General features: G+C 52.7%; 51 protein-coding genes and 2 pseudogenes (1 of these 53 only partly in view). 32 read left to right on the forward strand and 21 right to left on the reverse strand.

The features are described from left to right. The first annotated feature begins 60 nt into the window (after positions 1-60). The 9 genes from glpK to UNDYM_RS27825 all read left to right on the forward strand — a co-directional run bounded on the left by glpK (position 61) and on the right by UNDYM_RS27825 (position 9,852). Complete coding sequence (gene glpK, locus UNDYM_RS27785; protein ID WP_162044046.1) at positions 61-1,530, forward strand: glycerol kinase GlpK; 1,470 nt, start codon at positions 61-63, stop codon at positions 1,528-1,530. A gap of 112 nt (positions 1,531-1,642) precedes the next feature. Continuing rightward, complete coding sequence (locus UNDYM_RS27790; RefSeq protein ID WP_162044047.1) at positions 1,643-2,173, forward strand: SRPBCC family protein; 531 nt, start codon at positions 1,643-1,645, stop codon at positions 2,171-2,173. A gap of 69 nt (positions 2,174-2,242) precedes the next feature. Beyond that, a complete protein-coding gene (locus UNDYM_RS27795) occupies positions 2,243-2,602 on the forward strand; it encodes a hypothetical protein (protein WP_162044048.1) in 360 nt (119 codons plus the stop codon). Positions 2,603-2,784: 182 nt separating this feature from the next. Further along, the gene (locus UNDYM_RS27800; protein ID WP_162044049.1) at positions 2,785-3,999 is read left to right on the forward strand and encodes a DUF3419 family protein; all 1,215 of its coding nucleotides are present in this window, start codon (positions 2,785-2,787) and stop codon (positions 3,997-3,999) included. 8 nt (positions 4,000-4,007) lie between these two features. Then, positions 4,008-5,132, forward strand: coding sequence for a GNAT family N-acetyltransferase (locus UNDYM_RS27805; RefSeq protein WP_162044050.1), 1,125 nt, complete (start codon positions 4,008-4,010; stop codon positions 5,130-5,132). 926 nt (positions 5,133-6,058) lie between these two features. Continuing rightward, entirely contained in the window at positions 6,059-6,568 is a 510-nt protein-coding gene (locus UNDYM_RS27810; RefSeq protein WP_162044051.1) for a DUF2059 domain-containing protein, read from the forward strand. Positions 6,569-6,693: 125 nt separating this feature from the next. Continuing rightward, a complete protein-coding gene (locus tag UNDYM_RS27815) occupies positions 6,694-7,968 on the forward strand; it encodes a glycosyltransferase (protein WP_162044052.1) in 1,275 nt (424 codons plus the stop codon). Between the two features lie 87 nt (positions 7,969-8,055). Beyond that, complete coding sequence (locus UNDYM_RS27820; RefSeq protein ID WP_162044053.1) at positions 8,056-8,406, forward strand: hypothetical protein; 351 nt, start codon at positions 8,056-8,058, stop codon at positions 8,404-8,406. A 228-nt stretch (positions 8,407-8,634) separates the two neighbouring features. Further along, a complete protein-coding gene (locus tag UNDYM_RS27825) occupies positions 8,635-9,852 on the forward strand; it encodes an arabinose transporter (RefSeq protein ID WP_162044054.1) in 1,218 nt (405 codons plus the stop codon). Positions 9,853-9,922: 70 nt separating this feature from the next. On the opposite strand, the gene UNDYM_RS27830 is transcribed toward UNDYM_RS27825, so the two are convergent. Both UNDYM_RS27830 and putA read right to left on the reverse strand, forming a co-directional pair. Further along, positions 9,923-10,576: a TetR family transcriptional regulator gene (locus tag UNDYM_RS27830; RefSeq protein WP_162044055.1), complete on the reverse strand. Its 654-nt coding sequence runs from the start codon at positions 10,574-10,576 to the stop codon at positions 9,923-9,925. Between the two features lie 117 nt (positions 10,577-10,693). After that, positions 10,694-14,353 carry a trifunctional transcriptional regulator/proline dehydrogenase/L-glutamate gamma-semialdehyde dehydrogenase gene (putA, locus tag UNDYM_RS27835; RefSeq protein ID WP_162044056.1) on the reverse strand — a complete coding sequence of 1,220 codons (3,660 nt, stop codon included), beginning with the start codon at positions 14,351-14,353 and terminating at the stop codon, positions 10,694-10,696. Positions 14,354-14,503: 150 nt separating this feature from the next. On the opposite strand from putA, the gene UNDYM_RS27840 reads away from it, so the two are divergent. Then, a complete protein-coding gene (locus UNDYM_RS27840) occupies positions 14,504-14,962 on the forward strand; it encodes an Lrp/AsnC ligand binding domain-containing protein (RefSeq protein WP_110254407.1) in 459 nt (152 codons plus the stop codon). 111 nt (positions 14,963-15,073) lie between these two features. Here UNDYM_RS27840 and UNDYM_RS27845 read toward each other — a convergent pair whose 3' ends face one another. Further along, positions 15,074-15,727, reverse strand: a complete 654-nt coding sequence (locus tag UNDYM_RS27845; RefSeq protein ID WP_162044057.1) for a LysE family translocator — start codon at positions 15,725-15,727, stop codon at positions 15,074-15,076. Positions 15,728-15,739: 12 nt separating this feature from the next. On the opposite strand from UNDYM_RS27845, the gene UNDYM_RS27850 reads away from it, so the two are divergent. The 3 genes from UNDYM_RS27850 to UNDYM_RS27860 all read left to right on the forward strand — a co-directional run bounded on the left by UNDYM_RS27850 (position 15,740) and on the right by UNDYM_RS27860 (position 18,284). After that, a complete protein-coding gene (locus UNDYM_RS27850) occupies positions 15,740-16,054 on the forward strand; it encodes a hypothetical protein (RefSeq protein ID WP_162044058.1) in 315 nt (104 codons plus the stop codon). A gap of 5 nt (positions 16,055-16,059) precedes the next feature. After that, a complete protein-coding gene (locus UNDYM_RS27855; RefSeq protein ID WP_162044059.1) occupies positions 16,060-16,284 on the forward strand; it encodes a hypothetical protein in 225 nt (74 codons plus the stop codon). A gap of 170 nt (positions 16,285-16,454) precedes the next feature. Then, a complete protein-coding gene (locus tag UNDYM_RS27860; RefSeq protein ID WP_162044060.1) occupies positions 16,455-18,284 on the forward strand; it encodes a long-chain fatty acid--CoA ligase in 1,830 nt (609 codons plus the stop codon). A 62-nt stretch (positions 18,285-18,346) separates the two neighbouring features. Here UNDYM_RS27860 and UNDYM_RS27865 read toward each other — a convergent pair whose 3' ends face one another. The 5 genes from UNDYM_RS27865 to UNDYM_RS27885 are packed head-to-tail and all read right to left on the reverse strand — an operon-like array spanning position 18,347 to position 22,463. Continuing rightward, entirely contained in the window at positions 18,347-19,603 is a 1,257-nt protein-coding gene (locus UNDYM_RS27865) for a DUF4214 domain-containing protein (protein WP_162044061.1), read from the reverse strand. Between the two features lie 23 nt (positions 19,604-19,626). Beyond that, positions 19,627-20,520 carry an FAD:protein FMN transferase gene (locus UNDYM_RS27870; RefSeq protein WP_162044062.1) on the reverse strand — a complete coding sequence of 298 codons (894 nt, stop codon included), beginning with the start codon at positions 20,518-20,520 and terminating at the stop codon, positions 19,627-19,629. A 17-nt stretch (positions 20,521-20,537) separates the two neighbouring features. Further along, complete coding sequence (locus UNDYM_RS27875) at positions 20,538-21,668, reverse strand: DUF3570 domain-containing protein (protein WP_162044063.1); 1,131 nt, start codon at positions 21,666-21,668, stop codon at positions 20,538-20,540. A 34-nt stretch (positions 21,669-21,702) separates the two neighbouring features. Then, positions 21,703-21,954 (reverse strand): DUF4266 domain-containing protein, encoded by a 252-nt coding sequence (locus UNDYM_RS27880; protein WP_232063621.1) that lies wholly within the window; start codon positions 21,952-21,954, stop codon positions 21,703-21,705. Further along, positions 21,954-22,463 (reverse strand): TlpA disulfide reductase family protein, encoded by a 510-nt coding sequence (locus UNDYM_RS27885; RefSeq protein ID WP_162044064.1) that lies wholly within the window; start codon positions 22,461-22,463, stop codon positions 21,954-21,956. Before UNDYM_RS27885 ends, UNDYM_RS27880 begins: the two co-directional genes overlap by 1 nt. Positions 22,464-22,800: 337 nt before the next feature. Between UNDYM_RS27885 and UNDYM_RS27890 the strand changes: the two genes are divergently transcribed. The 8 genes from UNDYM_RS27890 (at position 22,801) to UNDYM_RS27925 (ending at position 30,051) form a co-directional block, all read left to right on the forward strand. Continuing rightward, the gene (locus UNDYM_RS27890; RefSeq protein WP_370529421.1) at positions 22,801-23,217 is read left to right on the forward strand and encodes a carboxymuconolactone decarboxylase family protein; all 417 of its coding nucleotides are present in this window, start codon (positions 22,801-22,803) and stop codon (positions 23,215-23,217) included. 58 nt (positions 23,218-23,275) lie between these two features. Next, on the forward strand, positions 23,276-23,776 hold the full coding sequence (locus UNDYM_RS27895; RefSeq protein WP_162044065.1) for a cupin domain-containing protein: 501 nt from the start codon (positions 23,276-23,278) through the stop codon (positions 23,774-23,776). A 132-nt stretch (positions 23,777-23,908) separates the two neighbouring features. Beyond that, on the forward strand, positions 23,909-24,979 hold the full coding sequence (locus UNDYM_RS27900; protein WP_232063622.1) for a sensor histidine kinase: 1,071 nt from the start codon (positions 23,909-23,911) through the stop codon (positions 24,977-24,979). 19 nt (positions 24,980-24,998) lie between these two features. Then, the gene (locus UNDYM_RS27905; RefSeq protein ID WP_162044066.1) at positions 24,999-25,742 is read left to right on the forward strand and encodes a LytTR family DNA-binding domain-containing protein; all 744 of its coding nucleotides are present in this window, start codon (positions 24,999-25,001) and stop codon (positions 25,740-25,742) included. Positions 25,743-26,071: 329 nt separating this feature from the next. After that, the gene (locus tag UNDYM_RS27910; protein WP_162044067.1) at positions 26,072-26,497 is read left to right on the forward strand and encodes a DUF2141 domain-containing protein; all 426 of its coding nucleotides are present in this window, start codon (positions 26,072-26,074) and stop codon (positions 26,495-26,497) included. Between the two features lie 13 nt (positions 26,498-26,510). Beyond that, on the forward strand, positions 26,511-27,980 hold the full coding sequence (locus UNDYM_RS27915; protein WP_162044068.1) for a carotenoid oxygenase family protein: 1,470 nt from the start codon (positions 26,511-26,513) through the stop codon (positions 27,978-27,980). Positions 27,981-28,036: 56 nt separating this feature from the next. Then, positions 28,037-29,239 carry a sensor histidine kinase gene (locus UNDYM_RS27920; protein ID WP_162044069.1) on the forward strand — a complete coding sequence of 401 codons (1,203 nt, stop codon included), beginning with the start codon at positions 28,037-28,039 and terminating at the stop codon, positions 29,237-29,239. Between the two features lie 20 nt (positions 29,240-29,259). Continuing rightward, the gene (locus UNDYM_RS27925) at positions 29,260-30,051 is read left to right on the forward strand and encodes a LytTR family DNA-binding domain-containing protein (RefSeq protein WP_162044070.1); all 792 of its coding nucleotides are present in this window, start codon (positions 29,260-29,262) and stop codon (positions 30,049-30,051) included. A gap of 14 nt (positions 30,052-30,065) precedes the next feature. Here UNDYM_RS27925 and UNDYM_RS27930 read toward each other — a convergent pair whose 3' ends face one another. Continuing rightward, on the reverse strand, positions 30,066-31,061 hold the full coding sequence (locus UNDYM_RS27930) for a GlxA family transcriptional regulator (protein ID WP_162044071.1): 996 nt from the start codon (positions 31,059-31,061) through the stop codon (positions 30,066-30,068). 82 nt (positions 31,062-31,143) lie between these two features. On the opposite strand from UNDYM_RS27930, the gene UNDYM_RS27935 reads away from it, so the two are divergent. The 4 genes from UNDYM_RS27935 (at position 31,144) to UNDYM_RS27950 (ending at position 34,301) form a co-directional block, all read left to right on the forward strand. Further along, on the forward strand, positions 31,144-32,226 hold the full coding sequence (locus tag UNDYM_RS27935; RefSeq protein WP_162044072.1) for a DJ-1/PfpI family protein: 1,083 nt from the start codon (positions 31,144-31,146) through the stop codon (positions 32,224-32,226). Between the two features lie 65 nt (positions 32,227-32,291). Next, on the forward strand, positions 32,292-33,353 hold the full coding sequence (locus UNDYM_RS27940) for a serine hydrolase (protein ID WP_162044073.1): 1,062 nt from the start codon (positions 32,292-32,294) through the stop codon (positions 33,351-33,353). 1 nt (position 33,354) lies between these two features. Next, positions 33,355-33,813 carry a GNAT family N-acetyltransferase gene (locus tag UNDYM_RS27945; RefSeq protein ID WP_162044074.1) on the forward strand — a complete coding sequence of 153 codons (459 nt, stop codon included), beginning with the start codon at positions 33,355-33,357 and terminating at the stop codon, positions 33,811-33,813. Between the two features lie 116 nt (positions 33,814-33,929). Further along, on the forward strand, positions 33,930-34,301 hold the full coding sequence (locus UNDYM_RS27950; RefSeq protein ID WP_162044075.1) for a hypothetical protein: 372 nt from the start codon (positions 33,930-33,932) through the stop codon (positions 34,299-34,301). Between the two features lie 152 nt (positions 34,302-34,453). Here the strand turns inward: UNDYM_RS27950 and UNDYM_RS27955 are convergent, their stop codons facing one another. From UNDYM_RS27955 to UNDYM_RS28000, 10 genes are all read right to left on the reverse strand, one after another. Then, on the reverse strand, positions 34,454-35,131 hold the full coding sequence (locus tag UNDYM_RS27955; protein WP_162044076.1) for a DUF2314 domain-containing protein: 678 nt from the start codon (positions 35,129-35,131) through the stop codon (positions 34,454-34,456). A 107-nt stretch (positions 35,132-35,238) separates the two neighbouring features. Beyond that, positions 35,239-35,565 (reverse strand): hypothetical protein, encoded by a 327-nt coding sequence (locus UNDYM_RS27960; protein ID WP_162044077.1) that lies wholly within the window; start codon positions 35,563-35,565, stop codon positions 35,239-35,241. A 90-nt stretch (positions 35,566-35,655) separates the two neighbouring features. Then, positions 35,656-38,016, reverse strand: coding sequence for a penicillin-binding protein 1C (gene pbpC / locus UNDYM_RS27965; RefSeq protein ID WP_162044078.1), 2,361 nt, complete (start codon positions 38,014-38,016; stop codon positions 35,656-35,658). A 470-nt stretch (positions 38,017-38,486) separates the two neighbouring features. Next, a complete protein-coding gene (locus UNDYM_RS27970) occupies positions 38,487-43,178 on the reverse strand; it encodes an alpha-2-macroglobulin (RefSeq protein ID WP_162044079.1) in 4,692 nt (1,563 codons plus the stop codon). Between the two features lie 164 nt (positions 43,179-43,342). Next, on the reverse strand, positions 43,343-43,636 hold the full coding sequence (locus UNDYM_RS27975; protein WP_162044080.1) for a hypothetical protein: 294 nt from the start codon (positions 43,634-43,636) through the stop codon (positions 43,343-43,345). A 190-nt stretch (positions 43,637-43,826) separates the two neighbouring features. Then, positions 43,827-44,390, reverse strand: a complete 564-nt coding sequence (locus tag UNDYM_RS27980) for a protein tyrosine phosphatase family protein (protein WP_162044081.1) — start codon at positions 44,388-44,390, stop codon at positions 43,827-43,829. Positions 44,391-44,437: 47 nt separating this feature from the next. Continuing rightward, positions 44,438-44,872 carry an SgcJ/EcaC family oxidoreductase gene (locus UNDYM_RS27985; protein ID WP_162044082.1) on the reverse strand — a complete coding sequence of 145 codons (435 nt, stop codon included), beginning with the start codon at positions 44,870-44,872 and terminating at the stop codon, positions 44,438-44,440. A 46-nt stretch (positions 44,873-44,918) separates the two neighbouring features. After that, entirely contained in the window at positions 44,919-45,626 is a 708-nt protein-coding gene (locus UNDYM_RS27990) for a riboflavin synthase subunit alpha (protein WP_162044083.1), read from the reverse strand. Between the two features lie 65 nt (positions 45,627-45,691). Continuing rightward, entirely contained in the window at positions 45,692-47,701 is a 2,010-nt protein-coding gene (locus tag UNDYM_RS27995; protein WP_162044084.1) for a sensor histidine kinase, read from the reverse strand. 164 nt (positions 47,702-47,865) lie between these two features. After that, on the reverse strand, positions 47,866-48,840 hold the full coding sequence (locus UNDYM_RS28000) for a LysR family transcriptional regulator (protein ID WP_162044085.1): 975 nt from the start codon (positions 48,838-48,840) through the stop codon (positions 47,866-47,868). A gap of 148 nt (positions 48,841-48,988) precedes the next feature. On the opposite strand from UNDYM_RS28000, the gene UNDYM_RS28005 reads away from it, so the two are divergent. Then, a complete protein-coding gene (locus tag UNDYM_RS28005; protein ID WP_162044086.1) occupies positions 48,989-49,306 on the forward strand; it encodes a hypothetical protein in 318 nt (105 codons plus the stop codon). Between the two features lie 45 nt (positions 49,307-49,351). Then, positions 49,352-49,783 carry a DUF2798 domain-containing protein gene (locus tag UNDYM_RS28010; protein WP_162044087.1) on the forward strand — a complete coding sequence of 144 codons (432 nt, stop codon included), beginning with the start codon at positions 49,352-49,354 and terminating at the stop codon, positions 49,781-49,783. Positions 49,784-49,845: 62 nt separating this feature from the next. Here the strand turns inward: UNDYM_RS28010 and UNDYM_RS28015 are convergent, their stop codons facing one another. Together UNDYM_RS28015 and UNDYM_RS28020 are read right to left on the reverse strand one after the other, a co-directional pair. Next, positions 49,846-50,619 carry an ABC transporter substrate-binding protein gene (locus tag UNDYM_RS28015; RefSeq protein WP_162044088.1) on the reverse strand — a complete coding sequence of 258 codons (774 nt, stop codon included), beginning with the start codon at positions 50,617-50,619 and terminating at the stop codon, positions 49,846-49,848. Between the two features lie 139 nt (positions 50,620-50,758). Continuing rightward, entirely contained in the window at positions 50,759-52,609 is a 1,851-nt protein-coding gene (locus tag UNDYM_RS28020) for a phosphoenolpyruvate carboxykinase (GTP) (RefSeq protein WP_162044089.1), read from the reverse strand. Between the two features lie 384 nt (positions 52,610-52,993). Between UNDYM_RS28020 and UNDYM_RS28025 the strand changes: the two genes are divergently transcribed. The 5 genes and pseudogenes from UNDYM_RS28025 to UNDYM_RS28040 all read left to right on the forward strand — a co-directional run. Beyond that, positions 52,994-53,947, forward strand: a complete 954-nt coding sequence (locus UNDYM_RS28025) for a D-2-hydroxyacid dehydrogenase family protein (RefSeq protein ID WP_162044090.1) — start codon at positions 52,994-52,996, stop codon at positions 53,945-53,947. Positions 53,948-54,433: 486 nt separating this feature from the next. Continuing rightward, complete coding sequence (locus UNDYM_RS28030) at positions 54,434-55,693, forward strand: hypothetical protein (RefSeq protein ID WP_162044091.1); 1,260 nt, start codon at positions 54,434-54,436, stop codon at positions 55,691-55,693. A 986-nt stretch (positions 55,694-56,679) separates the two neighbouring features. Further along, positions 56,680-56,925: pseudogene (locus tag UNDYM_RS31425) on the forward strand (diguanylate cyclase domain-containing protein); the annotation flags it as partial. Between the two features lie 56 nt (positions 56,926-56,981). Next, positions 56,982-57,116 (forward strand): annotated as a pseudogene (locus UNDYM_RS31430) (hypothetical protein); the annotation flags it as partial. Positions 57,117-57,212: 96 nt separating this feature from the next. Then, positions 57,213-57,671 carry the 5' portion of a bifunctional diguanylate cyclase/phosphodiesterase gene (locus UNDYM_RS28040; protein WP_162044093.1) on the forward strand. 354 nt of this gene lie beyond the right edge of the window, so only the first 459 of its 813 coding nucleotides appear in the window; the start codon lies at positions 57,213-57,215; its stop codon lies beyond the right edge, outside the window.

Here is a 57,671-nt window from a genome sequence, read left to right on the forward strand (position 1 = left end):
ATTTTTCATTCTGCATTTTCTGTCTCTCTTCCACAGGGATCAGATACATCAGGAATTTCTATGACATATCTGCTTGCACTAGACCAGGGCACTTCCAGCTCACGCAGCATCATCTTCAATGAAGTAGGTGAATTGATTGCCACCGCCCAGCAGGAATTCCGTCAGATTTTCCCGCAGCCAGGCTGGGTAGAGCATGATGCCCAGGAAATCTGGCAAAGCCAGTTTGCCACCTGCCAGCAAGTCATCGCCAAAGCCGGTTTGCGGGCCAGCGACATCGCCGCCCTGGGCATTACCAACCAGCGCGAAACTACGGTGCTATGGGACAGAAAAACAGGCCAGCCGCTATACCATGCCATCGTCTGGCAAGACCGCCGCACAGAAGCTTATTGCGATGAATTGCGTCAGCAAGGCTATGCGCCACGCATACAAGCCAAGACTGGCCTGATACTTGACCCGTATTTTTCTGCCACCAAACTCAAGTGGCTGCTCGATCATGTTCCCGACGCGCGCCGCCGTGCAAATGCCGGTGAACTGGCTTTTGGCACGATAGACAGCTGGCTGGCCTGGCAACTCAGCGAAGGCGCGCTGCATGTCACCGATGTCAGCAATGCTTCGCGTACCATGCTGTACAACATCCACGACAACAAGTGGGATGAAGAATTACTGAGCTGGTTTGACATACCCAAAAAATTGCTGCCAGAAGTCTTGCCATCGAGTCACCAATTCGGTCACAGCAAACTGCTGGGCACATCCATTCCCATCGGCGGTATCGCTGGCGACCAGCAGGCCGCCTTGTTTGGCCAGGCCTGCTTTACCCCGGGCATGGCCAAAAATACCTATGGCACGGGCTGCTTCATGCTCATGCATACCGGTGATCAATGTCCAGATTCACAAAACGGCCTGATCAGCACCGCAGCCTGCCAGACCGATGCTCATGCCCAATATGCGCTGGAGGGCAGTGTCTTCATCGGCGGTGCAGTCGTGCAGTGGCTCAGGGATGGCCTGAAAGCCATACAGCATTCGACTGATGTAGAACAACTGGCGGCCACCGTGCCAGATTCCGGTGGCGTGGTCTTTGTCCCCTCTTTCACTGGGCTTGGAGCACCTTACTGGGTGCCATCTGCGAAGGGTGCCATCCTCGGCCTGAGCCGGGGCAGCACGGTCGCCCATATCGCCCGCGCTGCGCTGGAATCAATCGCCTTTCAAAGTACCGCCCTGCTGCAAGCCATGGTCAGGGACGCAGTTTTCCCTATCAGGGAATTACGTGTCGATGGCGGTGCAGCGGCGAATAATATGCTGCTGCAATTCCAGGCAGACTTGCTGGGCATACCGGTGATACGCCCCAAAGTCACAGAAACCACGGCCCTGGGCGCAGCTTATCTGGCAGGTTTGGGAGTTGGGGTATATAAAAGTATGGAAGAATGCGCGAACCAGTGGCAAATGGACAGACAATTCATACCAGCCATGAGCCGCGATGAAGCCGCCAGCCTCATGCAAAACTGGGAAATCGCCATAGGGAAAGTAAGATAAGACAAATAATATAAGAAAAATAAAATCACCCAAAGACAAGATATCCACAGCCTGTTTTACAGTCTGCTTTACAGCCTATCGCTGGCATTTTTACTAAAAAGAGAGAGAAAAAATGAAAATCATCAAATGGTCTGCCGGCATACTGATTACTGCCATCGCCCTGATACTGGCAATTGCCTATGCCTTGCCAAATGAATACAAGGTCAGCCGCAGCATCCAGATACATTCCACCCCGGCCAAGATCTTCCCCCTGATCGCCGCACCTAAGGAATGGAAAAACTGGTCAGTCTGGAATCAGCGTGACCCGAATATGAAAATGGAATTTTCTGGCCCGGAATCAGGCACGAATGCCGCCTGGGAATGGAAAAGCGCATCGCAGGGCAATGGTGGCATGAAACTCAGTCATGCCAGCCCTTACCGTGAAATTGATTATGAGCTGCATTTTGAAGGCATGGGCAAACCATCGACGGGCAGTTTCCTGCTGGAAGCCCAGCCAGATGGGACTAAAGTCACCTGGAAAATGGAAGGCAGCAGCGAAGGAAATTTCATGATGAAGCTATTTGCCCCATTTATGGATAAAATGGTGGGTCCCGATTTTGAAGCTGGCTTAAGTAATCTTAAAAAGTTCGCCGAGAAAAATTAAAGCCCACGTAGCTAAAACTACATCGCATTTCGACTGATTGCATCAATGAAACTCAAGTACGTCCTGATAATGGCATTGCAGATGCTGACTGCATTGCCAGCCTCCCCTGTTCTCGCTGCCGCAACTGGCAATACTCCTGCCCCGGCCAGCGCCAAGCCAGGCACGCAGGCAGTATTTGTCGTCGCGCCAGAAGACTTGCCCAAGCAAAATTCTGGTGTGCAAATAGACACACCAAAACAAACAGCACCTGAAAAAAGCAATAAGCCGGAAGTTGCCATACAAGTCTGGTCAGGCCCGGTCCCCCTCGCTGGCGGCCTGTGGATACTGGTAGCCTCCATGCCTGTGCTGGCCTCGCTGTATTTTGCTTATCAATTATTGTTGTTTATCAAAGCCAGACGGCGCCGTTTATCCACAGAACGCGGTAGCTGAGGCAATCTGGCGATTGCCTGAATTTCTTGAAAAGCATGCTGCTCCAGGGCGCATGCTTTTTTTGTGGTGTTTTTTTGTTGTTTCTTTATCTGTTTTTCACATAAACTTCATCAGTTTGTCACTTGCCTGTCACCTGTACATCCTAAAGTCTTCCCTATCCAAATCATAAGCGGGAGACCAGCATGTCCAGCAAAGCCCTGATAGACAGCGCCGTTTTCAATTCCACCACGTCTGGTCGCAAGGGCCTGGCAGACAAATTGTTTGCCCACTGGTTCAGCCGCCTTGTGTATGCGCAGATCTGGGAAGATCCACAAGCTGATCTGAATGCCCTGCAACTGAAACCAGGCGCGAATATCCTGACTATCTCCTCCGGTGGCTGCAATGCCCTGGCTTATCTGTCCGCTGAACCGGCTGCAGTGCATGCCGTGGATTTGAATGCGGCACACCTGGCGATGCTCAATATCAAGCAAACTGCCATCAGGCACTTGCCGGACTATGATGCAGTGCTGGCATTTCTGGGCAATGCCGACAAGCCTGATAACCTGAAGCGCTACAAGCGTCATATACGCAGTCAATTGTCAGACGATGCTAGCAACTTCTGGGAAAGTCGCTCATTGTCAGGCAAGCCGCGCTACCATTATTTTACCAACCAGGCTTATCAGCATGGCTTGCTGGGCAACTTCATCGGCTTTGCGCATTTCTTTGTGCGCATGATGGGTGGCGACATGAGCAAGCTCATGCAGGCTAACAACCTGCAGGAACAGGCCCAGCTATTTGAACAATATGTCGCCCCGGTATTTGAGACCCGCCTGTTCCGTCTGATTGCCAGCCAGCCCCTGGCCCTGTATAGCTTGGGCATACCACCTTCGCAATTTGCTGAGCTGAAACACGATGCCAAAAACGGCCTGCATCTTTTGTTCAAGGAAAGAATGCGTCACTTGGCCTGTGATTTCCCTCTGGCAGAAAACTGTTTTGCCCAACAGGCATTTGGCCGCCGTTATGACACCAAAAAGCAGGCAGCCCTGCCCATGTATCTGCAACAAGAGCATTTCCATACCCTGCGCCGCAATATAGACAGGCTACATGCGCACCATCAAACCCTGACTGATTTTTTGCGCGGCCAGCCACGTGCATCCATGGATGCCTATCTCTTCCTCGATGCCCAGGACTGGATGGATAAGCAACAATTAACAGAACTCTGGCAAGAAGTGACGCGCACTGCAGCACCTGGAGCCAAAGTGGTATTCCGTACCGGTGGCAGCGAATCACCACTGGAAGCCAAGTTGCCACCAGAAATACTGGCTGCCTGGCATACCGACGTTGACCATAACCGCGCCCTGTATGCCACTGACCGCTCTGCCATCTATGGCGGCATGCACCTGTATACCAAGATGTAATCGCCAAATTGCATACCTCTTTACCGCCACGCGTGGTGGCAGATGCCCTGTGGCTGTTGACAGCGCGTTCACGCGGTGGCCAGCACTGGCTGCACAATGCCACTTGCGACATTCAGACCGTAGAAATTGCAGGGCAAAGTCAGCCCGTCAGTTTATTGGACAGCAGCAACTGGCAAGAAAGCTATGTCGCCAGCCCACGTTCAACCTGGCTGCGTTATCCGCGCCAGGAGATGCTGCGCGGCGCAAGCCCAGCCAAGGCACAAGCGATCAAACTACTCAGTTGTCCCATTCTTGGTCCTCTTTCTACACTATTCAAAGCCAGTAAACTGGACCAGGCAGCGATTATTGCGAATCACCTGGTTTCCACCAATTTGTACGCAGACTGGTCAGCAGGCGAAATCAGTAAGACCACCGACAAGCTGCTAAGCACTTATCCACAGCGCCCGCTGATGATGCGCAATATCTGTCCACAGGTAAACCCCGAACTTTCAGCCAGCCTGCTCGCTACCGGCTGGCAATTACTGCCCAGCCGCATGATCTACCTGTGCGATCCACAACAAGCCAGCGTCTGGAAACACAATCATGTGAAACAGGATGCCCGCCTGCTTGACCATCCTGAAGTAGAAGTGCTGACACATGACCACCTGCAAATGCAGGATATCGCTGTCTTGCAACAACTCTACCGCCAGCTCTTCATCGATAAACACTCTTATCTTAATCCCGACTTCACAGCCGCCTTCTTTGAACTTTGCCTGGAAACCCAGTTTCTGGAAATGCATGCCCTGCGCTGGCAAGGCCGCCTGGTCGGTGTGCTTGGTATTTATGCACATCATGAGAATGGCTGGCTGACTACGCCTTTGATAGGTTATGACACCAGCCTGCCTAAAGAGCTGGGTTTGTACAGGCGATTGATGGCTTTATTACTCAAAACAGCCAGAGACAAGAAGCTGAAACTGCATTACAGCTCAGGCGCCAGCCAGTTCAAACGGGCACGCGGTGGTATTCCTCAACTGGAATATACCGCCATTTATAACCGCCACTTATCCACAACTACAGTACAAAGTACTGCGCTTTTTGCCCGCTTACTCAGGACTTTTGCGCCAGCAATCCTAAAAAAAGCGGACGGGATTTAAATAAAAAATATAAAAACAGCTATGTTTTTCCTGTGGATAAGCCTATGCATATCCACAGGACGAACTGTGTAAAACCACAAAAAGTCTGACTGAGGTTTTTCTTATCCCAAAACCGTCCTTTTTTCATACAGGACTTATCAGTGCATCTATACATGAACCAAGTGCTTGTTTCTGTGGACAAATTAAGACTTATCCACAAAAAATCGCGACGTTAACTACTATTACTATGTATATATAAACTAATTATTTAATTAAACCCTTTTCGGAAAGCCCTGGAAACCTTTTCTGAAAGACCTGGTTTTGATACAAATAAAAAACGCCTGATTAAAAATTTGGAATTTGATATTTACAATTCGATCTTTCAAAAAAAGCACCTGGTCAGCACCAGACACTTTTCATAAAAAAACCTGGCTTCCCAAAAATAGGACATCACATTTTTTTTATTGCAGACAAATTCAAGTTTTGAAAACTGCCTTGCATCAAAAAAATCAGTCCATGATTTTGCAAGAGATCATCGACCTCCTTTTTTCCCCTGAAATACTTCCCTACAGCGCAATAAATCAGCTTTTTTCTGAAAATTCACGTTGAAAAACAACATTTTAAAAAAAATCTTTGTGGATAAGTCAGCTGATATCCACTGCATCTATTGTGTGTAACTCCAACTTCTCTGATCTGCAGGTTTACTGTTCAGATTTTGTCCTGTGGATATACAGACTTTTATCACTGCCTTATCATTTGCCTAAACTCTTGATCCTGTGGATGTTTACCGACTTATCCACAGCAACATGCCTGCGTTAACAACTACTACTATTTTTATATAAAGTTATTCAAGCTAAAGGTATCCACAGCTCAAAAAACGCAAAAAAACAAAAGCAAAAAACTGTCGTAGAATCCGTTACTCATTCAATCCTCAGGGACAAAACACCATGAAACTATGGTCAGGCTTACTATTTTCAGCCGTGCTGGCTTGCTCTGCTGCCCATGCAGAAAAACCAACTGAAGCCTCCGTCAAGGAATTACTGGTATTGACGAATAGTCAGCAAATCCTGAAAAGTACCGAAGCGCAGATGGATGCCGTCATGAAAAACATGATGAAAGCTGTCCTGAAAGACCAGACTATCAATGCTGACCAGCAAAAAATCCTGGATAAGTTCAAGGATAAAGTCATAGATATCCACAAGACAGAGATGACCTGGGAAAAACTCGAACCGATTTTTATTGAAATCTATTCAAATTCCCTGAGTCAGGAGGAAGTCGATGGGATAGCTGCTTTCTACAGATCCCCGGCAGGCAAAGCTTATGTCAGCAAAATTCCAGTCATCGTTCAACAAAGCATGGGAGCAATGCAAAAAGTTATCACTCCCATGATGGACAAAATGATGGAAGCGTCCAAAAAAATGGCAGAAGAATTCCGTGAGCTGGAAAAAAATAAATAAATTGCCGTAGATTTGCTTATGTTTTAGATGAAATTAAAAGAAATTAGAAAAAATTAGTGGATTTTAATGATGTTAATGAAATGTGCCCTTGCTTACCGAAATAAAACAGCGAGAGTAAGGGCTCAATGACTGACACCAGGCATTTCATTTTCCTGGGCATGGGCACGCTTGGGGATATCTTCCCTTTTCTGAGTCTGGCTACTGAAATGCAGAGGCGCGGACACAGAGTTACCATGCTTTTGTCCCCGGTACATGCCAGACATGCAGAGATGGCCGGGATTGCCTATGAAGTACTGGGCAGGCAAGAAGACTATGACGCTGCCTTGCGTAATCCAGACATGTGGAATACACGCACAGGCATGGCAGTAGTACTTGCCTCATGCAAATGCGTATTTACAGAAATACCTGATTATTTTGCCACCCTGGCACCGGATCAGGATTGCGTATTGATCAGCCACCCTCTGGGCCTGGCAGCCGCAGACCTGGTGCGCAGTTTCCGTCCGGATATTCCCATCGTCGCAGCTTATCTGGCACCATCCAATTTAAGAACTGTGCATGATCCCCTGGTCATGGGTGATTTATTCATACCGCGCTGGTTACCGGTATGGATGCGTCACTGGCTCTGGACTTATGCAGATAAAAATTTTGTTGATCCGGTAGCAGTACCGATGGTCAATCAGGCCAGGCTGGCCAGGAATCTGCCACCGATTACCAGCCTCGCACCGTATATGTATGCAGTACCAGACCTGAGCATCAGTTTTTTCCCAGAATGGTTTGCCGCAGTACAGCCAGACTGGCCAGCAACCATGGTCTTGGGAGAATTCCAGCTCTATGACAGCAGCCCTGATGCAGACTTATCCACAGAGCTCGAAGAATTTCTGACCTCAGGGCCTGCACCTGTGATATTTACTCCAGGTTCAGGGAATATACAGGCCAGCCATTATTTTAAATGTGCACAGCAGGCAGTGCAAAAACTGGGTTTGCGCGCGATATTCCTGAGTACTCACCGTGAACAGATCGCCTCTGCTCTACCGGCTGACATACTCTGGCAAAGTTATCTGCCACTGCGCACTATACTTCCGCGTGCATCAGCCTTGGTACACCATGGCGGCATAGGTACGACAGCAGAAGCGTTAAGAGCCGGTGCACCGCAATTGCTGACACCGCTGGCTTTTGACCAGTTCGACAATGCTGCGCGTGTAAAAAATCTGGGTGCAGGTCATTTTCTGCGTATGTCACGCCTGACTGCAGGTAAATTGGCGCGCAGCCTGTCACAACTGCTGGGCTCTGCATCAATCAAAACCAATTGCGTGCTCCTTGCTCAGAAATTCAAAAAAACTGGCTATGCAGATTCTTTGTGCGATGCAATTGAAGCAGTAGAATTAAAACAGAAACTATAAATTCCGGCTCCAGGCACAGTTTCCAAATAGCGTTAAATTTAAATAGCCAAACTTATCCACAGCTTATTATTGTCTATAGGTTTTCTTATGCACGATTTCAAGTGGTCAGATACAGAAAAGAAAGTCGCAAGGGCGGCGTATGACAACGCATTGCAAAAAGAATTGGCAGCGATCATGGTGAGATTTAAAGAACTTGCCAATGCTGTCAACTCTCCTCATGAGTTATGGGAAATAGAAGCCTATCTACAGAAAGCCAGGAAGAGAATAGATGCAAAGTATGATTATCGTTATTCACGATTACCATTATTGCTGGCTCAACTCGTTTTTCAAAACCTGGTCAAACGTGAAGACTTACAAAAACTGTCGCAAGACAAGCTGGAAATCATAGACAGCCTGTTAGAGAAAGATAGAAATTATTTTTATGAAAACGATGAATAATCGATAAAAATTCATTTCCGGTTACACAAGCAAGCATCTCTGCATCCATTTAAAACGCGAATACTTAGCGTAACCTGTAAAAAAACAAATATCCAAAAAATACGCAAAGCCACGTCCTGCTTGGCTCGCAAGACAGTTTCATGTTGCTAAAATTACGCGACTATTCGACCAGAGTGAAGACTTTTATCATATCCAGCATCAATCACACGATTATGTCTGGAGTTTTTTATGTCTTTATCTTCTCAATCTTCACCACCATTGTCTGCAGCACCCGCAGCCGCTGGTGGCAGTGTTTTTCTGAAATTGCTGCCGCTGACACTGGCCGTTTTTATCGGCTTTTTGACCATGGGTATGCAGCTACCCGTTTTGCCCTTATACCTGCATAACAGCCTGGGCATGAGCACCCTGGTCGTAGGCCTGGTCATCGGTGCACAATTTACCGTCGCCCTGCTGTCACGTGCCTGGGCTGGCAATTTTGCCGATATGCGTGGTACCAAACGGGCAGTACTCACTGGCGCCGTGATTATTGCCAGCTCAGGCCTGGTGTATCTGGCATCGCTGCCCTTTGTTGCTACACCTGTGGTATCGGTATGGATATTGCTGGCTGGCCGTGTCTTGCTGGCGATAGGTGAGAGCCTGATGGTTACAGGAGCCCTGGGCTGGGGTATAGGCCTGGTCGGGCCGCAAAATGCAGGCAAGGTCATGGCCTGGGTAGGCATCGCCATTTATGGAGCATTTGCCTTCGGTGCACCCGCTGGTGTGGCCATCCATGCACAATTGGGATTTGCCGGCATAGGTATTGCGACTATCAGCATGCCGGTAGTGGCGTTGCTGGTCGCTTTATATATACCTGCCATCCCACCGACAGCTACGACCCGCCTGCCGTTTTACAAGGTATTGAGTACCGTCATGGTACCCGGCCTGGGCCTGGCTCTCGCCAGCATAGGTTTTGGTGTGATCACGGCTTTTTCTGCCTTGTTGTTTGCGGCAAAAAACTGGGGTAATTCTTCGCTTGCATTTACCTTCTTTGGGGTGGCTTTCATCGGTGCCAGGATATTATTTGGTCATTTGCCAGACAAGCTCGGTGGTGCCAGGGTCGCATTCGTCAATGTCGTGGTAGAAGCTGCAGGGCTATTGTTGATCTGGTGGGCTGATACGTCCAGCATGGCTTATATAGGTGTTGCCCTGACAGGCTTTGGCTATTCACTGGCCTTCCCCGGCTTTGGTGTAGAAGCTGCGCGCCGTGCCCCACCGCAAAGCCGCAGCGTCGCCATGGGTGCCTATGTCGCTTTTCTCGATATGTCGCTGGGCATAGTCAGTCCATTGGCAGGTTTTATCGCCGGGCATTGGGGAGTTGATGCTGTTTTTCTGGCAGCCAGCGTGGCAGTTGCTTTGTCTTTACTGGTGGCTGTGCGTTTGCTGGGAAAAGCATCTGCAAGTGTATAAGGTATTTAAATTTTGTAGGGTGCACCATTTGCACCCCACAAAATAGGTACTACATCAATTGATCAGGTTTTCATGAAGCCTGATCAATTTCCTTTTTGCTTTTGACGCTGCTCAGGTAAACACAAAACATATCTGCCATGGCATCCGCATAGTCATCTATCCTGTCAGTTGGATAGCCATTTGCCGACACATGTTCACCAGCACTGCTGAGCGTGGTGGAAATCAGTTCTTCAACGATGGAACGTGTCGCTGCTGTTGCCGTGGGCAGCAATTCCTCAATAAATACCTGCACGGTCTGATCCCAGTATTGCCATGCTTCCTGCGCTTCAGGATCATCGTTATACTGCGGGGCGATATCGGTCAGGGCACTGCGCATCTGGGCTTCTTCACATTCGGAACGAATGAAAGCATGCACGAGAGTGCGCAAGCGCTCCAGAGGTGCCTGCTGGGTATCCTGCAATATCTCGCGCAACATGCCGCCAGTCTGCCGCCATTCATCACTTTGCAGGCGGAACAGGATGGCCGCCTTGTTGGGAAAATACTGATACACAGAACCCACGCTGACACCCGCTCTTTCGGCCACCCGCGCCGTAGTAAATTTTTGTGCGCCTTCACGCTGCAAAACCTGGAGAGCAGCTTCCAGTATGGTTGCGACCAGATCAGCCGAGCGGCTTTGCTGGGGCCGCTTTCTTGAAGAAATAAAAGGGGTTTGAGGTTTACTCATGAGTATAAGAAAGGAGATCCAAATCAATACTTGAGATCATACGCGCTATATCTTTCCGCCATGAAAAAAGCTCCTGGTCTCAGGAGCTTTTTTTACTTGCGACAGGACAGGAAACGATCAGGTTGCCAGTGTCATCAAACTTGCATTACCACCGGCAGCCGTGGTATTCACACACAGTGCCCGTTCAGCCATCAGACGCCACAAAGGTATTTCTGCATGATCATGTGTTTCAACAACGGAGACAATCGCATCATCAAGCCCGGCAAACAGCAGCTTGTAATGTGACAGCAAGCCACCTTCCACCAGGGCCAGCTGGGCACCACATTGTTCAGCTTCGGCAGCAATGATGAGCTTGCTGACTTCAACTGGCAAACCGGCAGGCAGGATAGCCATGGTTTGTGCAGGCAGCACTGGCAGGTTGCCAGTGGCCAGTGTTGCCGCCAGTTGGTTGACGAGGCAATTGACTGTCGTTGCTGCGCAAAAGATACGGCCACGTGGTGCAAACGACAGGGTATTGCGTTCGCCGGTAGGGCCAGGCAATACCTGGGTCACTTTGTAAGGACTGTTGTGGGCATAATGTTCACCGAGTTCGGCAATTTTTTGATGGCCCTGTTTTTGTGCCCAGACCAGCAAGGCTTCCAGCGCTGGTGGTGACTGGCGTTCATACACGGTATGTCCACCCAGGCCGGTGACAGGTGTGCGTTGCAGGCGTTTCAGGTAGAGCGGGCCACCAGCTTTGGGGCCGGTACCGGATTTGCCTTCGCCACCAAAGGGTTGCACCCCCACCACCGCACCAACGATATTGCGGTTCACATAGATATTGCCGACATGGGCGCGGGAAATGATGAAATCGATGGTTTCATCAATGCGGGTATGGATGCCCAGGGTCAGGCCAAAACCGGTGCCATTGATCTGGTCTATCAATGCAGGCAGGTCATTGCGCTTGTAACGCAAGACATGCAATACCGGGCCGAAGACTTCTTTTTTCAAATCAGCCAGATTGGCAATTTCCAGGACGGTAGGTGCTACAAAAGTACCGGCACGACAAGTGGCTGCCAGGTCCAGCGTGTAGAAGGACTTGGCCTTGCCACGCATGCCATTGATATGGCTCATCAGATTGTTTTGTGCTTCGGCATCGATGACAGGGCCTATATCAATGGCCAGGCGGTCTGGTTGGCCTATGCGCAATTCCTGCATGGCACCGTGCAGCATTTCTATGGTCTTGTCAGCGATATCTTCTTGCAGGCACAGTACGCGCAGGGCCGAGCAACGCTGGCCGGCACTGTCAAAAGCAGATGACAGCACATCATTGACGACTTGCTCAGGCAAGGCACTGCTGTCAACGATCATGGCATTCTGGCCACCGGTCTCTGCAATCAGCGGTATATCTATGCCCTCTGCCACAGCGCGTTTTGCCAGTGTGCGGTTGATGATTTGTGCGACTTCGGTAGAACCAGTAAAAATCACACCCTTGACGCGGTGATCTGCCACCAGTTGCGCACCAACGACTTCACCTGTGCCTGGCAAGAATTGCAGGGCACCACGCGGCACACCAGCTTCATGCATCAGCTGTATGGCGCGGTAAGCGATCAACGGGGTTTGTTCTGCTGGTTTGGCCAGCACGACGTTACCAGCGGCCAGCGCTGCGCTGACTTCACCAATGAAGATGGCCAGCGGGAAATTCCATGGGCTGATACAGACGACCGGACCCAGCGCCTGGGTATTTGCCTGGCTCTCTACCTGGGCGGCGTAATAACGCAAAAAGTCTACTGCTTCGCGTACTTCTGCCAAGGCATTCGGCAGGGATTTACCAGCTTCACGTATCGCCAGCGCCATGAAATCCAGGGTTTGCGCTTCCAGCAAATCAGCAGCTTTCTTCAGGGTGGCGGCACGTTCTACCGGCGCTGTGGTTTGCCAGTCCATCGCATATTGTTCTGCCGCGTGCAGGGCAGTTTGCACATCCTGGGCATCGGCTTCGATGACTTCACCAACGACATCCAGTTGGTTCGCCGGGTTATTCACAGGGCGCGCCTGAGTAGCAGATACCTGGCCATGCAGGATGGGCGCCGCTGTCAAAGACTGCTGGCTGCTTTCGGCAAAGTGAGCACTGATTTTTTGCAATTCCAGTTCATTCGAAAAATCCAGGCCAGCAGAATTTTTTCTTTCCTTGCCAAACAAATCCTTGGGCAAGGCAATCGCCGCATGCGGCGCACCACCGAGTTCACGCGAGACGGCTATAGGGTCAGCCAGCATGGATTCTATCGATACGCTTTCATCAACAATCTGGTTGACGAAGGACGAGTTCGCACCATTTTCCAGCAGACGGCGTACCAGGTAAGCCAGCAGGGTCTGGTGGGAGCCTACCGGGGCGTAGATGCGGCAAGGCTTGTCCAGCTTGTCTTTGCCCACGACCTGGTCATACAAGGTCTCACCCATGCCATGCAGGCACTGGAATTCATAATCAGTGATGCCGGCTTTTTGTGCCCAGGTATAGATGGTCGATAAAGTCAGGGCATTGTGGGTGGCGAACTGTGGATAAATCACATCAGTCGCTGCCAGCAGTTTTTGTGCACAAGTCAGATAAGACAAATCGGTATACACCTTGCGTGTATACACCGGGAAGCCACTCATGCCATCGACTTGTGAACGCTTGATTTCTGCATCCCAGTAAGCACCCTTGACCAGGCGTATCATGAACTTGCTGCCACTGCGGCGCGCCAGGTCAACCAGATAATCAATCACAAACGGGCAACGCTTTTGGTAACCCTGTACGACGAAACCTATACCTTCAAAACCTTTGAGGTCGGCATCAAAGGCCAGTGCTTCCATCAGGTCCAGCGACAATTCCAGCCTGTCGGTTTCTTCTGCATCAATGTTCAGACCGATATTGTATTGCTTGGCCAACACCAGTAATTTTTTCAGCAGCGGCAACAGTTCAGTCATCGTGCGCTCACGCTGGGCGCGTGAATAGCGCGGATGCAGGGCAGACAGTTTGACGGAAATACCAGGGCCATTCTTGATGCCACGGCCATTCGAGGCCTTGCCTATCGCATGGATGGCAGTTTCATAGGCTTTGTAATAGAAGGCGGCATCCTTGGCAGTCAGCGCCGCTTCACCCAGCATGTCATACGAATAGCGGTAGCCGCGTTTTTCATTGTCCTGGCTGTTTTTCAGGGCTTCTTCTATGGTCTGGCCAGTGACGAACTGGTTGCCCAGCATGCGCATGGCCATATCGACGCCTTTGCGTATCAGTGGCTCACCACCCTTGGCGATCAAGCGTGTCAGGGCAGAACCCAGGCTTTGTTCGCTATTCGTACTGACCAGCTTGCCCGTCACCAGCAAGCCCCAGGTCGCGGCATTGACGAACAGCGACGGTGATTCACCCAGATGCTTGCGCCAGTCACCCTTGCTGATCTTGTCGGCGATCAGGCGGTCAGCGGTTTGATGATCGGGGATGCGCAACAAAGCCTCGGCCAGGCACATCAGGGCCACACCTTCTTCTGAGGACAAAGAGAATTCATGCATCAGGGCATCAACACCAGAAGCGCGGGTGCGTTGCTGGCGCACATTGCTGACCAGGCGGTGTGCCAGTTCTGCAACACTCTTTTGCTGGTCCTCATGGGCATTTACATTGCCGAGCAGCCATTGCACCGCATCTGGCTCGGATCGGCGGTATGCTTCGGTAATGGCAGTTCTGAGAGGGCTGGCAGGGGGAAGGAGCTCTGCTTGCAGGGCAGAAAAAGGCTGGTTATTGGCTGGCACGGTGATCGCAATCATATAAAAATAATCAAAACAAATATGATTTCATTGTATAGATGCTCTTCGATGATTAATTCTGGAAATCAGAACATATATCGAAATTTTCTTTTTTGTGAGAAAATTATGCCGAATATTATTAATCACCACACTGACGATTTTTGACTTCTTATGCTCGACAAAATCAGTAAAAGAATTCTGGCCGAATTGCAAAACGATGGCCGTATCAGTAATGTAGAATTGGCAACAAGGGTAAACCTTTCTCCCGCTGCCTGTCTGGAACGCGTGCGCAAGCTGCAAGAGTCCGGCTACATACTGGGATACACAGCCCAGCTCAATCCGCATCTGCTAGATGTGGCCCTGCTGGTGTTCATAGAAGTTGTGCTCGACCGCACGACCCCAGACGTGTTCGACGCTTTCCGGCGTGGCGTACAAGCCATCCCTGAAGTGCTCGAATGTCACATGGTGGCCGGTGGTTTTGATTATCTTGTCAAGGCGCGTGTCAAAGACATGAATGCCTACCGCGACTTTTTGGGCAAATCCCTGCTGCAATTAAACGGTGTGCGTGAAACGCATACCTATGCAGTGATGGAAGAAGTTAAAAATACCAGTTGCCTGCCGATTAAATAGGCATTTGATTACTGGCGTTTTTCAGGCACTTTGGGATTTATCCAGAGCCTGGCTTTCATGCCGCATTTCTCGAGGATGCGGCATGTTTTCATTTGCGCGCCTGATTCATTATCAATGCTTGCCCGACAGCGCCAGTTTGATACCAAAAGAAACAAACATCAAACCAATGAAGCGGTTCAGCCACAGCGTGACAGCCTGATTGACGCGCATGCGCTGTCTGGCAAATGCAGTCGAGATAGCGAGGAAGTGGCACCACAACATGCCATTAAAATTGAAAATGCAACCCAGCACGATCAAGGCCAAAGGCTTGTTGCTGGCATCAGCTGCAATAAATTGCGGCACGAAAGCCAGAAAGAAAATCGCCACTTTGGGGTTCAGGATATTCGTCAAAAACCCCTGCATGAAAATCTTGCGGTGGCTGAGTACCGGCAGGCTGGCTTTGGCCTCTGTGTCCGCTTGCGTTTGTTCAGCAGATTTTGCCTTGCTAAACAGCATGGATGCACCTATATACAATAGATAAGCCGCACCAGCCAGTTTAACGATAGTGAAGGCCATGGCAGAAGTCGCCAGCAAAGCCGACAAACCCAGTGCCGCCGCCATGATATGTACCAGCGTACCCGCACCTATGCCCAGCGCTGCCGCCGAACCCGCACGCCAGCCCTGCGTCGCGCTGCGTGTCATGATGAGGATGGAATCGGGGCCGGGGGCGATATTGAGCAAGATACCGGCAATGATGAACTGGACGAGGTCTTGTGTGCCTAACATGGATACTCCTGAGTGGGATGGGGCGAACAAGAACTCAATTATACTGATAATCAACCAAGCACTTTGTACACTGTTTGTCCCATGACCGCTTATTCAACCATGAAATCGTTCTGGCAAAACTTATCCCCGTTCTGGAAAACCCTGGCTATCTGCCTAATGGTGGAAACGGGCTTGTTTGCTGGCCTGATGATAATCAGTCATTCACTGGCGCTGACGCTGATCGTGCAGATCGTGGTGTTGGGGCCTGCCAGTATCTTTCTTGCACCTGCCATTTACAGAAAAAACAAGAAACCCGCCAGAGGTAAAAGGTTTTCACTATCAAGATGAATAAAATGAACTACGACTGGGTTTGCCATGCCTGCGCAGCAGAAAACAGCAAATCCGTACTGCAATGCCAGGCTTGTGGCTGTGCTGCTTTTGCCAGTGTCAACGAGATGGAAGTGCATGCACAGGGCCAGCGTAAAATTGATTTGCAGATATCGCGCGAACTGGCGATGACCGTACTGTTTTGGGCTTTGATAGGCGGCATAGCGTTTTTCTTCAAATTGGCGGCATAGATGTGCAATGGGCGTTTTGTGCCTGCGCAATAGACCGCGGCCCAAAATGTTGCATAATGTCGCTTTTAGCGCGCATTTTCGTCGCATTTCATCTAAATATCGAAAAATAAAAGCTTACACCGGGTCCGGTGTGCGCTGGCCGCTAACTTGTTCAATTTCTTCAGCATTTCATGTCTAACTCTGCGCAAACAGCAACAACTCCCGACTTATCCACAGTGCAAACCCTGGCAGAATTATTTGCCTGGCGGGTAGCACAAACTCCTCATGCCGAAGCCTACCGGCAATTCGATGATGCACAGGGACTGTGGATATCTTATTCGTGGCAACAGACGCAAGAGCGGGTACTGGGTTTTATCAAGGCCTTGTCACCGCTGGCACTCGAGCACAGTTCCCGTATTGCCATCCTGTTGCCAAATGGCTTGCATGCAGTCTGCATGGACCAGGCCGTGCAGGCTTGCGGCTTTGTACCTGTGCCCATGCATGCGCTGGATAACCCGGCCAGTATTGCCTATATCCTTAGCGACAGCGATGCTGCATTTTTAATCGCGGCAAGCGACAGGCAATGGAAAGATATCGCCAGTGCCGGCCTGGAATTGCCAGCCCTGCGCCAGGTGGTTGTGCTGGAAAAAGAGCTAGATGCCGCAGCCTTGCCAGCCAATGTCCCGGTCGTACAAATCGACGAATGGCTGGCCAGCGCAGCACATCTGCAAGCCGCGGCAAAAGGCCCGGTAGCCGATGACCTGGCAGCCCTGGTCTATACCTCGGGCACAACAGGCAAACCCAAGGGCGTCATGCTGACGCACACCAATGTGGTGTCGAACGTCAAGGCAGTTGTCCACAGGGTGTCACCAGTTATTACGGATGTGTTTTTATCTTTCCTGCCCTTGTCGCATACCTTTGAGCGTACCGCCGGTTATTACCTGCCGATTGCGGCAGGTGCCTGCGTTGCCTTCTCGCGCTCGGTCAAGCAATTGCCGCAAGACTTGCTGGAAGTGCGGCCTACGATCCTGATTTCCGTCCCGCGTATTTATGAACGCGTGTATGGCGTGATCCAGACCAAACTGTCGGCATCCAAACTGCAGGCAAGTTTATTCAATCTCGCGATTGCCACTGGCTGGCGCCGCTTCAGCCGCGAACAGGGTTTGCTCAAGGGTGATGGCATGACAGCCTTGTTCGACAGCCTGCGCTGGCTGGTGCTGGAACCTTTGATTGCCAGCAAACTCAAGAACCAGTTTGGTGGCCGTTTGCGGGTGGCTGTCAGTGGTGGTGCCGCACTGTCGCAGGCAATTTCGCAATGCTTTCTGGGCCTCGGTATCCCTATCGTGCAGGGTTATGGCATGACTGAGACTGCACCTGTCGTCGCCTTCAATGCGCCCGATGATAATGACCCTGCTACCGTAGGCCGCGCCGTTGAAGGTGTGGAGGTGCGCATAGGTGAAAATGCAGAACTGCAGGTACGTGGCCCGAATGTCATGCGCGGCTACTGGAAGCGTGAAGAAGATACTGCCAAGACCTTTATTGATGGCTGGCTGCGTACCGGTGACCAGGCTTCCATCGTTGATGGCCGTGTGCGTATTCTTGGTCGCGTCAAGGAAATCATCGTCACCTCCACTGGTGAAAAAATCGCCCCGGTTGATCTGGAACTGGCGATCATGAATGATGCCGTGTTTGAGCAAGCCTATGCCTTTGGTGAGAATGCCCCCTTCATCGCCTGCGCCGTCGTGCTGAGCCGTGCTTACTGGCTGGAGCTGTCCACCTCGTTGGGCCTCAATCCTGACGATACCGCCAGCCTGAAATCACCACAGGCACAAAAAGCAGTGGTGCAACGTATCAAGGCTTTGACCAAAGGTTTTCCCTACTATGCACAACCACGCGCCGCGATTTTGACGCTGGAACCATGGACGGTGGAAAACACCCTGATCACACCTACTCTGAAGCTCAAGCGCAATAATTTGCTCGCGCATTTTGCTGCGGATATCGAGGCTGTGTATAAGCGCTAACTTATGCACAGAGCCAAAGAGCTTGGCCAGTTGCTGCAAACCTGCAGCAACTGTGAAGTTGTTCAGCCAAACGGAATAAAGTCTATGCCATTCTGTATCTTGGCAACCACCTGCACCTGGTTCTCGGTACTCTCGCTAAAACTGGCGAGTATGTCGGCTCTTGTCATGCCTTTGCTGACCTGCCCATTCCAGTAATCAAAGCCTGCCTGGTCTGGCGTCCGGTGCAACACATTACTGTACAGGGCAGTCAGAAAGGCATTGTCAGAGATATTCGCTCCATACAATTGCTTGAACTCGGCGGAAATGACGAAGCTGGCAGCAACCTGGTTCAGGCTTTGTCCTTTGTCCATCTGTCCTATCCAGTAACCCAGGCCTGGCAGATCCGGCGTGCGGTTGAAGGCTGCCTGGTAAATGCGGTAAGCCACGCCAGCGGTACTATTGATATCCAGCGCGACCGACATATCGGCAAACTGCAGGCGTTCTACCTGGCTGACAGAATCGGTACCCTCGGCCCCGGTTTTATCCTGTACAGTAAAATTGGCACCTGCTGCCGTGATGTTAAAGTCAGCCCGCTTGCCTGCATAAATCGCAGTATCCATGCCTGCGCCGCCATTGATGATGTCATTTCCGGCCAGGCCGTTGAAACTGTCGTTACCAGCCGTTCCATTCAAAGTGTCATTGCCAGCCGTACCAACAATACCACCGGCGATCACCTTTGCCACCGTGGTGAACGAATAGCTGCTGGTACCAATGAAATTATTACCCGCCATGTCCTTGATTGCGCCAGAAGGTATCGACAGCTTGTAAGTGCTGCCATTGCTCAGGTCATTGGTCGGGTTGATGGTCACGGTATTGCCGCTGATCGTGACATTGCTGCTTTGCGCGATGTTGTAGTTGGCTACCACGCTGCCATCGGCATTCATGAGGCTGATGGTGCCACTGCCAGCGGTGACAGTCTCACTGAAGGTCAGCACGATATCGCTATTGGTGGCGACACTGGTCGCCAGCGTGGCCGGGCTGAAGCTGATGACGGTAGGCGGTGTGGTATCGCCAAAGAAACTCAGCAGGTCCAGCACGTCTTTGCCATTGTTGAAGACCAAACGCTCCATGTTGAGCAGCGTCGCATGCAACTCGCCGCTCGCACCAGAGAGGGTATCGACATGCACAGAACCATCTGCCGCCAGCGTGATCTTGTATTCAGAACGCAGCGAAGTACCCAGATTGAGCGTGTCTATGCCACCCTTGCCATCCAGGGTAAACGTCGATGGATTAATGACGGTCCAGGTGTTATTGCCGTCGTCGCCTACTATGGTTGCCATGATGCACTCCTCAAATTCCTGGTTCAGGCCGCAGCCTGCGTATGTACTATGCCTTGCTGGTCTATTGCCAGAAAACGCAATCCGGTTTGCTGCAGATACGCCAGCGCATCAGCCTCTTTCAACATGCCTATCGTCGTGCAACTGCCAGCCAGTGCAGTCAAAGGGGCCAGCACGCTGATGCTGCGCCAGTGACTGACCGGCATGCCAGTGTGCGGGTTCAGGATATGGCAGTAACGCTGACCACCTGCTTCAAAATATCTTTCATAATCCCCACTGGTGGCCAGCGCCCCTGAGGTCAGCGGTATGCTGGCCGCGATCTTGTCTTGCTGGCGCGGGTCTTGTATCCCCATGACCCATGCCTGGCCATCCGGCTTGGGGCCCAGCACCCGTATATCACCACCAAGGTTCACATAGCCATGTGTGACGCCTGCGGCCTCGAGCACTGCCGCTGCCCGGTCTGCCGCATACTCTTTACCAAAGCCACCAAAATCGATTTCCATACCAGCCTGCGGCAGTCTGAGTTTGTTACTGGTTCTTTCCACCTTTGCCCAGCCTATGCGCTGGCACAAGGCATGTAATTCATCTGCTGCCGGTACCCGCTGGCTCTTGAAATCCCAGGCCTGGCGCAAGATGCCTGCCGTGATATCAAACAAGCCATCACTGGCCTGGTGCAGGGCCTGGGCATAATCAAACAGGGCCACAGTTTCTTCATCACAGACCACGGCATCACCACCCGCCTGGGCATTGATGCGCGAGACGATGCTGTCTGGTCTGTAACGCGAATACTTGACCTCTATCCTGCGCACTTCGGCAATCGCTTCCTGTGCTTTGGCAAACATAGTCTGTTCATCGGTATCCGCGATAACGACTTCACAGGTGCTGGCCATGGCCTTGAAAGGGATACGGTAAATCTGCATAAAACCAAATTCATTCACTAAAACTGGCGCGACAAACCAAGCTGTATGGTCCTGGCATCAAACGGCAATAGCCCCGGGCTGCCACTGCCAAACAAACGGTAAGAAGCACGTTGCTGGTATTGCTCAAATTTCACATCGACCTGCCAGTCGTCATTGATCTGCTTGGCCAGCTTGATACCGACAGTGCGTGCGCCATAGGCTGAGACCCGCTGGTCTTCAGAATAATTCTGTGCTCCATCTGGCGGGTTAGGGGCAAATGGATAAATGTCTGGCTGCGCATCTACATAAAAACTCGCTGCGCTCTGGCTGTAAAAACGCACGAGCGGCGTCACGCTCCAGCCCTTGCCAAAAGGCTGGGTATATTCCAGATTGAAGGTATGCGACCTGATCTTCCAGCTATCGCCAAAATAACGGTAGCTGACACGTGCACTACCGCCCGTGCCATCGAAATGATGGTTCCAGCGGGTGAGCAATGTATAGCTGTTGCGCTCATCCGGGCGCTTGTCAAAAGCCTTGTAAGGGTCAGACAGATAACCCTTGGCATGTGCCAGGCTGACATTGACCTGCACGATATCATTCATGCTCATGACCTGGGTCAGGCCCAGCAGCGCATCAGTCACCTGTTTGTTTTGTCCTTTGACCCTGCCGGTGGAGGCGCTGACAGTGTCATTGGCAAAACCCAGGCCCGCAGTCCAGGTGGTATTTTTATCTTCACTGAACTGGCTGCCCTGCAGTGACATGCCACGCGAAATATAATCCGATTCGCTCGATGCACTGGCACCCAGGGTCAGGGTATGGTGCGCGAAATACCGGGTGACTTCAGCATCGAGTGCACGACGAAAGTCCCTGAGCTTGACCAGGCCATAGCTATGGAAGGCTGGCGAGGCACCAGAGATACTGTCCGTCACATAAGTCGCGCCGACCGACCATTCATCCGACAGGGGCGCCATGATCTTCAGCGCGCTGGCTTGCACCTTGACGCGGTCTTCACCGGGCTGGCTGTCTTTGTAATCAAGTAATTTCAGGCTGATGAGACCCTTGTCCGGTGCCGATTCTGCATGCGCTGCCTGCATCATGGGCAAGGCAAGTGCAGCGGCCAGCAAAGTGCTGGCGAGATTGTCAGGAGTCTTGGAAGTGGGCGCTTTCATGCTTGTTTATGCCTTATGCCGTATGTCTTATGCTTTAGTTGCAACCACAGCCGCCACCACCAACACCTGCACCGCCAAAGGCAGATTCCTTGCTCGAGTAAGTATGCTCGGCGAACTTGATTTCCAGCAGGTCGTGGTCAAACGTCATTTCCTTTTTCGCCAGCTTGCCTTTTTCCCAGGGTTGCACAGCCTGTACCAGTTGCATATTGCCGCAGGCGCTGCAGGACAGGACCAGGCCCAGCAAGGCCAGTTTTCCCAGTAATTTCGTGGTTATGAATTGTTTCATCATTTACTCCCCAGGCTGCTGATGATCGCCTGTTCAATTTTTGCCTTGCTGGCTTCGTTAAATCCTGCGTGCTGCGAAATGATCTTGCCATCCCTGTCTATCAATACACTGCTGGGCATGCCCTTGATTTCATACTGACGCGGCATGATGCCCTTGGGGTCATAGGCTATCTGAAAATTGCCGGGTGTGGATTTCAGGAATTCCTGTGCTTCCTCGGGTTTGCTGTCGAGGTTGATCGCCACTACCTGCAAACCCTGTGCGCCGTATTTGCTTTGCATGGCATTCATCCACGGGAAGGATTGCTTGCACGGCCCGCACCAGGATGCCCAAAAATCAAGATAGACCACTTTGCCGCGATAATCAGCCAGTTGCACATTGCCCTTGCCAGCCTGGGCGCTGAATGCCGGCGCGGGTTTGCCGGTTTCCAGTGCCAGAGCTGGCAGACTGGTACCAGTGACGATAGCCAGTGACGTGGCCGCTGCTGCTATCTTCAGTTTCAACAATGTCATGGAGCTGCCTTGCAGGATAAGTGTTTGCCAGTGCCATCTCAATGTGAGCTCAACTTGAGATTCGGCTTGAGATCAGCTTGAGCGCTGGCAACCGGTGTTTTACATCCATCATAAGCCCAGCGCAGGACAAATAAATCCTGGCTTTGGTAAAGATAGCGGGTTTTCTGTAATGAACTGTAACGGGGAAATGTACTTAAAACAAGTCTGCTCTCAAACAAGTTGTTAAATTGATATATTGTCTATCGAAAACAATATGACTACCTAAAAACAACAAAATACATTGCTGTTTTGACCTTGCATACTGATCTGGCTAGCATTCCTTTCATGGAAGATAACAATGGAGTTTAAAACAACGATGAACCAGCAAACAGATCAGCAATTTGAAGATGGCCTGCAAATACGCAAGCAAGTCATGGGTGAGGCCTTTGTCGAAAAGGCGTTCAGCAATACCGATGCCTTTACCGCACCGCTACAGGAATTTGTCACCCGTAATGCCTGGGGCACGGTCTGGTGCCGTGATGGCCTGGATTTAAAAACCCGCAGCCTGATCACGCTGTCCATGCTGACCGCCCTGGGGCGCGCGCACGAGATCAAGGGTCATGTACGCGGTGCTGTCAATAACGGTGCCAGCATGAAAGAAATACAAGAAGTACTATTACATGCCAGTGTGTATTGCGGCATGCCGCTGGCCATCGACGCCTACCGTTCTGCGCATGAAGTCTTGCTGGAGATGGGCAAGATAGACATAGCCTAAAAAATAGCCACCTCAATAGCAATCTCAATAGCCACCTGATATTTCCAAGGAAGCCGGTATGACAGAAAAAAGAAAAGCCATCGCACTCACTGAGGACGGGATAACCCGTCCGTTTGCGGTGGAGGATGTGCCCTGGGATGAATATTCTCACGGCCAGAGTTTTGGTTCACGTTATCGCCAGCTAGGCCAATATGGCGGCTGCCAGAATGTAGGCGTCAGCCTGGAAGAACTGTCACCCGGCAAACATGCCTGCCCCAACCATTATCATTATCTGGAAGAAGAGCAATTGATGATGCTGGACGGCAGCCTGACCCTGCGCATGGGCGATCAGACCTATATCATGAAAGCCGGTGATTACATGGTATTCCCGGCAGGGCAAAAGGTTGGTCACAGCCTGTTCAATCATACCGATGCTGTATGCCGCTACCTGGTTATTGGCGAACGCAATCCGCATGATGTGATTGTTTATCCCGACAGCAACCGCATCAGTGTGGTGCTGGCGGGCGAAGGCTATGACAAGGCAGCCACGCTGGAATACTGGGAACGCGAGAAGGATTAATCGCAGGCACGCATCCACTTAAGCGCCCTTAAGTACATTTAAGCTCCTTAATTCCTCATTTGGTGTCATGACAGTGGCAGTCTGGCAAGAATTGCCGGATACTCCTGTCATAGCATCAGCTTGATGGAAAGGATGACGATGCGCCGCATGTGGCTTTTTTATACCCTGGCATGGATAGCATATTCCATACTGATTGCGCTCGCGATACAGATTGACGGCTTGTCCAAAGGCCAGTTTGATTTGCAACTGGCGATGTATTCAGAGATCAATACCTTGCCTGCAGCCCTGACCCTGGCGTTGATCTGGCCCATGACCGGCCTGATGGAGCGCAAGGGTTTGCGGCCTCTGAGTATTGTGTTTACCCATATCCTGTTGTCACTGGTATTCGGGTTTTTCTGGCACTACGCAGTCAGTGGTTTCATGCAAATGATCGTGCATGTCAAAGAAATCGAAGCAGTCCGGCCCCTGAGTGCCTATATCTGGCCCTTCCTGTACAGCCTCATGATGTATGGCGTGGTCGCAGCGATTTTTCATACCGTGCGTTCCAGCGAAGCACGCCGCATGCAGGCACTGGCTGCGACCCAGGCCCAGGGTTTGCTGGTGGTGGCCGAGCTGGCCAGCCTGCGCAACAAGCTCAATCCGCATTTCCTGTTTAATACCCTGCATTCCATCATCGCCCTCATGCGCAAGGATGGCAAGGCGGCTGAGGCCGCATTGTTCCGCTTTTCTGACATGCTGCGCTATGTGCTCGATACCGAGAAAAACGGCACTACCCATGTCGCTCTCGAAGATGAACTCAATTTCGTCCGTGATTACCTGAATCTGGAAGCCCTGCGCCTCGGCCACAGGCTCAATGTCGATTGGCAGCTTGATGAAATGGCGGGTGGCTTTGGCATCCCGCCGCTGACCGTGCAGCCGCTGGTGGAAAACAGTATCAAGCATGCCTTCAACCCACGCAGCCAGCCAGGTAACCTGCTCATCAAGACCAGGCTCAAGGCCTTGCATGGTGAGCTGGAAATCACCATCCGGGATGATGGCCCCGGCGCTGAGCTGGCCGATGTCCATGCCTCGAGCGGCATAGGTGTCAAAACCGTAGAGCGCCGCCTGCAGCTTGAATATGGCAAGCGCGCCAGTTTCAGCATAAATACCGCACCTGGACAAGGTTTTGAAATATGCTTGACCATTCCTATCTCCTCGATGTGACGCTTGAGCGTATCAAATCATGAGTAAAATTAAAACAGCCTTCATTGCAGAAGATGAACCCCTGGCCCGCGAAGTCTTGCGCGATGCCGTCAGCGACAGGCCAGAACTTAGCCTCATCGGTGAAGCTGCCGATGGCGTTACGGCCCTCGCGCAAATCAATTTACTCAAGCCCGACGTCGTCTTCATGGACATACAAATGCCGGAGATGACGGGTCTCGAAGTCTTGCGCCGTCTCAGCCATTTGCCAGAAATCGTCTTCACGACCGCCTATGACCAGTATGCCGTGACCGCCTTTGAACTGCATGCGGTCGATTACCTGCTCAAGCCCTTTACCCGTGAGCGCTTTGATGCGGCCGTAGATCGCCTGCTGGATGCCCCGCCATCGATGCAAGCCATGGAACATGCCTTGAATCTCGCCGCAGGCCGTGAAACCAGCAGACTTGAGCGCATACTGGTGCGCGACCGTGGCCATATTTTCCCGGTCAATGTGAACGACATCGCCTACCTGAAGGCCGACGCCAAATACACCGCCATCATTGTCGGTGACCGTACCCACCTGGTCAGGCTGGGCATCACCGAACTCGAAACCCGCCTCGACCCTGCACGCTTCATACGCATACACCGCTCGCTGTTGGTAAACCTGGATTTTGTCGAATCCATGAAAGCCGACGAGCAATCACAATTACGCCTGCATATGCGCGATGGCAGTGTCTTGCTGGCGAATCGTGAGGCTTCCAGGATGTTGCGGGATATGTCCATCTGAGTTTTGGCGCTTTTTCTCCTTCCCCTTCAAGGGGAAGGCCGGGATGGGGATGGGTTTCTGTCAATTAACGATGATCCTATTTTCTATGCCCCCGTAGGAGCGGCTTCAGCCGCGAACAGCCGTAGCATGCATTTCCATCTGTATCAATCATTCGCGACTGAAGTCGCTCCTACAACGCCTATCCTTCCCACCTCCGGCTGCATTTCACGCCCCCTGCCTGCAATTCGCGCCATCTGGGCCTGCCTTCGTCGCATACCCCGGCAAGCCCGCCGCAGGCGCGGCAAGATACGGGTATCGCAAGCGGCGATTCAAACTACAGGAGACAAACCGTGAAACACTATTTTCCATCCATTATTTTCGCGGCACTGGCAATGGCCTCTGTGACAGGCATTGCGCAGGCAGCAGAGCTGACGGTAGAAGTGACAGGCCTGAAGAGCGCCAAAGGCAAGGTCATGGTCGCTGTGTATGACAAGTCAGAAAATTTCATGAAGCAGCCTTACAAGGTAGCAGCTGTCGATGCCCAGGCTGACAAGGTCAAACTGATGATTGCCGGCTTGCCGGCTGGCGATTATGCCCTCAGCGTATTCCAGGATGAAAACAGCAATGGCAAGCTTGACAGCAATCCCTTAGGCATGCCGGTCGAGCCTTATGGCTTCAGCAATGATGCGGCAGGCAATTACGGCCCTCCCAGCTTTGTCCAGGCGCTGGTGCAAGTGCCGGATGTCGGCAAGCTCGTTAGCATCAAACTGCGCTAAAGGAGGACTTGCCATGGACAGACGTCATTTCTTGCGTGGTGCATTGGCGGCGCTGCCAGCCATCGCATTGCCAGCAGGAGCATATGCAGATGAAACCAGGGATGCCTTTCTGGCGAACCTGCCAGCCCACCAGCGCCTGGCCGCGCTCAAAAACCGGGAATCTGACCTGTCAGGCAGCGCGGCAGTGGTTGAAGGTCGCTGGCCTGCCGGGCTCAACGGCACTTTCTACCGCAATGGCCCGGCGCGCTTTGAGCTCGGTGATGAGCGCTATCACCACTGGTTTGATGGCGACGGCATGGTACATGCGTGGCAAATGGATCATGGCCGGGTGCGGCATCAGGCGCATTTCGTGCGTACGAAAAAATTTGTCGAAGAGTCGGCTGCCGGGCAGTTTCTGTATCCTGCCTTTGGTACCGGCTTCAGCCGCAGGCCAGTAGGCAATAATGATACGGTCAATACCGCCAACACCAATGCCGTGCCGCATGCAGGCAAGCTGTATGCGTTGTGGGAAGGCGGCTCGGCGACTGAACTCAATCCGGCCAGCCTGGCGACCGAGGGTATCAAGACCTGGCGCAATGATCTGGCTGCCATGCCTTTTTCTGCCCATCCGAGGATTTCACCAGATGGCGTGCTGTGGAATTTTGGCGTCGCAGCGGGTGCCAACAAACTGCTGTTATGGCGCATAGATGCCGATGGCAGCCTGGGCAAGTTCGGCATGGTCAATGTACCGCAATTGCCCATGGTGCATGATTTCGTGTTAACGGCACGGTATATGGTCTTCCTGGTGCCACCGTTTGATCTGCGTAATTCACCGGACCAGAGCTACCTGGGCTCACATGTCTGGAATGGCCAGCGTCCCATGCGTGCGGTGGTCGTGGATCGTGCAGATTTCAGCCTGCGCCGTATTATAGAAATGCCAGCAGGCATGGTCTTCCATTCCGGTAATGGCTGGGACGAAGGCAATACCATACGCCTGGATGCCAGCATGGCAGCAGACGACAGCAGCTTCAGAGGTCTCGGTAGCATCATGCGTGGCGATGCCGGGAAGCTGCAAAATGCTGATACTGTGCTCATCACGCTGGATTTGAACAAGGGCACGGCACGCAGCGAAAAACTGATGAGCGTGACAGAATTTCCCCGTGTATCACCAGTCGATATGGGTTTGCGCAACCGCCAGCTCTTCGTGACCACCGGCGACAAATCGCCAGAATTTGGCATGACAGGCATCGCCAGCATTGATATGGAAACTGGCCGTCACGACAGATACAACTATGGCCAGGACTGGGTAGTTGAAGAACACATACCTGTACCCAAGCAGGGTGGCAAGGGTGTGTGGTTGCTCGGTGTGGCTTACGATGTGAGAAAGTCGCAGACCGCGCTGAGCGTGTTTGATGGGGCGCATTTATCGCAAGGCCCGGTGGCCTGGGCACGCCTGCCCTATGCGGCACCGCTATGTTTTCATGGTAATTTTTTGGCGGCCTGAGTTTGTCCTGAAGCAGGAGTTGGCTTGTCAGCCCCTGCCCACCTGTTTAGACTGTCATGATGAAACCTATGCCTGCCGACCCGACCACCCCGGCCAAGCCAGTCAGTACTTCGCCTGGCAAGCAAGGGGCCGATGACCATCCCCTCGCCTTGATACCCTTTTTCCGCCGCTGGCAGCCGGGCATAGTGCGCGATCTCGTCTATACCTTCATACTGGGCCTGGGTTTTGCCCTGTTCTTCTTTGCCCTGTATGCGTATAACCTGTCGCGTGAACGGTTTTTTGTACAGCTCTGGAATAATCTGGTCATCGCGATGTCGATTTCGTATTCCATCCATATCCTGTTTGCGCTCAGTTCTTTTTTGCTACGGCCATGGATAGAAAATATACGTGGCTGGAAGTGGGTGGCTTACTACCTCATCGTGCCCAGCGGTGGCGTCTTTGCAGGATATTGCCTGGCAGTGCTGCTCATCAATCCGGCAGCATTGCGCCTCGATTATTTCAAAACCGGTGTCATCCTGAACTTTGCGATTGTCTCTGTGCTGGTTTCCTGCGTACTCGTGTTTGCCTATCTGGTCAGGGAGCGTGAGTTGCGGGACAAAGAGAAAATCGCGACAGAACAGCGACGCGCGCTGGAATCCGAACGGCGTGCGCTTGAGGCGCAGTTACGCATGTTGCAGGCACAGATGGAGCCGCATTTTTTGTATAACACCCTGGCCAATGCGGTAGGCCTGATTCAACCTGATCCGGCACGCGCCCGTCTCTTGCTCGAACGCCTTATTGACTACCTGCGTGCCACCTTGTCGGCCAGCCGTGATAGCGACACCCTGCTGCAGGGCGAGATTGATACGATCAGCGCTTATCTGGAGCTGATGAAGCTGCGCATGGGCGAACGCCTGCGTTACCGCATAGAAATTTCAGACCAAGCTGCCAGCCTGTCCATCCCGCCCATGCTCTTGCAGCCTGTCGTTGAAAACGCCATCAGCCATGGCCTGGAACCCAAGATAGAGGGTGGCGAAATCCTGTTGAAAGCGCATGTAGAGAAAGATCATTTGCATGTTGTAATCAGCGATACCGGCGTGGGTTTCCAGACGGTTGCCAGCAGCAAGCCAGGTGGCGGGGTAGGCTTGGCTAACTTGCGTGAACGCATAGCAGCACTGTATGGCAAGCAAGGCAGCCTGAGCATTACGGAAAATGCCGCAGGCGGCGTCAGCGTGAGCCTGCATTTGCCCTTGCCATCAACAGCCAAAACGCACACCTGAATTTACGTCACGATAAAAACATGCCTACCGCACTCATAGCAGACGACGAAATCACCCTCGTCAATTTTTTGAAAGCCGAGCTGGCAGTGCTCTGGCCTGAGCTGAAGATTATCGCCGAGGCCTACAACGGTGCAGATGCCTTGCGCCTGATCAACGAACTCTCACCTTCCATCGCCTTTCTGGATATCCGCATGCCAGGCATGAGCGGGCTGGAACTGGCAAGCCAATTGCAAGCTGCAAAGGCTGCACCGCTGGTGGTTTTTGTGACCGCATATCACCAGTATGCAGTCGATGCCTTCGAGCGCGAGGCTGTCGATTATCTGCTCAAGCCCCCGACCAGGGAGAGGCTGGGCCGTTGTGTAGAAAAACTCAAGCGCCAGCTAGCTGCGGCAGACGCAGACGGTACAGTACCCGCTGCAGATGTACTTGCCAGGCTAATGTCTGCCATGGCATCCATGACAGCGACGAATCCGGCTGCTACACCGGGCCGCCTGGACTGGATACGCGCCGCACATGGCAATGACATCCGGCTGATTTCTATCGATGAAGTGATTTATTTCGAGGCGAATGACAAATACGTATCGGTCTTCACCGCCACGCATGAGTCACTGATACGCATGCCGCTCAGAGAATTGCTGGATGGCCTCGATGCCAGCCGCTTTTGGCAAATACATCGTGGCACGATAGTCGCCGTCAAGCACATAGCAGGCACCACACGTGACTTTCGTGGCCGCACCCTGCTGAAGCTCAAAGAGCGGCCCGAAGAATTACTGGTCAGCCGCGCTTATCTGCACTTGTTCAAGCAAATGTAGGCAACTGCCTGATCTCAAACAGCGCTCCCAAACCTGTCCCTGAAAAACCCCGGTGTTGTCCCCAGATGCTTCATGAAACTGCGGTGCAGGGTATCCAGGCTCTGGTAGCCTGAATGGTCGGCTATCCTGGCCAGCGGCCAACTGGTCGTGATCAGCAAGTTCTTGGCAAACTCCAGCCGGGCGGCATCGACAAAACGGGCCGGTGTGCTGCCAGTTTCTTGCTGGAAGATACGCGAGAAATTGCGTTCACTCATGTGCACCCTGGCCGCTAGCGCCGGAGTTCGCAAGTCTCCAGTCGGCTGGGCCCGTATCTCGCTGAGCAGTTGCTGCAGGCGCGGGTTGCTTTGGCTTTGTGATGAGACCTGGCTTTGCAGGGTATGGCTGTATTGCGATTGCCCACCGGCGCGGCGCATGTACAGCACCAGCTCACGCGCGACCGCCAGGCTCAGTGCCGGGCCACCATCAGCTTCCAGCAGCGACAGGCACAGGTCTATGCCAGCGGTGACACCTGCCGAGGTATAGATGGGGCCGTCGGCGGTGAAGATCGCATCAGCATCAAGCCTGACCTCAGGGAAGAGTTTTTGCAGCAGTGTGCAGCTATTCCAGTGGGTGGTAGCGCGGCGGCCATTCAACAGACCGGCGGCAGCCAGCACCAGTGCACCTATGCAGACGCTGGCAATACGGCGGGTATTTTTACTGCGCCCTTGCAGCCAGGGCAGCAGGATATTCTCCGCCGCAGCTTCGCGCATGGCGGTCTCACTACCACCGGTGATGATTATGGTATCTATCTCTGCTGGCAAATCCCTGAGTGCGCATACCCCATGTATTTCCAGCCCGGCGTGGGTCGTGATGACACCACCATGCGGGCTGGCGACTATCAGGCGATAGGCTGGCAGGGCTGATGGTCTGTGCTGGTTGGCCACTGCAAACACTTCCATGGGGCCAGAGAGGTCCAGGCTTTGTACGCCATCCAAGGTAATGAAGACGATGATGCGGGTATTGTTATCCATGGCAGAATTTGCGACAAGATTGGCACTGCGGCCAAGATGTTGATGATTATAGTGTGCCTGTGGATAAATTCCCGGTGTACTGATGAAAACAAAAATCCTGCTCTTCCTGTTCCTGACCTTGAGCCTTGCCCTGGCCAGTGCTGATACCTTGCCCACGCCTTTACCTGACTATCAGCCACGTTTTGGCCGCACGCAGCCTGTCGTCGTCGTGGTTGCCGACAATGAAATGACCGAGCTCACCGATTTTGTCGTGCCCTATGCCGTGCTCAAGGCCTCAGGTGCGGCGCAAGTCTTGTCCGTGGCAACCGGCAGCGGCGTGGTCAATCTCTACCCTGCACTCAAGATGCAGGCAGAAACGACGGTGGCAGAATTTGACCAGACTTATCCACAAGGGGCGGACTATGTCATCGTCCCGGCCCTGCACAATGTGCAGGCCGCAGTGTTGCAAAACTGGGTCAGGGCACAGGCCGCCAAAGGTGCCACCATCGTTGGTATCTGTGACGGCGTCTGGGTTTTGGCGCATGCGGGTTTGCTGGAACAGCGCCGCGCCGTGGGTTTCTGGTATTCCATGGATGGCCTGCAAAAACAATTTCCAAATACGACCTGGGTGCGCGACCAGCGTTACCTCGCCGATGGCAAGATCATCACCACGACAGGAGTGACCGCATCCCTGCCTGCGTCACTGGCCCTGGTCGCCGCCATCGCCGATCACGAGCGCGCCACTGCACTGGCCAATGAGCTGGGGATAAAAGATTACTTATCCACACATGACAGCCAGCAATTCAAAATGAGTCTCGCCCATGTCACCACCATCGCAGGCAACTGGCTGCGTTTCTGGTCACATGAAGAAATCGCCCTGCCCCTGAGCGCCGGTATCAACGACATCGCGCTGGCCCTGTATGCCGATGCATGGTCGCGCACCTACCGTTCGCAAGTCAAAACCTATGCGGGCAGCATGCAGGCTGTGAAGTCGCGTTATGGTCTGCAACTGCTGCCGGATGCCGTGGCAGATGCAGCTGTTTTGGACAAGATGAAAACAGAGCAAAACTGGCTCATTGACATCGCCCCGGCACTGGCGATAGATAAAGCCTTGCAGGAAATAGGCAAGACTTATGGGCTCGCGACCAGGGCATTGGTCAGTACGTTTATGGAATATCCGCAATAGAAGAACCGGGGAACCAAGTCATTTTATTCAGGTCAGGTAGACTATGTTGATGCGAAAGGGTATCCATGGCTACTTACAAAATCAAATTGCTGACTACGATGCTGATGATGGTTGCGCTGACAGGCAATGCCGCCACAGTTTTTCCAGGAACTGAATGGGACAGCGTAGCCTCGACAAGTGCGCAATGCAAACAGGGCCAGGCCGAGCTTGATGGCTATGTGCAAAAACAGGCTACTACAGCCCTGCTCGCCATCAAGGATGGCCGCATCCTGTACAACCATGGCCCTGTGGAAGTACCGGGCATCATAGAGTCACAACGCAAAAGCATTTTGTCCATGCTGTATGGCAAATACGTTGCCAATGGAGCTATCAATCTCGACCAGACCCTGGAGGCCGCAAAGATTGATGATGTCGGTGGCCTCTTGCCCACAGAAAAACAAGCCAGGTTGCGCGACCTGCTGACCGCACGCTCGGGCGTTTTCCATGTCGCAGCCAACAGCGGCGATGATCTCGCCAATGCACCCGCGCGTGGCACGCAAACACCCGGCAGCTATTTTCTGTACAACAACTGGGACTTTAATGCAGCCGGCACTGCACTGGAAAACGCCACCCACAAAAGTGTTTATCAACTGTTTGACGAAGACATCGCACAGACTTTGCAATTCCAGGACTTTAAGCTGAGCGCTCAAAAGAAGTGGGGCGACCGCAGCAAATCCATGCACCTGCCTTATCATTTCCTTTTATCCACCAGGGACATGGCCCGCATAGGCCTGCTCGCCCTGCATGAAGGTAACTGGAATGGCAGGCAGTTGATACCGGCAGACTGGATGCATCTGACGACCAGCATCTACACTCCCTCATCCGACATGCACCCGGCCAGCACCGCAGCCCGCCATGTCGCTTATGGCTATATGTGGTGGGTACTCGAAGAACCCGCTGGTTCGCCACTGCAAGGCGCCTACATGGCCTGGGGTTTGCATGGGCAATACTTGCTGGTTATCCCCAGGTTGGATATGGTCATCGCCCACCAGCGCCGCGTACCTGTGGATGGCAAATGGGATGTGCCTAAAGTGGGTAAAAATGCGTTTATCCACATGGCGAAATTGTTGACACAAAATTGTTCGTGATATGAATTTAAAACTTGAAGCTTGCACGCTCAATGATGCCGCCCAGTTAGCTGAACTGCGCGTCCTCGCCATGCGCCCCAGTCTTGAACGCGTGGGCCGCTTTGATGCAGAGAGAGCACGGCAGCGTCTGCTACAAAATTTTGCAGCCGAATACACCAGGCTCATCAAGCATGATGGATTGCTGGCAGGCTTTTTAGTACTGCGTCCGCAGGACAATGATCTCTTGCTTGACCACCTTTACCTGCATCCGGATTTTCAGCAACGTCGTCTCGGCAGTGCAGTCATCAAACTGGTGCAAACAGAGGCCGACGAACTCGGAAAAATCATCCATGTTGGTGCCTTGCGTGATAGTGAGGCCAATCGGTTTTACCTTCGCCATGGTTTTGTTTTGCGTGAAGTAGCTGAGTTTGATAATTACTATGTACGTTATCCACAGGCTGATTCACGTAGGTGCGAATAGCTAGCGTATTCGGACGAATGGTTTTCAAAGGATGAGTAATAATATTTTACAGCGTGACATACGTGCGATTACGTTGCACTAATTGCACCTACGCGGGATTCAACATCGGGGAAAATATGAATGACGTAATGCGCTCGGTCTGTAAGGCAAACATCTTTTATGCCCTGGACAGATTACAAAAACATTCAGACCAGTATGTAATCGATCAAGCGGAAATGATCAAGGCACTTCTCACTGATTTGGAGTTATCAACAGCCTCACCCAATGTGGAAGAAGAGGCTCCTTCTAGAAAAATCTGGGACACTGATCCAACAAATTACGACACATATAAACTGCTACACCAATTTGGATTATCTCCCACGCAATTGATTGATGTCACCAAGTGCGAAGGGCTTCATGAATTGCGTACAATTAGAATGCTTAGACTTACATTCGACTTGTCCTATATGGAAGCCAAGGCAATATTTGATGGTCATGTGGGTTCTTAAGATGAAATCGACGAACAGGGCCGCTTGGCACCATGCGTGCGATTACTTTGCTCTAATCGCACCTAAACGCTATAAGCATTCAAAAGGCCTGGTCTCATTAGAAGATGGTGGAACTGTTTGCCCAGCCTAGTTCGTTAAGTGAATTATGGCTTTCACAGGTAGCGACTAACTCCCAGATGCCTGTCCAGTTTTTCCTGTTCCAAAGCATCGAGCGTTGCCCTGTGAGCACGTATGGTGTAACCACCGTGCAGTTTGCCGTTGTGGTTGATCATCCAGTCGACAACGGCACCGTTGGTGATCTTGAAGGTATCGCCAATTTCATAGCCTGCCAGGGCTGGTGGTAACTCAAATAATTCTGCCAGAAAACCTTCTATATTACTTTCGACCACCAATAGCCATACAAAGATATTGTCGTCGGCTAATGTAAATTTGGTCTTGACCAGGGGATGATATTCTCTTGCTGTGTTGCTGTAGATCAGTTGACGGAATTGCGGCAGGGATAGTTGTGCCTGGGCAAAGGCTTGCTGCATGCCCTCGTCATCGGTCTTGCTCATGCTGATCCTGGCGCCGGGGTCAAGCTCGGGCTGGCGGCCCATTTTTCTTCTGCACATCTGCCAGTCATACCAGCAGTTTTCCGGGTCTATGTCGTCGTAGCCGCGAGATTCGTCAAGTGCATCTGCATGGGGTTTTTCCATCATCATGACATTCGCGTAATCGCGTATGTTCAGCACTTCTGCATGCGTCAGGGGCTCACCTTTGCTATCTTCTGCATGCACCAGCAGGGCAATCAGGGCGGGAATAAAAACAGGAATCAGTTGCTCTTCACTCATGGTTTTCTTTCAGCATGGCTGCAGATTTGCCAATGTAGAAATTCTACTCTGGCAAACCTGCCCTGACGGGGTCAGACATGTAAAGAAAGAAGACTTGTTGTGACAAATTATTTCTTTGCTTGCGGATTATTTTCTTTGCCTTCTGGCGGGTGTGGCGGCCTTTCAGGGCGGGCAAACAGGCCTTTGGGTGAATTGGTGCAAGTCGCAGAAATCTTGCCTTCGCGTGGTGTCGTGATTTGCACTACGGCACCTTCTTTCTTCCCTTTGCAATCTTCATAGGCTTGTGGTGGCGGTTCATGCCTGGGCCGGTCGTCTTTGCCAGCTTCAGGCGGTTTCTTTTGGTCTCCGCCGGGTGGTTGTGCATGAACAAACAGGCTGGCACATAATGCAGCCATGAAGATACTGGCACGGGCCAGGTTTAATAAGTTTTTCATCCTGTTTCCTTTCAAGGGTGTTGATGACAGGATAGATCTTAAGCAAAAACTATGGAGGAAAAGTGAAGATAGCCGCTTCTTTACATAGCTTTACTTTGTTACGCTCACGCTTATTCTGTCATAGCGGCCATACGCATCAAAGGCCGTAATGTCATAGCGTCCTGCTTCAGGAAATTCTATGATCTGCGACTGGTTCGCCAGCTTGCTCGATACAAGATGGCCATTCACCATCCAGCTGACTTCTGCCTGCGAACCCCTGATTTCCAGCCTGGCTTTGGGCACCTCCTTGCCGCTGGCTCTGTGCAGGATTTCGCCATCGCTGAGGCCGACTATCTTGATGCTTTCATCAGCATTGTAGATGCTCGCGCAATCAGGTGACCAGGCTGGTGGCAGGGCGACCTTGCGCAGGCCTGCATCGAGCCAGGGTTCGAGTGCGGATGGCCAACGGGCCGCCTGCAATTTGTCCATGGAGCGTTTACTGCATTCAGGCGCTACCCGCAAGCCGCTCTGGCTATCGACAAAGTAAGTGAATATGGGTGAAGCGGTTTTCAGACGGTCAGCAAAACTTGGTGGGGCTGCGCCGTTCAAAACCCAGGCCGTGCGTTGTAGCGGGCAAAGTTTTTCTGGTTGTTCGCTGGCACGTGTGCCGAGCGGCCAGCAGATTTTTTCCTGGCTTACCGTGGCTGGCGGCACATCCGGGCTGGTGTTGCGGCCATCGGGTATGGCGGTGAAAATATCCACCAGCAAAGGCGCGGCGACATTCGCGCCAAAGAAGCCAGGATTCGGCGTACCATCTGGCCGCCCTACCCACACGCCTATGGTATAGCGCTTGCTGACACCGACTGCCCAGGCATCGCGGAAACCGAAGCTGGTGCCAGTCTTCCAGGCGATGCCACGGTAGCTGCCGTTGCCTTCGACGGCACGCGCCACCGGCCCGCCGGTTTCCAGTATGTCGCGCACGATGAAGGCGGCACCTTCACTCATCATCCTTTGTTCCTTGCGCGGTGCGGCGGGTGTCATACGCGGTACGGCCGCCATGCCCTTGCGGGCGAGGGAAGAATAGGCGCCGACCATGTCTTCGAGCTTGGCGCCTGCGCCACCAAGTATTACGCTGAGGTTGGGTGTGGCACCGCGCGGGAATTCCAGTTTCAAACCACCGCGCCTGAGCATGGAGACAAAATTCGATGAACCCAGTTGTTCCAGCACTTCAACCGCAGGCACATTCAGGGATTTCACCAGTGCTTCAGACACACTGACCGGGCCACTGAAATTTTGCTGAAAATTGCCAGGCTGATAGCCAGAAAAAGATTGCGGTGTATCGGACAATAAAGATTCTGAATGGATCAGACCTTCATCGAGTGCAAATGCATACAAAAAGGGTTTCAGGGCAGAACCTGGCGAGCGCGCCGCCCGCACCATATCAACATCGCTGAAACGCTCACGGTCACTGAAGTCTGCCGAACCGGCATAGCCCAGCACTTCAAACGTGGCATTGTCCATCACCATCGCAGCCATCGACACATGTGGCGGCAATTGTCGTATGCGGTCTGCCAGCAGGGTTTCTACGGTTTGCTGGATTGCCGTATCAACCGTGGTCTGGATCACGGTTTGCTGGCTCTTGGTGCGCTTTGCTTGCTGCTTCATGCGCAGTGCGAGTAAGGGCGCGAGTAGAGGTTCACGCACCACCTGCGCCGTAACAGGTTCAGTCAGCGCATCGGCAATGATGTCCTTGCTCCAGTTGCCTTCCATGCGACGTATCACTTTGTCACGCGCTACTTGCGCACGTTGTGGATAACGGTCTGGTCGCAAGACGGAGGGTAATTGCGGCAACACCGTCAGCAGCGCCGCTTCCGCATGCGTGAGGCGGCTGGCAGGTTTGCCGAGATAGGCACGGCTGGCTGCTTCCACACCTTCGAGCACGCCACCCATGGGGGCATAGTTGAGGTAGAGGGTCAGGATTTCTTTCTTTGAATAATGCGCTTCGAGTTGCAGCGCACGGGCAATTTGTTTGAGCTTGCCGCGCAGGGTATGCGGGGTGGGGTCTATGATGCGTGCTACCTGCATGGTGATGGTGGAACCACCAGATACGATCTTGCCATTGTGCAGCCATTGCCACGCTGCCCGTGTCAATGCCAGCGGGTTGATACCAGGGTGCCACCAGAATGCCCGGTCTTCATACTGCGTCAATGCATCGACATAGTAGGGCGAGACTTCCTGCAGGCTAATGGCGTGACGCCAGATGTGGTCTTTGTCTGGGAAGGCACGCAGGGGCGTGCCATCGCGGGCCAGGACTACCATCGCGTAGGGGGAATCGCGACCGGGTTTGGGCAGGGGAAAGCAGAGGTCGGCGATGATGAAGCTCAGGGCGACGATGATGATTGCTGCCCAGGTTTTTTTGTGGGTGAGCAAGGCTTGTGTACGTCGTTTAAAAATTTGCAGGTATTTGTTCATGCACTTACTTTTTCAACGCTTAAATTCCCTCAGTTTCAAGGGGATGTCTTCGGGGTTTCACAAAGCATGCTTTGTGCCGACAGAATCTAAGCCGCTTGCAAGCGGCGCAGTGGACGGCTTAGGCTGGGGATGGGGTGCGGTTGATCGGTCAAATGTTTCAATTGCGGCGGTAGTACATCGTCTATTGAAGTTAATCTACTGCACGACTTGCGACGAACGCCTCTGGGCTCCTGCCTGCGCAGGAGCGTTTTTTTTTATTGCCGTTGTTTTACTGAAACCCATCCCCATCCCAACCTTCCCCTTGAAGGGGAAGGAGTCAAAACAATCTCTGTTTTTCCTCAGTGACTCTGTGGTGAGAGGTCTTGAATCGGACGTTGATTAACGAATACCTTATTCAGAGGCCCAGTGTTGGGCTGATGAAGCGTAGCCCAACCTACAACTCAACTTCAACCTACGTTCCTCAATGTCTTCTACTTCCCACTCTCCACCACAGTCAACACATCTGTCCCACCGGTTTGCCCATACAAATCCGGTCTGTACATATCTTCTGCATACAGCGGCGGTATGACGAATTTACCTGGCGTCACTACCCGCACGCGGTAGAACAGGTTCAGTACATTCCAGTCCATGCGTACTGCTGCCACAAACCTGTCATCACGGAACTCTACATGCTTGATGTGCGGGTCCTGCATGGCTTCTGCGGGGTTCAGTTTGTCTATCGTGACCACACCCATCTGTTCACCCTGGACGATGTTGGTGTTTTCGATTTCCAGGCCAGCCGGGATACGGTCGACGATCATGCCTGTGCCCATGGCGTTGCGGCTGCGGGCTGTGATGCGCATGATGATGGTTTCGCCTACTTTCAAAGGACGGTTACCGATTTCAGAACCATCTGGTGCATACATCTTGCGGCTCAGTTCTATGACGTCGCTCTTCGCAGGTGGCAGTTTGACCGGGTTGCCGTTCATCGACAATTCCACATACAGATTGTCTTTGCTGTTATTGCTGAGCTTGACACCGGCAGACAATTCACTGGCCTGCAATTCACGGAACAACGTGGCCTTGGCTGACAATTCATCCGTCTTGCCTGCAACGGCCAGGGTACCTGTCCATGGCGCTGTTTCTCCCGTGCTGTAAGAACGGCCTACCAGGAACAGGGCGAGTTTTTCCTGGGTGCTGTAGTAACGGTGTTTCTCCATCTCGTTGGCGATGACACCGATCAGGTTATCGCGGCCATCCAGCTTGATCTGGTGCCTGTCCAGCAAGGCATACGACAGGGCTGCATCACGCAGGTTGCTGCCGTAGTCATACCACCAGTAACCATTGTCACGGCCTTTCTTGACACCTTCGGCCAGAGCGACATCGCTGCGCGCCTTGTCGCCCATTTGCTTCAAGGCGATGCCCAGTTGTATCAGCGCAAGGCCGGATTGTGCATTGCCACGCGCATCATGCATCTGGCGCAAGGTGGCCAGTGGTGCCTTGTTCTGGCGTGACAGCACATAAGCACCTGCTGCCAGTACACCGAAATGGCTATTGTCACGCACGCGGTTTTCTTCCCACAGGTTGCTGGTGCCAGTAGTGGAGGCTGCTACCGGTTTGGGGCTCGCTGGCATGCGTGCCACCCCGTCCTGCAAACCGCGCAGGAGGAAGTCCAATGCCTTGTTATACATCGCATCCGGCACACCAAAGCCCTGCTCACGTGCATCTACCAAAAAGCCGGTGACATAGGCAGACAACCAGTACTCATACTCCGACACATTACCCCACAGGCTGAAGCCGCCATTCGGTGCCTGCATGGTGGCCAGGCGGGCGATGGCCTTGTCCAGCATCTCTACCCTTTGCTCGCGTGTATAGGGCTTGAGTCCAAAGCGTTTGGCGGCTTCTTCATCAATGAATACATGCGGGTAAGCGGTACTGGTGGTTTGCTCGGCGCAGCCGTAGGGGTAAGTTAGCAAGCCCTGGATGGCAGCGCGGATATCGATCGGTGCCTTGTTCGATACCACCATGTGTGCCAGCAACGATGCCTTGTGCAAGCCTGCCAGGTCAGCTTCCTTGATATCCAGCGATTCACCGGCTTTCACCGTAAAGCGTTTGGTGATCTGGGTCTGTGGTGTAGGAGCTTGCACGGTAAGCGCAAAACTTCTTTCCATCTTGATGCCAGAGCCGCTGATATTAACAGTAATGGTATGCAAACCCGGCACTGGCTTGGCTTCGATAGGGAAGCGCAGGGTTTGTTTTTGCTGGTCTTTCAGGCTCACGCTGCGTTCGGTTTCTGTCAGTTTCAGGGCTTCGCCACCATTGATGCTGACTTTCAGGTTTTGTCCTGCACCCGAGAGATTATGCAAATCCAGTGCGACGATGGCAGTGTCACCAAAAGACAGGAAGCGTGGCGTTGCCAGCTCGGCTATCAGCGGTGCGGCCACCGTCATCTCGGCATCCTTGGCACCAAAGCGCTCGCCACCGGCCACCACTGCCATCAGGCGCAAAGTGCCGTTAAAGTCGGGGATGACCAGCGGTATTTCGGCCTCACCTTGTTCATTCAGTTGCACAGGGCCGCTGAAGATGTCGATGAGTTTGACCTTCTTCGGCAAGCTCTTGGTGGCTTTGGGCGTGTTGTCACCACCAAATTTCAGCTTGCCTTTCTGGCCCTGCATTTTTTCTATGAGGCGGCCATAGATATCATGCTGGTCCGGGCCATAACGCAATTTGGCAAAGAAGAAAGCATGAGGATCAGGCGAGACAAATTTGGTGATATTCAAAATGCCCACATCCACTGCCGACAGGGTCACCATGGTTTTTTGGCCCTTGGCTTCCGGCACCTTGATTTTTACCTTGACGGTGCTGTCAGGCAGCACTTTGACTGGTGCTTCCATGGTCACGGCAAATTTGCGGTCTGCCCTGTCCAGCGGGATATGCGCGATACCCAGTGCACGCGCCGGTGTCACCTTGTCACCTTCATTGCCTGGGCGCAGAACCACGGCAGAGACATACAGGTCGTGGCGTTTCCAGTCCTTGTTGAGCGGGATATCGATGGTCGTTGCATCTGCACCTACAGACATGCGTTTTATCCACAGGGTCTTGTCACCTTCTACCGTGATCAGGGCTTCACCCTTGTGTGGCGGGGTGAACGTCAGGCGTGCTGTGTCTCCATCCTTGTAGACGGGTTTATCCAGCTTCATGGCGACCTTGTCAGGACGTACGCCCTGGCTTTCATCACTGCGGGCGCTCCAGCCTACATAGAAGCGATACACAGCTTGCATCTTGGTGTCAGGGTCCAGCACTTCGAGGCGGTAGCGGCCATAGCGCACTGGCAGGCGCAATTTTCCACGGCCATTGGCGGGCACGGCAACGGCACTGGTTTCAACCAGTTCATCGGTTTCGGTAAAGCCAGACTGCCAGCCGCGCTGGTCTTCAAAGCGCCAGTAGTAATTGCGGTCTTCGCGGAACAGGCGTACCGGCAAGGTTGGTGATGCCTGCAATTTGCCATCCTTGTCAGCACGTATGACTTCAAATTCCACCGGGCTGCCTTCAGGCGCATATTCACCGGTGAACATGGGGCGCAGGCCTACCAACACAGGGGCTGGCCAGACTGTGCGTTCCATGCTGCGCACGACTGGGCGGCCACCGCTTTCCAGCAGGCTCAGGGTAGTGCGTACTGTGAAGGGGGAGCGGCGTTTGGCGATAGGTGAAAGATCGACATCGACGGATGCCTTGCCTTCATCATCGAGCTTGCTTTCCTCGAGTTCAGTACGGGTCTTGGCTTCATTTTCGGTGACATCACCAAATTCAAAACCTGGGTATTGCTTGGCCAGCGGATTCTTATTGCGTTCAAACTGGGCCACGCCCAGCAGGCGGTTACCTGCTGCCGGTGCACCGTACAGGTAGCTACCGACTACATCGACGCTATAGTCACTGTCAGCCGCCAAATTCGCCAGTTTGCTGGACAGATCCAGCTTCATGCGTTCTGGCAGGAATTCTTCTACACCGAAGCGGAATACCGTGCCCGGCACCTTGTCAGCCGGGTCGGCACGCAATTCCAGGGTCCAGAAACCGGTAGGAGCATCGGCTGGTAATTCCAGGCGCTTGACGAGGTAACCACCAAAGCGCTGGTCTGGCCGCCATGTTGCAGTGAACTGGTCCTTGCCATCCGGGCGTTTCAGTTTGGCCTGTATGGCCTTGGCAGGCACGGCGCGGCCATCGGCATCACGTGCCAGCACAGACACATCGAATTGCTCGCCGGGGCGATACAGATTACGACCGGAATACGCAAAAAGGCGCGTCGCCTTGTAAGGCGAGCCAGTGATATCGTATTCAGACAAATCAAGCGCAGGTTCCTTCAGCGCCAGTACAGAAATCTGCTCACCCTTGCGTGCCATCAAGACCTTGGCAGTTTTTGGTTGTTCGGCAAAAACCACATGACCATCACCATCGGTATCGGCCTTGGCCAGTACTTTGCCCGCTTCATCCATCCATGAAACTTCAACACCGGCAACGGCTTTGCCATCAGTCAGCGAGCTGACAAAGGCATCGGCAGATTTGTCATACAGATGCGTATGCAGGCCCAGGTCGGACACATAGAAATACGTGGTCTGGTATTCATAACGGAAGCGGCCAGGCTGGCTCATGACGGCGACATACACGCCGGGTTCCTTGAGTTCCTTGATGTCTTCCACCGAGATATAGGTGACGCTGCGCTTATTGGCTTTTTGCTCGGTCATGAAACGGCCAAGATAGACGCTTTCAGACATATTGCGCAAATCATCGAGCTGGTAAACCTGGACCGCACCTTTCAGGCTGCTGCGCTTCCAGTCATAGTTGTAGTCCTCCCCGCCTTCGCCTTCTTCACCTTCGGTTTTTGCGGCATCGGCTTTTTTCGGTTTGCCATTGATGACGCGGTCCAGGAAGCGAGGCAACTGGTCATTTTTGACACGCAGGAATTGCACATCGACTTCCGGCACGTTCACAGTAACAACAGGCAAGCCGCCATTCTGTTTGGCAGGCAAGACCATGCCATTGCTGGCGAAGTAATACGAAGGGGAAACCGGTGCAGAGACTATCGAATAACGTGCTTCACTACCCAGGGTCTTGCCATTGCGCGCAGGCAGGCCCAGCTGCACCTGGACGACATAACGGGTCTGTGGCTTGATATGCGGGAAGTACAAGAGGCGCGGGTTTTCACCAACGACCCAGGCACCGGCTACCGGTTTGCCGCCTTTGCTGTCGGTGTCTTCTGCCTTGGTACTTACGGTGCTTACCTTGCCTTTTTTGGGCTGGCCATCATCGTCATAGCCATTGTCTTCATCATTATTACTGGTCTCGGCTTTTTTCAGGTCCGCTGCCGAGGGGGCATCTCGAATACCTGCAAATACTTTTCATAAGTCTTGCTGCTGTCGAGAGGAATGCTGAAGGTCAGAGCCAGTGCTGGCGCACCATCAAGGCCACGGTCTGCCGCATCGACCAGAGTAAGAGGGGCATTCGGATCATCCTTGATTTCCAGTGCACCAACAGCATCAGATGCCCCAGACCCACCTGGGCTTTTGTTCTTGTACCAGTATGCGCCGCCTATGATGGCAATGAATAAGGCGAACAACATCGCCATTTTGAACGATTTGCTTTGCATGTGGCTTCCCTGAAGTATCGGTGCAGTTTGCACGTTTGTGCACAAATTTTGCACAATGATTATGACATGGGCATTGTCAATAATTTCACTTGTTACGATATCTTCCGGTGTTACGATTTCTTCCGTGGGGGTAAAAGCAACACACGATTAAGGGGAAAATTGAGGCAGCATGAAATGCTACAGCTAGTTGTCAGTAAGGTTCAAAATTGATCTTGTGCTTTTGCAAGACATCCAGCATCAGTTGCTTCCAGGGCCCGCTCGGTGTCCAGACCTTGCTGACTGATTCATAGGCTATGGACGGGTCTTCCTTGCCGACCACCACGCGGTACAAAAAGAGCATGGTGGATGCACGCATGTTCACCTGGCAGTGCACCAACACCTTTTTATTTCCCAGGCTTTGCAGGATGGCAGCAAAGGTTTCGTAGTCGCTGACGGCTGGCTTGTTGAAAACTATCGGGATATTCACAAACAACATGTTCTGGCGGCCGACGATGATGTTCTCTTCACGCACGGCATCAGAGACATGCGGCGGGGCCAGGTAGATGACAGCTTCATAGCCTTGCGCAGACAAGCTTTCCAGCGCCTTGGCAGTGGGCTGGCCTGAGCTGGTCAGTTTCGCGGTGATGGGGACAACATTGGGTGCATCAATGTTTTGTGTGTTTTGTGCATGGGCACCTGTGGATAAGCCTGTACATAAGACTGTGGACAAGCCCAGAAAAGCGGTGCATAAGTATGTAGATAAGCTTGTGGACATGCCTGTGAATATCCTGTGGAGCAATGTGTTAACAGGCTTGCTCATACTCATGCTCCAGACTCATTCCGGGTTTCCAGCGTCAGCAAATTCGCGTCACGGCTGATACGCCATTTGCCATCTGCCTGCAAGCGCCAGATACTCAGCACATTCCCGGCACGCTTCATGTGCTGGCCCGCCTGCTTGGGGATGATCTCGACTTGCAGGTAAGACCAGGCATAGGCAAGATTAGCCTGCACGACAATTTCCTGTATCTGGGAGCTGGAAGCGATGTGATGTGTCTGCAAGATGTTGCGCAGGTTCTGGGCAAATAGTTCACGGCCCTTCATCGGCGGATGGCCTGCCACCAGGAATACCACTTCTTCATCCATCAAATCGAGCAACTTATCCACATCCCCGGCAGCGGTAGCATCCTGCCATAACCGGATATTGTTCAATATGCTCGTGGCTGCTGCGCTGGCTTGCTCGGTTCCTTCATTGTGCATGGCTGTCCTTTATTGTGTTGAGGGCTGAAGCAAGCGCAGATCAGGCTTATTTGGGCGGTGGCACCTGGGCTTGCAGGATTTGCCCGAGGTCCTTGCCTTGTTGCGCCAGCAGGCTTTCCAGTGCCGGCATCAGCGGCCCCAGGGTTTCTGCCAGCATGCTGCGTACTGTATCGACCACGACTTGGGTGGTTCGTTCAATTTCTATGTTCAGGCTGGCCCCGGTTTTTTTCTCGGCAAAGACGGTCATGCGCAGGGTCTCGGGGATCAGCCAGACTTCAAACCAGCCTTCCTGGCGGTTGACTTCGGCTATCGTCAGGCTGGCACCATTGATGGCGATATAGCCCTTGGCGAAGATATAGCGCAGCCATTCTGGTGGCACGGCGATGCGTATCACGTAATTGTTTTCCAGCTCGCGTATCTGGGCGATATGGGCTTTGAAGTCGATATGGCCAGACAAGGGGTGGCCACCAATCTCGGCGCCATCCTTGGCGGCGCGTTCTACATTGACGCGGCCATCCTGGGCATATTCACCGAGCGTGGTAATCGCCAGGCTTTGCTGCATGACATCAAATTCTGCGGCGTTGTCGCCATGCAGGGCGGTCACGGTCAGGCAAACGCCGTCAACGGCGACACTGGCACCGATTTCCAGGTCCTTGCAAAAACCATCGGGAAATTCCAGCTGATAAGTGCGCAAGCCGGTCTTGTCATTCAGTGTTGCGATGCGGGCTATGCCCTGTACTATGCCTGTAAACATGTTTTATCTTGTTGGGATACTTGGAATGTCTGTGATTGTAAGCCATTCATGCATTGGCGATATGTTTATGCCGCCAGCGGCAATTCCACCATGAAGTTGCAACCCTGCCCGGCCACGCTTTCGCAATCGACCTTGCCGCCGCAGGCTTCACTGAGCTTCTTGACGATGGACAGGCCCAGGCCGCTGGAATGTTCACCGGCTGTTGGCAGACTCGACAATTTGGTGAATTTTTCAAACAGGTGTTGCTGGTCTGCTGCAGACAAGCCCGGCCCTTCATCCCTGACCTGGAACACACCGAACTCCGGGGTGCTGCTTACGTTGAGCCAGATACGCTTGCCCAGCGGTGAATATTTGACGGCGTTCGACAACAGGTTATCAATGATCTGTACACAGGCATCAAAGTCTGCCCTGACCATGACGCCTTCCTGTATATCCAGTATGACCTGCAAGTCCTTGGCCTTGAGCATCTCGGTATATTGCTGGGCCACGTCCTGCAATATCCTCGACAAGTCCAGGCTTTGCAGCTTCAGGTGCAGGTGGCCAGAATCGAGGGCATTTACATCCAGCAAATTGCTGATGATGCGCATCATGCGCTGGCCGCTGTTGCTGATGCGCTCCAGATAATGCTGGCGCTGCTCTTCCGGCATGTTTTGCTGCAGTTTGCGCAGCAAGTCGCTCATGCCTATGATGCTGGTCAAGGGGTTTTTTAAATCATGGGCGGCAATGCCCAGGAAATCATTCTTGTCCTTGTCGAGTTTTTGCAGGCTGGCAACCGCCTCGTCGAGTTCGGCAGTGCGTTGTCTGACCTTGGCGTCAAGCTCTTGTTCAGTACGTTGTGATATCTCCAGCAGCTTTGCCTGGGTCTGGGCGTGTTCTTTCTTCATCAGGCTGATGTGATAGGCCTGGGCCAGGGCCAGCAAAATGGCTTCTATGGCTGAACCTAACTGGAAACCATATTCAGTCGCCCAGTTAGGTTCCAGCAAGCCCATATTGCGCAAGGCCACCAGCGACAGGCCGGTGATCCAGGTGGCTGACGCCAGCAAGACGATGTAGCCAGGACGGTAACCACGCAAACCCACCAGCAGGCACACGGGCAGGATCACCATCATCAGGGCAAAGCCAGTTATTTGCATCAGTGGAGCGACCAACTGGTAATAACCGGCCAGCACTGCCAGCGACACGGCTACGCAGATAATCTGGGTGAAGATGAACAGGCTATTAATACGCGGCATTTTTTCATGCAGGCGCAAAAAGCTGGAGATAAACATGGTGGAACTCATGACCACCAGTGGTGACAGAAAGCTCGGCAATATATCTGCCAGTTCCGGCCAGTCAGGCAGGATGTACATCGCAACATGGCCGTTCAGGCTCATGCCTGCCAGCAAGGACATGCAAGATAAAAACAGGTAATAGCGCAGCGCTACATCACGGTAAGAAATGGCCAGCAGCAGGTTATATACGATCATGGCCAGCAGCACGCCATAGTAAATGCCCATGAACATAGCAACCTGGCTGGAGTGCTCGACAAAGGCATGTGATTCCCACAGGCTGGCGCGCAGGAACACCGCGCTGCTGCTTTGCAGGCGCAGATACAGATGTTGTACTTGTGTATCCGGCAATTGTAGCTGGAACAGCGGGTAATGGTGTTTGAGTTCCAGGCTGGAAAAAGGCAGGCGGTCACCGGCACGGTGTACGGTTGTGCTGCCATCCGGGTGGACCTGGTAGAGACGGATATCATCGAGGATAACTGGTGACAACTCCATCAGCCATTGCCTGGCCAGTGCTGCCTGGCTGGCTTGTATGTCGAGCTTCAGCCAGAATACGGATTTGGAAAACGATACATTCAAATTGCCGCGCAGGGGCCGGAACTCTGCATTACTGGATGGTTTGAGCAGGTCGGCGATTTCCAGTCTGGCGCTTTTATCTTCATAAACCTGGAAGGCAGAGCGCAAGGGGATTTCATTTTTAGCATCGTCGAGCCTGAGGATGGCCGCGTGTGCAGCCGTCGCGCAACAGCCCAGACAAACTGCGAGCAGTAACAGGAAGCGTAAGCAAGTATTGCGGACTGCGGTCATATTGATAGCTTAAATCTCATGCACATCATGCCGCCTGACGCCGGGCCAGCCGGTTTCAGGCAGAGAATTGGTAGCCGCGTGTGCTGGCTGCCACAATAGTAAGCAAATTCCTGTTCTTCTTCCATCCTTGCTTATTGATAATGCTGTTTTATCTGAATCTGGTCTCAGGTGTCGAGTTTTATTTCATGTTCCAGCTCGGTAATCAGGTTCGAGTGCGTCATATCAACCAGATTGCCGCGTATCCACTGGTGCGCAGGGTTGCGGCTATCGCGTTCATGCCACAGCATATCGACGTGCACATCCGGCATGGCGAAAGGCAGTTCTTTCCAGACCAGCCCCCCTGTCATGCCGGTTGCGGCAACCAGATGGCGTGGCAATACCGTCAGCAGATCCGAATTGGATACGACACGTCCACTGGTAAAGAATTGATTGACTGTTAATACTATGCGTCTTTCCCGCCCCATCTGGGCCAGGGCTTCATCGACCAGACCGTGGGCGCGGCCAGAAAAACTGACCAGCAAATGCCTGGCATTGCAATAATCATCGAGCGTCAGTTTTTTATTCGCGAGTGGATGGCCACGCCGCATGACGACCACATAATGGCCGGAATACAGCCTCTCATGCCGGATCGCGCTATTTGCCGCCCCTTGCCCGCCTGTGAGCTGGGCCACCACGCCAGGAAAGAAACCGATGGCAATATCAATATCACCACGCATGAGCATGGGGCGCGGTTCACGCGTGGTCAGCGGCACCATGCGCACATTGACGCGCGGTGCTTCTTTTTCCAGCACATTGACGAGGGTAGGCATCCACAGCGCCGCAGTCGCATCCGACATCGCCATCCTGAAGGTGGTTTGTGCCTGCGATACATCAAAGCTGGTCGGTGCAATCGCACTTTCCAGGGCAGACAGGGCCTGGCGTATCGCTGGCCACAGGATTTCAGCACGCGGGGTAGGCTTGACGCCATAGGCGGTACGTATCAATAACTCATCACCGAGCGAATGACGCAGGCGTTTCAGTGCATTCGAGACGGCGGGCTGGGTCATGGCCAGCTTGTCTGCGGCACGGGTCAGGTTCTGCTCGATCATGACAGCATCAAACACACGCAAAAGATTCAAATCCAGTGTCAGAAAATTCACGTTATTTGCTCCGGTTAGTCAATCATCAATATTTACTGACAATTATTCATGAACAGCATAATTGATATGGTAAATCAAAATTAGATTTATATGATGCACTGCAATATCATGCACTCATCACAAAATGTTTAAAAAAGTGGAGTAAATCATGACTTTCCTGAATATCGCCTTCCCAGTTGCCAGTGCACTGCCAGTTTCCCAAATCGCTATCAGCGCCGTTGTTGCTTCCGCCCGTCCATTGCTGGGCCTGGGCATATTGGCCACCATGCTGATCGTGTTCAAACCTATGCTGATGGGCATGTTGCGCGCAGCTTTGCTGGTGATCAGCCCAAAACAGTCCCGTGAAGAAAAAACAGCTTCACGCAACCTGCGCAATATGCTGACTATCCGCCGTATCGCCAATGACCTGGACCGCAGCTCGCCTAACATGGCTGCTGAATTGCGTGCCCTGGCCGCACGTGGCTGAGCGCCCCTGGCTAAACATAGCACGATTAAATAAGTAATTGGTATTATGCAACATTCATCTGCTTATTCTTTAGCTGGCGCGACGGCCCAGAGCACCGTCGTGACACAAGCTCAGGTGCGCCAGGCACGTCAGCCTCGTGCAGTAGCTGGTTCCCGCAGTCTGGCTTCGATGTTGCCGACCATGCTGACAACAGGTCTGGTGAGCTTGGTAGCAACCGCAGTCCTGCGTCTGATGTGGATGGGCTACGGGCATGATTTCATGGCTGCCTGGATGGAAGCATGGCTGACAGTATGGCCTATCGCTTTTCCGGCTGCCTATATCAGCAAGCCTCTGGTCAACAAGCTGGCGCGCATGTTGAGCAAGCCAGTCAGCAGCGAATCTGCACTGAGTGCCAGTGGCATCATGCAGGCTTCTGACGAGGCTACGGCAAAAAGTGGCTTGAAACGCAAGCCTGCATTATTGCCAGTGCATCGTTGATTGTACTGCTTGCCTTTAAGTAAGGCGTTGCACGAGATAGAAGATTGAAGAGCCGCAGGTAATCAACCTGCGGCTTTTTTGTTTTTGGCATCAGTCAGGCCTGTGCATTGCTCCATATACTCTTGCATGGTCTCTTCCTGTATCTTCCTGATGCTGCCGTCTTTTTCCATATTGCGTAAAACAGCTTCTACCGCAGGAACCAGTTGCTGGTGCCTGACATGCAGGAAGTGATAACCCAGGCGTTTTTCCAGCGAGGGTTCCAGTATGCGGATATCGCGTAAGCCAAGCTTGCGTACCACGCAGAAGCTGAAGCGGGAATCAACAGCGACATCGGTGCGTCCTGCTTCGAGTTTGCGGAACAGTGATTCCAGGCTGGGTGCAGTTTCTTTTTGCGCCACATTCTTTAGCCTGTCTTCAAGATAGGGAATTCCGCTGACATAGCCGACCACATAGGGTTTCAGACTATCGAAACCATCGACGTTGAGGTTCTTTTTTGCTGCGAATACGACGGCTTCTTCATAGACGATGGGTATCTCCACTTTGATGGAATCTGGCAAGCCTGAATCTATGACCTTGGCGGAAATCCCATCCAGCCTGCCAGCATTCCACATACTGATTGCCCGTGCTGCCGGAGTAGAGATGAAATTAAGCTTGATACCCAGTTGCTCATAAGCCTTGCTCAAGACTTTTTGAGAGATAAGCGTACTCGGGCGATTGATATCCGAAAGCGAGATATCCAGCCTGCGTTCTTCGCGGCTTTGTGCTTGCACCTGGGCCGGTGACAGCAGCATGCTGCCTGTGAGCATTAGCAACAGCCAGATGGTGGATAGGCGCATGCGGTTCCCGGGAGAATAAGCATCGTGGAGTAATAGCGGCTGACGATATTTATACACCCCTTGCGCCCGTATTTCCAGCTTGTGCAAAAAACAAAACGCGGCCTTAGCCGCGTTTTTGTCATTGCCAGAAAACGATGGCTTATGCTGCCAGGCGTTTTTCCAGGGCAACGCGGGTCGCTTCCAGCTCAACTGGCAAATGGTAAGCCAGTTTTTCAAACAGCTCGGTGTGCAGTTTCAACTCTGCTTCCCAGGCGGCTTTGTCGATGGAAGTGATGGTATCGAACTGCGCTTGTGTGAAGTTCAAACCTTCCCAGTTCAGGTCGGCAAAGGTAGGCGTAACACCAAAGATGTTTTCCACACCATTGGCCTGGCCTTCTATGCGTTCCAGCATCCATTTCAAGACGCGCATATTGTCGCCAAAACCTGGCCAGACAAATTTGCCGTTGTCATCCGTACGGAACCAGTTGACGCAGAAAATGGCTGGCTGTGTTGCGCCCGCTGCTTCTATCTTCTTGCCCATGTCCAGCCAGTGCTGGAAATAGTCACTCATGTTGTAACCCATGAAAGGCAACATGGCGAAAGGATCACGACGTACCACGCCTTGCTGGCCTACGGCAGCAGCGGTGGTTTCAGAACCCATGGTCGCAGCCATGTAGACGCCTTCTACCCAGTTGCGGGCTTCTGTCACCAGAGGCACCGTGGTTGAGCGACGGCCACCGAAGATAAAGGCCGAGATAGGCACGCCAGCAGGATCATCCCAGGCTGCATCGATGACCGGGTTTTGTGTTGCCGCCACCGTGAAACGGGCATTCGGATGGGCAGCTTTACGGCCTGTTTCTTTGGCGATTTCTGGTGTCCAGTCCTTGCCTTGCCAGTCTATCAGGTGCGCTGGGGCTTCCTTGCTCATGCCTTCCCACCAGACATCGCCATCATCGGTCAGGCCGACATTGGTGAAGATGGTGTTGGCTGTCAGGGATGCCATGCAATTGGAATTGGTCGCGGTATTGGTGCCAGGTGCCACGCCAAAATAACCGGCTTCAGGGTTGATGGCATACAAACGGCCATCCGCACCAGGTTTGATCCAGGCGATGTCGTCACCAATAGTGGTGACTTTCCAGCCCTTGATGGCAGGGATCAGCATGGCGAAATTGGTTTTGCCGCAGGCAGACGGGAAGGCCGCTGCCACATAATGCTTCTTGCCTTCTGGTGATTCAACGCCCAGGATCAGCATATGTTCAGCCAGCCAGCCCTGGTCACGGCCCATGGTCGATGCGATACGCAAGGCAAAGCATTTCTTGCCCAGCAGTGCATTGCCGCCGTAACCGGAACCAAAAGACCAGATTTCGCGCGTTTCTGGATAATGCACGATGTATTTGGTGCTGTTGCAAGGCCATGCAACGTCGGCCTGACCTTCGGTCAATGGTGCGCCTACTGTATGTACGCAAGGCACGAAATCACCGTCCGTGCCCAAAACGTCATAGACGGCCTTACCCATGCGCGTCATGATGCGCATGTTGACGGCAACATAAGGCGAATCAGACAGCTCCACGCCTATGTGGGCGATGGGTGAACCCAGCGGGCCCATGGAGAAAGGCACGACATACATGGTGCGGCCACGCATGCAGCCATCAAACAGCGGGTTCAGGGTGGCGCGCATTTCTGCCGGGGCCATCCAGTTATTGGTCGGGCCCGCATCTTCCTTGTTGGTCGAACAGATATAGGTGCGGTCTTCGACACGGGCGACGTCCGACGGATCGGAGCAGGCCAGGTAACTATTCGGGCGTTTGGCTTCATTGAGCTTTTTCATGGTGCCAGCGGCAACCATTTGTGCGCACAGACGGTCATACTCTTCTTGCGAGCCGTCACACCAATAGATATTGTCAGGTTTGGTCAAAGCCGCCATTTCGGCGATCCAGTTGATCAATTTCTGATGTTTCACGTAAGCGGGTGCGTTTAATGCAGCCACACCTTTCATGATGGGTTGATTCACGATACTACCTCCAATGCCATTTCAATAAAAAAACCGGTGTAGCGGCACGGCAGGATCGTCGTTAGATTGTGGCGATGCGATCGCAGGAGCGCTCAAGCAAGGCGAACACCATAGCGGCGGTTCTGTCGGATAATACGAAGACAAGAGGGTGTCTTGGCTCCTGGCTTGCGCCCGGCAGGATGGCGCGGGGCGGAAGAATCTAAAAGCTACGTAGGCGGACATTGTACACGCGAGTCTGGCCGGAAGCGAATTTTGCCTCAGTTTCATTATCATTGTTTTACGTTTTATGAAAGTGAAGATTTTTCAACCCAGACTTGAATAAAACCCGGAATAAAGATTTTCCCTTGTTTTAAGCTCAATTAATAATAATTAAGGATAAAGCCCATGAAGATAGCCATACTTGATGATTACCAGGATGTAGTCCGGCAATTAGCCTGTTTCGAATTGTTGAAGGACCATGAAGTCAAGGTCTTCAACAATACTGCCGTGGGTACTGGCCAGTTGGCGATACGCCTGCAGGCTTTTGACGCTGTCGTGCTGATACGTGAACGCACCCGCCTGACACGCGCCCTTCTGCAAAAGTTGCCGAACCTCAAATTGATTTCACAGACAGGCAAGGTAGCAGGCAATATTGATATGGAAGCTGCGGCTGAGCTCGGCATCACCGTGCTGGAAGGCATAGGTGACCCGACCGCGCCGGCCGAGCTGACCTGGACACTGATCATGGCAGCATCGCGCCGCCTGACCAATTATGTACAGCTCTTGCAGGAGGGGGCCTGGCAAACCTCCTCCCTGAATCCTGCGCATAACCAGCTGGGGCGGGTCCTGAAGAAACGCACCCTGGGTATCTGGGGTTACGGCAAGATAGGCAAGATGATCGCAGGCTACGCCCAGGCTTTTGGCATGCAAGTCATGGTCTGGGGGCGTGAACCCAGCCGCGCGCAGGCTGCCGCAGACGGTTTGCTGGTGGCCGCATCGAAGGAAGAATTTTTTGCCGGGTGCGACATCATCAGCATGCACTTGCGCCTCAATGACGAGACCCGTGGCATCGTCAGCCAGGCTGACCTGGCGCTGATGAAGCCTGACGCCTTGTTCGTCAATACCAGTCGTGCCGAACTCGTGCAGGCCGGTGCGCTGGAAGCCGCGCTCGATGCAGGCTGCCCCGGTTTTGCGGCGATTGATGTTTTCGAGAGTGAACCTGTCGCTGCTGATCATCCACTTTTACATCGCGAAAATGTATTGGCCACACCGCATCTGGGATACGTGGAGCAAAGCAGCTACGAGTTGTATTTCCGTATTGCCTTCCAGAACATCCTTGATCATATTGCCAGCGCCTGAGTCAGCCGTTTGTAAATGAGCCGCTTGTATAAAGCGGGTGGCAAAGACCTCTTTGTCTTCAAAATGGGCAGGCAGCTTGCTGTCTGCCCCATGTTTCGTTTTGTAGCCCTCTCCTTGCCGAAAACCTGGCAAAGTCCCCCATTTGCCCCGTAATCCCGCATTTGCCTGCATTGCTGTTTGTATATTTTCTTGATGAAGAAATGACAGCTTGTTGTCATTTGTAATCTGCAGTAACAGCAAGGATGTAGCCAGAAAATCAAGACTAAAATCAGCCTCGCATTGGGCTACAAAGTAAAAATAAACGCATCTGCCCGCTGATACATGCGATGCATGTCAGCAAAAAAAATGACTGTAAAAATCCTGGCCGGGACAGCCATCCACAGTGCATGTATTTTGCCTTGAATCCCCTTGTTTTTATTGAAGTCGAACAGCAGAAAAACGATTTATCCAGTTCAACACTGTCAAAAAAATTACAGGGAGTATTTCATGAAGTCTTTCTACAAACTAGCCGTACAGGCCGCATTCTGTTGCCTGTCGTTCGCTGCGGCTGCCGCCCATGCACAGGGTGCAGCATTGCCTGCGCCAGATTGCCAGGGCAAACTGCCAGCCGCCAAAAGTCATACTGTTGCCTACCTCGATTACCAGAATCATTCCGGGCAAATTACATTCTGGGAAAGCGACAATTACTGCTATGCCGACAAGGCAGTCTGGTGGGAGCCGGGTTCCGGCGCCTACCTGACCCAGCGCGCCTCGGTTTACAGCCCGCTTGATCCTGCCAAAGACCCGCAGGGGACCAAGCGGCCAGTGGTCATCTTCACCCATCCCAACGGGCAGACAGAAAAATTCATGTACAAGGAAAGCAGCACGCCCAGCGACAATCCCTATGCGACATCAACCCTGTTCCAGAGTGTGCTGGTGCAGGCACTGAATGCAGGCTACACCGTCATCACGCTGGAATTCCGGCACCCGGTCGCATCCTACGACGCCAAACTGAACGCTGCTCCGGGGAATACCGATATCCGTGACGGCATACAATTCATGCGCTATAACGCCGGACAACTGCATATCGATCCTGAAAATCTCTTCCTGATCGGGCAGTCACGCGGTTCTCTCAATATGCTGTGGGGTATCAAGGACGATGCGGCTGCCATTGAGGTACAGCGCCCCTGGCGCTCAGCATCTTCCAAGGCCAATGCGATCTGGGATTACCAGGCCCAGACTTGCTATGACCGCAGCACGGTAGAAAGCAGTTTCATCTTGCCGTCTTCCTATGCAGTTTTTGAAGCCGATCCAAAATTCCCGCAACCGCCAGGCTACAAGGCTGGCTGTTCACTGGGAGCGGTAGGGAATTCATCTTCCATCCCGCCCATGGTGCTGATGTACGATGAAGCACTAGCGAATATCAGTGCCGTTAGCTTGCAGAATTATTGTTCTACCGACTGGTCCAGTCAGTATTGCTGGAAAAAACTGAAATGGCATGATGCCGACAATATCTGGAACACCTGGTTTGATGAACATGACGCCAACTTCGGCGTTGCGATGAATCTGGCTTATGGCAATGCCGGTGCCGGCAGCAAGTTACAGGTCTGCTATGGTGTTGCCATTACTTACGATGATCCTTCCGGCACCTGGAATGGCTATCGCGGCTTCCTCAATTTCTTTAATCAATACCGGACCCTGCCTGCCGTGAATGCCGTTGCGCCATTTCAGTGTCCGCAGGTAAAACACACACCACCACCAACCTGACACTGGGTGCTGTGCGCTGGACGTGCATCCATGCGAAACGCTGCGCATGCCGTTTCGCATGATCCGCCTTTCCTGACCATGCTCCTGGCATTTTCCCCCCGCCAGATCAGCGCGGCTTGCCTGCTGCCAGCATGACTTGGCGATTTTCCAACACAGGGGAAAATATTTCAAAAATAGCATTGCAAATACTTTAACTTTGTAAAAAATGCACTAAACTCTACATCAAAGCCAGTGATCAGGGGCTAATTCTTGCCATTGATCAATTTCTGTCATCCGGGATACTTTTCATGATTGCTGCTGACCAATAAATCCTGTCGCTGGCTCTTAGCTCTGTACCTCCACGAACCTTGAGCTTTGTCCTTATCCACTGATGTCGGGAGAGCCTTGCGATGAGACTATTGATGCCACATACAGGAATAGTAAAGGGCGTGCTTGGCATGCTGGCCCGGCATGAGCTTGGTGCCCATCAACGCAAACCCCATGTCAGACAGCTTGTGTATGTGGCCCTGCCATGCGCGCTGTTATTGGCTTTGGCTAATTACCTGCAGTCCGGTTATCCCCTGCCCGGCATCATCGTTGCCCTTACTGCCGTGCTCATGCTGGGTGCTGCTTTTTTTATGTCCAGCCATGAAAAATTGCTGGCCATGGCTGAATCCCTGCTTTTGCTGTTTGCCCTGCTGGCCAGTGTTGCCCTGGGTTTGCTGGGTGGTATTGCTGGCAGCGGCATCTTGTGGATTTATGCTTTTCCCTTCCTGGCCTTATGGCTCAAGGGGCAGCGTCAGGGCGCACAATGGAGCCTGGTGTGGCTGCTTGCCATGGCGTTCAGCATGCTGGCGGGCAGCAGCATTTTTCCCTTTGCCTATGCCTACGATGAAAAATTCATATTGCAGGCCAGTGTAGCGCTGTTGTTTTATTCCGCGATTGCGCTTGCCTATAATTTCAGCCGCAGCCAGCTCGAAGAAAAACTGTATGTCAGTGAACAGGGCATGCAGGCCAAGACCCGTGATTATGTCAGCAAGCTGGAACTGGCAGCCTACCAGGACGGCGTCACCGGCCTGCCGAACCGCCTGCGCCTGCTGGATATCCTGAGTAGGGAAATCGCCAACGCCCAGGAGCGTGGCCACACCCTGCTGGTGGCACATATACGTCTGAAAAAAATGTTCGAGACAGCCAATCTCATAGGGCCAGATGCCAGCGACAAACTGATGCGCTATATCGCCGCGACCATGACGGCTACGGTAGGTTCGCGGGTATTTTTGCCCGCGTCAGACGCGATGAATTTGTCTGTATCTACCGCAAGCATACTGAAGACATCAATGCCAGCGAGATCATCCGGGACGTACTGGCCTTTCGCCTCGAATACAAGATCAATAACTACGCGGTCCATATCGATCACACCACAGGTGTTGCCAGTTTTCCCAGTCACGCAGGTGATGCAGAAACCCTGTTACGAAAGGCGGCCCAGGCCATGTTGCAGGCGCAATTCGCCAACCAGGGTCTGGCTTTTTATGATGAAAGCATGGAGCTTCAATTCAACCGGCAGCAACTGCTCTTTGTACAACTGCATGAGGCCCTGCACAAAAACGGGCTCAGCCTGCATTATCAGGGCCTGATAGATTTGCAAACCGGTGCCGTCATTGGTGCCGAAGCCCTGGCCAGATGGATAGACCCGGTATCCGGGCCCATCGCCCCCGCAGAATTCATACCCATCGCAGAAAAATCTGGCCTCATCAAAGCCTTTACTTTGTGGACCATGCGCGAGGCCTTTGGCCAGCTTGCCAGGTGGCGTGCCGAAGGCCTGGACTTGTTTGTCTCGATCAACCTTTCATCGCGCTGCATACTCGACCATCAACTGATCGATGATGCGCATGGCCTGCTCAAAGAATACAATATACCTGCCGAAGCCATCGTCCTTGAACTGCGCGAAGCCAGCTTTGCCGATACCCCCGAGACCGCACTGCAAAACATGCTGAGCCTG

The sequence above is a fragment of the Undibacterium sp. YM2 genome, assembly GCF_009937975.1.
Taxonomy (GTDB): Bacteria; Pseudomonadota; Gammaproteobacteria; order Burkholderiales; family Burkholderiaceae_D; genus Undibacterium.

Excerpts from the sequence above, each read along its gene's own strand:
- putA (WP_162044056.1), bottom strand. The coding sequence starts at position 14,353 with ATGATTGCGATCACCGTGCCAGCCAATAACCAGCCTTTTTCTGCCCTG.
- UNDYM_RS28005 (WP_162044086.1), top strand. The coding sequence starts at position 48,989 with ATGACTTTCCTGAATATCGCCTTCCCAGTTGCCAGTGCACTGCCAGTT.
- UNDYM_RS27960 (WP_162044077.1), bottom strand. The coding sequence starts at position 35,565 with ATGAAAAACTTATTAAACCTGGCCCGTGCCAGTATCTTCATGGCTGCA.
- UNDYM_RS27870 (WP_162044062.1), bottom strand. The coding sequence starts at position 20,520 with ATGCAGATTTACCGTATCCCTTTCAAGGCCATGGCCAGCACCTGTGAA.
- UNDYM_RS28030 (WP_162044091.1), top strand. The coding sequence starts at position 54,434 with ATGAAGTCTTTCTACAAACTAGCCGTACAGGCCGCATTCTGTTGCCTG.
- UNDYM_RS27875 (WP_162044063.1), bottom strand. The coding sequence starts at position 21,668 with ATGAAAGCGCCCACTTCCAAGACTCCTGACAATCTCGCCAGCACTTTG.
- UNDYM_RS27790 (WP_162044047.1), top strand. The coding sequence starts at position 1,643 with ATGAAAATCATCAAATGGTCTGCCGGCATACTGATTACTGCCATCGCC.
- UNDYM_RS27940 (WP_162044073.1), top strand. The coding sequence starts at position 32,292 with ATGGCTACTTACAAAATCAAATTGCTGACTACGATGCTGATGATGGTT.
- UNDYM_RS27985 (WP_162044082.1), bottom strand. The coding sequence starts at position 44,872 with ATGCACAATGAAGGAACCGAGCAAGCCAGCGCAGCAGCCACGAGCATA.
- UNDYM_RS27845 (WP_162044057.1), bottom strand. The coding sequence starts at position 15,727 with ATGTTAGGCACACAAGACCTCGTCCAGTTCATCATTGCCGGTATCTTG.
- UNDYM_RS27825 (WP_162044054.1), top strand. The coding sequence starts at position 8,635 with ATGTCTTTATCTTCTCAATCTTCACCACCATTGTCTGCAGCACCCGCA.
- UNDYM_RS27820 (WP_162044053.1), top strand. The coding sequence starts at position 8,056 with ATGCACGATTTCAAGTGGTCAGATACAGAAAAGAAAGTCGCAAGGGCG.
- UNDYM_RS27945 (WP_162044074.1), top strand. The coding sequence starts at position 33,355 with ATGAATTTAAAACTTGAAGCTTGCACGCTCAATGATGCCGCCCAGTTA.
- UNDYM_RS27800 (WP_162044049.1), top strand. The coding sequence starts at position 2,785 with ATGTCCAGCAAAGCCCTGATAGACAGCGCCGTTTTCAATTCCACCACG.
- UNDYM_RS27955 (WP_162044076.1), bottom strand. The coding sequence starts at position 35,131 with ATGAGTGAAGAGCAACTGATTCCTGTTTTTATTCCCGCCCTGATTGCC.
- UNDYM_RS27920 (WP_162044069.1), top strand. The coding sequence starts at position 28,037 with ATGATGAAACCTATGCCTGCCGACCCGACCACCCCGGCCAAGCCAGTC.
- UNDYM_RS27915 (WP_162044068.1), top strand. The coding sequence starts at position 26,511 with ATGGACAGACGTCATTTCTTGCGTGGTGCATTGGCGGCGCTGCCAGCC.
- UNDYM_RS28025 (WP_162044090.1), top strand. The coding sequence starts at position 52,994 with ATGAAGATAGCCATACTTGATGATTACCAGGATGTAGTCCGGCAATTA.
- UNDYM_RS27950 (WP_162044075.1), top strand. The coding sequence starts at position 33,930 with ATGAATGACGTAATGCGCTCGGTCTGTAAGGCAAACATCTTTTATGCC.
- UNDYM_RS28010 (WP_162044087.1), top strand. The coding sequence starts at position 49,352 with ATGCAACATTCATCTGCTTATTCTTTAGCTGGCGCGACGGCCCAGAGC.
- UNDYM_RS27995 (WP_162044084.1), bottom strand. The coding sequence starts at position 47,701 with ATGACCGCAGTCCGCAATACTTGCTTACGCTTCCTGTTACTGCTCGCA.
- UNDYM_RS27830 (WP_162044055.1), bottom strand. The coding sequence starts at position 10,576 with ATGAGTAAACCTCAAACCCCTTTTATTTCTTCAAGAAAGCGGCCCCAG.
- UNDYM_RS27930 (WP_162044071.1), bottom strand. The coding sequence starts at position 31,061 with ATGGATAACAATACCCGCATCATCGTCTTCATTACCTTGGATGGCGTA.
- UNDYM_RS27880 (WP_232063621.1), bottom strand. The coding sequence starts at position 21,954 with ATGAAACAATTCATAACCACGAAATTACTGGGAAAACTGGCCTTGCTG.
- UNDYM_RS27975 (WP_162044080.1), bottom strand. The coding sequence starts at position 43,636 with ATGCAAAGCAAATCGTTCAAAATGGCGATGTTGTTCGCCTTATTCATT.
- UNDYM_RS27865 (WP_162044061.1), bottom strand. The coding sequence starts at position 19,603 with ATGGCAACCATAGTAGGCGACGACGGCAATAACACCTGGACCGTCATT.
- UNDYM_RS28015 (WP_162044088.1), bottom strand. The coding sequence starts at position 50,619 with ATGCGCCTATCCACCATCTGGCTGTTGCTAATGCTCACAGGCAGCATG.
- UNDYM_RS27990 (WP_162044083.1), bottom strand. The coding sequence starts at position 45,626 with ATGTTTACAGGCATAGTACAGGGCATAGCCCGCATCGCAACACTGAAT.
- UNDYM_RS27935 (WP_162044072.1), top strand. The coding sequence starts at position 31,144 with ATGAAAACAAAAATCCTGCTCTTCCTGTTCCTGACCTTGAGCCTTGCC.
- UNDYM_RS27900 (WP_232063622.1), top strand. The coding sequence starts at position 23,909 with ATGACGATGCGCCGCATGTGGCTTTTTTATACCCTGGCATGGATAGCA.
- pbpC (WP_162044078.1), bottom strand. The coding sequence starts at position 38,016 with ATGAACAAATACCTGCAAATTTTTAAACGACGTACACAAGCCTTGCTC.
- UNDYM_RS27890 (WP_370529421.1), top strand. The coding sequence starts at position 22,801 with ATGGAGTTTAAAACAACGATGAACCAGCAAACAGATCAGCAATTTGAA.
- UNDYM_RS27885 (WP_162044064.1), bottom strand. The coding sequence starts at position 22,463 with ATGACATTGTTGAAACTGAAGATAGCAGCAGCGGCCACGTCACTGGCT.
- UNDYM_RS27855 (WP_162044059.1), top strand. The coding sequence starts at position 16,060 with ATGAACTACGACTGGGTTTGCCATGCCTGCGCAGCAGAAAACAGCAAA.
- UNDYM_RS27860 (WP_162044060.1), top strand. The coding sequence starts at position 16,455 with ATGTCTAACTCTGCGCAAACAGCAACAACTCCCGACTTATCCACAGTG.
- UNDYM_RS27815 (WP_162044052.1), top strand. The coding sequence starts at position 6,694 with ATGACTGACACCAGGCATTTCATTTTCCTGGGCATGGGCACGCTTGGG.
- glpK (WP_162044046.1), top strand. The coding sequence starts at position 61 with ATGACATATCTGCTTGCACTAGACCAGGGCACTTCCAGCTCACGCAGC.
- UNDYM_RS27810 (WP_162044051.1), top strand. The coding sequence starts at position 6,059 with ATGAAACTATGGTCAGGCTTACTATTTTCAGCCGTGCTGGCTTGCTCT.
- UNDYM_RS27795 (WP_162044048.1), top strand. The coding sequence starts at position 2,243 with ATGGCATTGCAGATGCTGACTGCATTGCCAGCCTCCCCTGTTCTCGCT.
- UNDYM_RS27895 (WP_162044065.1), top strand. The coding sequence starts at position 23,276 with ATGACAGAAAAAAGAAAAGCCATCGCACTCACTGAGGACGGGATAACC.
- UNDYM_RS27840 (WP_110254407.1), top strand. The coding sequence starts at position 14,504 with ATGCTCGACAAAATCAGTAAAAGAATTCTGGCCGAATTGCAAAACGAT.
- UNDYM_RS27925 (WP_162044070.1), top strand. The coding sequence starts at position 29,260 with ATGCCTACCGCACTCATAGCAGACGACGAAATCACCCTCGTCAATTTT.
- UNDYM_RS27905 (WP_162044066.1), top strand. The coding sequence starts at position 24,999 with ATGAGTAAAATTAAAACAGCCTTCATTGCAGAAGATGAACCCCTGGCC.
- UNDYM_RS27980 (WP_162044081.1), bottom strand. The coding sequence starts at position 44,390 with ATGTCCACAAGCTTATCTACATACTTATGCACCGCTTTTCTGGGCTTG.